Origin of the sequence: Gilliamella sp. M0320 (assembly GCF_016101635.1) — a bacterium.
Lineage (GTDB): Bacteria > Pseudomonadota > Gammaproteobacteria > Enterobacterales > Orbaceae > Gilliamella > Gilliamella apis.
In genome coordinates, this window is record NZ_JACFQD010000003.1 from 1 (window position 1) to 57,671 (window position 57,671).

Here is a 57,671-nt window from a genome sequence, read left to right on the forward strand (position 1 = left end):
CGAACTCAGAAGTGAAACGCCGTAGTGCCGATGGTAGTGTGGGTATTACCCATGTGAGAGTAGGGTGCCGCCAGACTTTTAAATACACGAGCCCAGCAGCAATGCTGGGCTTTTTTGCTTTCTAGGATTAATGTATTTTTGTTAATTATTTTTCAGAGCTATTTCCCTGAATAGTAAACAATGGATAATCTAAACTTTCTGTATCAGTTTTTGGTTTCTGATTTTATTGAAAAATATACAACAATCCCGTAATTAATTGTTAAATTGTATTATTTGGATGTTGAACAACATAATATACTATTGTTAATATTACTAAGTAGTATTTTATGGATAATATATAGCTTATGGATAGGCTCTTTAGGTAGTTTAGCTATAGAGGTTACCTTCACGATAATTACTATTATGACAATTATTAAATTATCACCAAAATCGACTGTATGATATTATATTTATTCTATTAATATCATTTTCCTATTTATTTATTGTTGTATGTGTGAAACAATTCAACAATATAAAAATAAATTTTTTGAGGTAGTCAGTGATCGATAATGATGGCTACCGTCCAAATGTAGGAATAGTTATTTGTAACAGGTATGGTCAAGTGCTTTGGGCTCGGCGTTATGGGCAAAACTCTTGGCAATTTCCTCAGGGCGGAATAAAACTTAATGAAACGCCAGAACAGGCAATGTTTCGTGAACTAAATGAAGAAGTAGGATTACTACCTAAAGACGTTAAAATTTTATCGGTTACCAATGGTTGGTTAAGGTATAAATTACCAAAACGTATGATTCGTTGGGATAATCAGCCGGTATGTATCGGTCAAAAACAAAAGTGGTTTTTATTAGAATTAATTTCTGATACGTCAGTTATTAATTTAAATATGTCTTCAACTCCTGAGTTTGATGATTGGAAATGGGTAAGTTATTGGTATCCTATACGACAGGTTATTGCTTTTAAGCGTGATGTATATCGCAAAGCAATGAAGGAGTTTTCTTTGCCTGCATTTACTATACAATCTGAAGTAGAAGAACCTGTAACAAATCTTTCTAAGAAAAAACGGTTTAACTTCTTTGCTCACAAACGAAAAAATAAACAGCGTATTAAAAAATGAATCAATTTTTACAATTTCCCAATTTTGATCCAATTGCTTTCTCAATCGGACCTATTTCATTACATTGGTATGGTGCAATGTACCTATTTGGTGTGCTTGGTGCTTTGTTTTTAGCTAAACGTCGAGCTAATAAACCCAATAGCAATTGGACATCACAACAAGTTGAAAACCTATTGTTCTGGGGTTTTTTAGGCCTCTTTATTGGTGGGCGATTAGGTTATGTATTATTTTATAATTTTGATGCATTTTGTGAAGATCCCGCTATTCTATTCAGAGTTTGGGAAGGAGGAATGTCTTTCCATGGTGGTTTGATTGGTGCCATTTGTGTTATTGCTATCTTTGCTAAAAAAACACAAAAGACCTTTATGCAAGTAGCTGATTTTGTAGCTCCATTAGTACCGCTTGGTTTAATGTTTGGCCGATTTGGTAATTTTATTAACGGTGAACTGTGGGGCCGAGTAACTAATTCTTCAATCGGTATGTTATTCCCTACTTCATCACATGCTGATTTTATGTTTGTTCAAGCAAATCCGGAATGGTTTTCCTTATACAGCCAATTAAACGGTGTTTTACCTCGTCACCCTTCACAACTTTATGAGATGGTATTTGAAGGTATAGTATTATTTATTATTTTAAATTTATTTATTCGCAAACCTCGTCCAGTTGGTGCAGTCTCAGGACTATTTTTAGTTTGTTATGGCATATTTAGGTTTATAATTGAGTTCTTTAGACAACCCGATGAACAATTAGGATTATTTTTAAATATAATCAGTATGGGACAAATTCTCTGTCTCCCTATGATCATTGGTGGTATCTTGATGCTTTTATATGCATATAGATTTAACAATAAGGCTATTAAAAAATGAAACAGTATTTATCACTAATGCAAAAAATTTTAAACGAAGGAACGGCTAAATCGGATAGAACAGGTACAGGGACTTTATCGATCTTTGGTCATCAAATGCGATTTAATTTGCAAGATGGTTTTCCATTAGTGACCACAAAAAAATGTCATTTACGTTCAATTATCTACGAGTTACTTTGGTTTCTTAAAGGTGATACTAATATTAATTATTTAAAAGATAATAAAGTAACAATTTGGGATGAATGGGCCGATAAAAATGGTGATCTTGGTCCTGTTTATGGCAAACAATGGCGCGCTTGGGGCGCTGCGGATGGTCGACAAATAGATCAAATTTCGCAACTAATCGAACAAATTAAAAATGATCCAGACTCTAGAAGAATGATAGTTTCGGCATGGAATGTTGGTGAGCTTGATCAAATGGCGTTAGCACCTTGTCATGCTCTGTTTCAATTTTATGTAGCTCAAGGTAAGCTGTCATGTCAACTTTATCAACGTTCATGTGACGTATTCTTGGGATTACCATTTAATATTGCTAGTTATTCGTTATTAGTTCATATGATTGCTCAACAATGCGATTTAGAAGTTGGTGATTTTGTTTGGACAGGTGGCGATACCCATTTGTATTCCAATCATATGGAACAAACACATTTACAATTAAGCCGTGAGCCAAAACCATTGCCTAAGCTTGTAATTAAACGCAGACCACCTACAATTTTTGATTATGAATTTGAAGATTTTGAAATTGTTGATTACGATCCTTATCCAGCAATAAAAGCGCCAGTAGCAATTTAAAGCTTAACAAATTTTGAGAAATACCCTTTTAGGGTATATTTTTTCTAAATTATAAGTAAAAATTGATTATTAGGGATTAATCAATTTAATCCTTAATATGTGTTTTTTTATGTAATCTTTTCAAACAACTTCATGATAAGAAGTTTAGTTATCTTTGATTATTTTATTTTTCTGCCGCATAACTGAAGATATTGGTATATAATGACTAACTTTGTTTAAATGGTTATTTAATCTTAATATGAGTCAAAATCAAGAAATTCATCCTATTTTTACAAAACGATTATTACATCCTCGCTATTGGTTAACCTGGTTTGGCATTTTTATTTTATATTTGATCGTTTTACTGCCATATCCGGTTATTTATCAATTAGGGAAAGGTTTAGGATTACTTTCGATGAAATTAATTGGCAAGCGTAAAGAGACCGCAAGGCAAAACTTAAAATTATGCTTTCCTGATAAATCCGAACAAGAACGAGATAAAATATTAAGAGATAATTTTATTTCCACAGGACTTGCTATATTTGAAACTGGTATGGCATGGTTCTGGTCCGACAAAAGACTTAAAAAACACTCTTCAATTGAAGGTGATTCACATATCACTCAGATACAACAGTCCGGACAGGGTGTTTTGTTAATTGGTATTCACTTTTTAACGCTAGAACTCGGTGCACGTATTTTAGGTATGAGTCATCCAGGTGTAGGTGTTTATCGACCAAACGACAACCCTGTGATGGATTATGTACAATTAAAAGGGCGTTTAAAATCGAATAAATATATGTTAGATCGCTATAATACTAAAGGCATGATAAGAGCCTTAAAGAATGGTGAACTGCTTTGGTATGCGCCAGATCATGATTATGGTCCTAAGAATAGCGTTTTTGCGCCACTCTTTGCGGTAGAAAAAGCAGCAACGACCATTGGAACTCGAATTTTAGTTAAATTAAGTCAGCCTGCAATTATTCCTTTCACCCCTAAACGAGAAAAGAATGGGCACTATACTGTTTACGTTACACCTGAGCTTAAAGGCTATCCTATAGATGATGATGTACTAGCGGCTACTTTTATGAACAAAGCGATTGAACACGAAATATTAAAAGCACCAGAACAATATATGTGGTTACATCGACGATTCAAAACTCGACCTAAAGGTGAAGCGCCTTTATATACAAATAAAGTCCAATCAGATTAATTTGATAACTTTATAATATTTTCAAATAATTTAAAGAAAGAATATGCAAAAACTGAACAAAATAATTTTGTATTGTCGACCAGGATTTGAAAAAGAATGTGCAGCAGAAATAACAGATAGAGCCGCACAAAAAGAGATATTTGGATTTGCCAAAGTCAAAGAAAACAGCGGTTATGTGATATTTGAATGCTATCAAGATGGTGACGCTCAATTGTTGATTAAAGAAATTCCTTTTCGAACACTTATTTTTGCTAGACAAATGTTTGTTGCTGGTGAATTATTGGCTGATTTACCAACAGAAGATCGTATTACGCCAATAATTAATTTTTTATCTGGTATTGTTGATAAAGCTGGTGATTTACGTGTTGAAGTGGCAGATACTAATGAAGGTAAACAATTAGCAGGATTTTGCCGAAAGTTTACTGTTCCACTTCGCCAGGCATTACGTAACAAACGTATTTTGTTAAAAGTACAAAATCCGTCTAGACCAGTTATTCATTTATTATTTATCAATAATAATAGCTGTTATGTTGGCTATTCTCTGAGTCAAAATAACTCTCCTTTTTATATGGGTATACCGAGGTTAAAATTTCCATCTGATGCACCAAGTCGTTCAACATTAAAATTGGAAGAAGCTTTTCATATTTTTATTCCTTATGAAGAATGGGATGAACGACTTAAAGGTGGTTTAAACGCTGTTGATTTAGGAGCGTGTCCAGGCGGTTGGACTTATCAATTGGTCAAAAGAAGTATGATGGTATATGCTATAGATAATGGTCCTATGAATGAAAAATTAATGGAAACAGGACAAGTTAAACATTATCGTGAAGATGGCTTTAAATTTATACCTAAAAAGCATAATATTTATTGGTTGGTGTGTGATATGGTTGAAAAACCAGCCAAAGTAACAGAGTTAATAGCTAAATGGCTAATTAATGGTTGGTGTAGAGAGGCAATTTTTAATCTCAAACTACCAATGAAAAAACGTTATGAAGAAGTAAAACAAAATTTACAATTACTAATAGAAGAACTAAATAACAGCCAAATAAATGTACAAATTCAGGCTAAGCAACTTTTTCATGATCGTGAAGAAGTTACTGTACATGTACAGCGAATTTGGGGATGAGAAATTATAAGAGAATGGTTATGAAATTAAAACAATCCTTTTATGCTATTGTTATTTTAGCATTATTTTCACTTTTAGTTGGATGTCATCTTAGCTCATCAAAAAGCGGTAAATACGATGAAACTAAAGACTCCAATTATTATTTATCGCAGGTAGATACTAGCTCAGGAAGTGCTAAAATCGATTGGCAGTTATTGGCAATAAGAGCATTAATAAACGAGAATAAACTTTCTCAAGCAAATAAATTATTATCTCAACTACCAGCTAATCTTAATGTAGAACAACAAAAAGACCAATTGTTATCTCAAGGTGAAATAGCAACTAGAAAAGGGCAACCATTTAATCTTAGCCAATTATCTATCGAGAAATTAAATGATTCACAATCATATCGTTATTATTCAATCAAATTAGCCTTAGACAAAAAAGCTAAAAAGATTAATGAACAAGCGAATGATTATTTGTCTTTACAAAAATTTGCACCTGAAAAATTAAAAAAACAAATTTTAAATAAAACCTGGAATTTCTTTAGCAAATTATCGACAAATCAACTAAGTAAAATTGCCGTACTTGAAAATGACTTCATATTGAAAGGTTGGATTGATTTAAGTTATACATATCAAAGTAATAATAGACAAATTTCTATTCAAGACGGTGATAGTCCAGAAGTGCTTGAAGCGAAAAATACAAATCGTAAAAATCAACTAAAACAAGCTATTTTGGATTGGGCTGCAAAATATCCCGATCATCCTGCACAAAATATTGTTGCGATTATAACAGGTGAACAAACACTTGCTGTTGATAATGCTAATGCCAAAAAAGTAGCTTTACTATTACCTTTGAATGGATCTTCTCGAATATTTGGTAATACTATTCGTCAAGGATATGTTGATGCAGTTAAGTTCTATCCTCAAGAACCACAACAAAATGTTATTGTTTTAGATACAACGTCAGTACCAATGGATAATTTAATTCAGCAAGCGCAAGAACAAAATGTCGATTTAATCGTTGGTCCATTATTGAAGTCTGAAGTAAGTAAAATAAAGCAGTTAGCACCAAATATCCCAGTTCTAGCATTGAATAAGGTTGATGATGGAACAGTTTCCGCTAACAAAATGTGCTTTTTTGCGTTATCTCCTGAAGATGAAGCAAAGGATGCTGCTGACCATATTTTTGCTCAAAATAAACAAAAGCCATTGTTAGTTATACCACAAAATGACTTGGGTAGGCGTGTAGCCCAAAGCTTTGCTAAGCAATGGTCGCAAATTTCTAATGGCTCACAAGCTTATGTACAATATGTTGGTAATTTAAATACTTTACGCGCCAATATTAATCATAGTAGTGGAATAAGTTTAACCGGTAGTCCGATTGCATTTAATAGTGATGATGGCTCAGCTTCAATGACCTCAAATGGTTCCTCTTCTGGATTTGATGCAATTTATATTTATGCATCTTATGACGAATTAACCTTGATAAAACCAATGCTAGATATGGGGGCGGGTAAGACAGTAGGTAATGGTTCTTCACCAATAGCGCTTTATTCAAGTTCTAAAAGTCATGTGGCAAATGCTTCGAATGACTTTTATTATGATATGAATCAAACGGAATATTCTGACATTCCTTTGATTATTAATTCATCAGAAAAGACAACGGCAGTGATTCCTAGCAATATTCAAAAAGATTATTCTTTAACACGATTATACGCTATGGGAATCGATGCGTGGCGATTAGCTAATCGTTTTAATCAATTAGACTCTTATCAACCTAATTTTTTAGATGGAATGACTGGTAAATTATCAACCAGTAATCAATGTGAAGTGACTCGAACACTTGCATGGCAACAATATGCCTATGTTACATCCCAATCGTCCTCGGAACAGAACGAAAACTAAAGATATCGGCAAGCATTATGAACATATTGCTTGCCAATTTTTAGCCAATCAAGGACTTGTGTTACTTGATCAAAATAGCTTATATCGAATCGGTGAAATTGATTTAGTCATGCGAGATAAGAGTTGTCTTGTTTTTGTTGAAGTTAGATATCGAAAAAATGCTAATTTTGGCGAGGCTGAAATGACTATTTCGCTCACTAAACAAAACAGAATTAAACAGGCTGCTCAACATTGGATGTTAAAAAATAAATTAAATATTGAAGATACAGAGTTTAGGTTTGATGTTTTTGCCATAACGGGAAAAAGTCAAAAATGGATAATTAATGCGTTTTAATGGTCAGGTGAAAAACGTGCAAGATTTAATAAAAAATTATTTTACTGAAAGTATTCAAACTCAAATTGTTATGGCCGAATCTCTAGGCTCTTCAATTGAAAAAGCTGCTAATATTATCGTTGAAGGATTACTTAATGGTAATAAAATTATGGGATGTGGTAATGGCTCAGCTGCCGCAAATATACAAAGTTTTACCTCTCGGTTAATTACCAGTCTTGATATTGAAAGACCAAGTATTCCGGCTATTGCATTAGTATCTGATAATGTATTGTTAAGTGCGATATCTAATCACGAAGAAATCTATGCTCGACAAATTCAAGCTTTAGGGCAACAAGGTGATATCTTAGTTATTTCAACTTGTGAAGGTAATAGCCGTTCGATTATTCGTGCTGTTCAAGAATCCGTAATTAAAGATATGAAAATTGTTGCCTTAACTGCATTTGATGGTGGAGAAGTGATCGGATTACTTGGGCAAAATGATATTGAAATTAGAATTCCATCTTACAAAAAGGTGATGGCCTATGAAATGCATGCAATGATTTTAAACTGTTTAAGCCAATTAATTGAAAATACATTGTTTATTCATACAGAATAAGATGAAATAAAAATAGTTTTGTTCTGCATTAATAGCGATTTTATGCTATAATTATGAACTATTTTAAGATTTAAGTTAATAAGAGAACCTGGTGTTATGACCGAACTAGCCAAAGAAATAACCCCCGTCAATATTGAAGACGAATTAAAATCCTCTTATCTTGATTATGCGATGTCTGTTATTGTCGGGCGAGCTTTACCTGATGTCCGCGACGGACTCAAACCTGTTCATAGACGGGTTTTATTCGCTATGCATGAAGCTGGATACGACTGGAATAAACCTTACCGAAAATCTGCTCGTGTTGTTGGGGACGTAATCGGTAAATATCATCCACATGGTGATTCTGCTGTTTATGATACTATTGTTCGTATGGCACAACCATTTTCATTACGTTATATGCTTGTTGATGGCCAAGGTAACTTTGGTTCTGTCGATGGTGACTCGGCGGCAGCAATGCGTTATACCGAAATTCGTATGCAAAAGTTTGCCGGTGCATTATTAACTGATTTAGATAAAGAAACAGTAGATTTTTCACCAAACTATGATGGATCAGAAATGATTCCTGACGTGTTGCCAACTCGCATTCCTAATTTATTAATTAATGGTTCGTCAGGTATTGCTGTTGGTATGGCAACCAATATTCCTCCTCATAATCTAGCAGAAGTTATCAATGGTTGCTTAGCATTTATTGAGGATGAAAATATTTCTGTTGATGGTTTAATGGAGTATATCCATGGCCCTGACTTCCCTACTGCGGCCTTAATTAATGGTCGCAAAGGTATCGAAAATGCGTATCGGACTGGCCGTGGTATCATTTACATTCGTTCTAAAGCAACGATTGAAGTTGATGATCATAGTGGTCGTGAAACGATCATTGTTAATGAGATCCCTTATCAAGTTAATAAGAAAAAACTGATCGAAAAAATAGCTGAGCTAGTTAAAGACAAAAAAGTTGAAGGTATTTCAGCATTGCGTGATGAATCAGATAAAGATGGTATGCGCATTGTTATTGAAATCAAACGTGATGCTGTTGGCGAAGTCGTTTTAAATAATCTTTTCTCATTAACTCAACTACAGGTTTCTTTCGGGATTAATATGGTTGCCTTACATAAAGGTCAACCGAAACTATTAAACTTACGAGAAATGATCAAAGCGTTTGTTCTTCACCGCCGTGAAGTCGTAACGCGTCGAACTATCTATGAACTTCGCAAAGCTCGTGAACGAGCACATGTGTTGGAAGGTTTAGCGATAGCATTGGCTAATATTGATCCTGTTATTGAATTAATTCGTGCTGCGGCGACTCCTTCTGAAGCGAAAGCTAAATTATTATCGCAAGCTTGGCAACTAGGTAATGTTGCGGCAATGCTTGAAAAAGCGGGTAATGATGCCGCTCGTCCTGAAGATTTAGCGCCTGAGTTTGGTATTCGTGATGGCCATTATTATCTTTCTGAAGCTCAAGCCCAAGCAATTTTAGATCTTCGATTACATCGTCTAACAGGACTTGAACACGAGAAAATTCTTGATGAATATAAAGAACTATTAGTTCAAATTGCTGGTTTATTACATATTCTAGCGAGTCCAGAAAGATTAATGGAAGTTATTCGCGAAGAGCTTGAAGCTGTTCGAGATCAATTCCAAGATGCAAGACGAACTGAAATTACAGCAAGTAGTGCGGATATCAATATTGAGGATCTTATTGCTCAAGAAGATGTTGTAGTTACGCTTTCTCATCAAGGTTATGTAAAATACCAACCGTTATCCGATTATGAAGCTCAGCGCCGAGGCGGTAAGGGTAAATCGGCAACGAAAATTAAAGAAGAAGATTTTGTCGAAAAATTATTGGTTGCAAATACTCATGACACGATTCTTTGTTTCTCAAGTCGTGGCCGATTATATTGGATGAAAGTTTATCAATTACCTGAGGCCAGTCGAGGCTCACGTGGTCGTCCAATTATTAATTTATTACCATTGGAAGCAGATGAACGTATTACCGCGATTCTACCTGTTCGTGAATTTGATGATGAGCATTGTGTGTTTATGGCGACAGCTCAAGGTACGGTTAAGAAAACTTCATTAATTGAATTTAGTCGTCCGAGAAGTGGTGGCATTATTGCCATTAACTTACGTGATGATGATGAGTTAATTGGCGTTGATTTAACCAGTAACGAAACAGCAGATATTGTTGATGATGAAGAACTCAATGATGATGCTATTATTGATGAGCTTGACGATGGTGATGAAGTCTCACAAATTTCCAATACTGAAGACATTATGTTATTCTCAGCTAATGGTAAAGTCGTACGATTCCCTGCCAATAAAGTCCGTTGTATGGGTAGAACAGCAACAGGTGTTCGAGGTATTAAATTAGAAGGCGATGATAAAGTTGTATCACTTATCGTCCCTCGTGGTAATGGTACAATTTTAACAGCAACTCAAAATGGTTATGGTAAACGTACTGAACAAGAGTTATATCCAACTAAATCAAGAGCAACGAAAGGCGTAATCTCTATTAAAGTGAGTGAACGAAATGGTGCTGTAGTTGGTGCAGTGCAGGTTGAAGAAACCGACCAAATCATGCTGATTACTGATGCTGGAACTTTAGTACGAACTCGAGTATCCGAAGTTAGTGTTGTTGGGCGAAACACGCAAGGGGTTACGTTAATCCGAACCGCTGAAAATGAGAAAGTTGTTGGATTACAACGAATTGCCGAAACAGAGGATGAAGTTGAATCAGAATTATCTTCACAGAGCGAGGATAGTAATAATTCAAATCAAGAATCCGAACAATAATTTTAATTATAAAAAAGGATTAGCCTCACAGACTAATCCTTTTTTATTTTCGAAAATAGTGAAAAGGAATAGAATTACATGTCTTTCTTAATAAAAAAAATCTTAACTAATCTTGCATGGCAAATATTAATTGCCTTGATTTTAGGTGTAGCTGTTGGTGCTTTTCTATATGAACTAGCAGATCCTAATCATGCGTTACATTCATATTACCAATTTTCAATTGTTAATATTTTCCAACCAGCAGGTGATATTTTTATTCGTTTAATTAAGATGATAGTTCTACCAATTATACTTAGTACACTGACATTAGGTATTGCTGGAATTGGTGGATCTAAACGTTTAGGAACACTAGGATTTAAAACCATTCTTTATTTCGAAATCATTACAACAATTGCTATTTTATTAGGTCTTTTATGGGGTAATGTTTTTGCACCCGGTGCTGGTATTGACTCTTCAACTTTAGCCACAACTGATATTAGTAAATATACTAAAGCAGCCGAAGAGTTAAGTGGCAAACCTCACGGTTTGATTGTCATGATTTTAGACATGATTCCAGCAAATATATTTAAAGCAATGACGGATGGTGCAGTTTTACCGGTTATTTTCTTCTGTGTATTTTTTGGTTTAGGTTTAATGTCATTACCAGATAAACAGCGTGAACCATTTGTGTTCTTCTTGAAAGTAGTTTCAGATACTATGTTTAAAGTGACCAATATGATTATGCGTTATGCGCCAATTGGTGTATTTGCATTAATTACCGTAACTGTTGCTAAATATGGTTTTGCTTCTTTACTACCGCTATTAAAACTGATTCTAACTGTGTATTCCGCAATGATCATTTTTACATTAGTGGTATTAGGTGCAGTTTGTAAACTATGTAAATTCAATATTTTTACTTTATTAAAAATATTGAAGGAAGAATTAGTTATTGCTTTTTCGACAGCAAGTTCAGAAACAGCATTACCAAAAATCATTGAAAAGATGGAAGCCTATGGAGCACCAAAAGCGATCACAAGCTTTGTTATTCCTACTGGATATTCATTTAACCTTGATGGTTCGACATTATACCAAAGTATCACGGTTATCTTCTTAGCACAGTTATTTGGTATGGATTTAAGTATCTTAGATCAAATAATCATTGTAATAACATTAATGATTGCTTCAAAAGGAATTGCTGGAGTACCAGGTGCTTCTATTTTAGTTCTATCAGCAACACTTGGTAGTGTTGGTATTCCACTAGAAGGTATCGGTTATATTATGGGGGTTGAACGTATTTTAGATATGGGTAGAACGGTGGTTAATGTTGTTGGTAATGCATTAGCTGCGATTGTTATTGCGCGTTGGGAACATGTCTTTGATGATAAAAAGGCAAGAGCTTATGAGCAAGAATATTTAAAATAGAAATTTACTCTAAAAAGCTTCAGGTAACTGAAGCTTTTTTTATGCATCTAATTTAATAAATTTTATGATGTGATTATTGAAAACATAAAAAAACCCAGCTTAAGCTGGGTTTTTTATTGCTAGATAAAACTATTTAATTTTAGCTTCTTTATAAACAACATGCTGACGAACAACAGGATCATATTTTTTGATCTCCATTTTTTCAGGCATGGTTCTTTTGTTTTTGCTAGTGGTATAAAAATGACCGGTACCAGCAGAAGAAACTAATCTAATTTTTTCACGTACACCTTTAGCCATGATATGGTTTCCTTATTAGTACTTTTCACCACGGGCACGAAGTTCAGCTAAAACTGCATCAATACCCTTTTTATCGATAGTACGCATACCTTTAGCTGATACACGCAATTTTACAAAACGTTTTTCACTCTCAATCCAGAAACGGTGAGTTTGAAGGTTTGGTAGAAAACGACGTTTAGTAGCATTCATCGCATGAGAACGATTATTTCCCACTAAAGGACCTTTTCCTGTTACTTGGCATACTCGTGACATGTCAATAATTCTCCAAAATTTCTATGCTTAAGCCTAGGGCGTAATATGTTAATGGAATTAACCTCGTCAGGCTTTTAGTTCGCTGCAGTTCTTTTGAGAAGCAGTCTCACCTCTCACACTACACCCATAATAATGAGGTAGCGAAGTATACGCTTTTACAGGTAAATTCTCAAGCATTATCTTATTTATGCACAAAAATAAGTTTCTAATTGAAAAAAATAAATATACCGAGAGTTGTTATTTTTAGCAAAACTATTATATCGTAGTTCATGTTGTGTTGTTCAATATAAAACTATTTAATTTAATAACAAATATGTTTTAATACTATTGAATTCAGATATTATCTGTTAGGCCTAATTTTCTTACTTTCAAGGAGATAGTATGAGTCAGTTCACGCCATACAGTATCTATGGCATTATCGGTTATCCACTAGGGCATAGTATGAGCCCACTTATTCATACAACGTCATTTCAAGATTATGGTATTCCTGCTGTATTGGTGCCATTTCCTACACCACCCGAAGATATTGCTACTTTATTTAAATCAGTAAGATTACTTAATATTCGTGGTTTATGTGTCACTATTCCACATAAGCAAACTATTATTCCTTATTTAGATGAAGTTACCGAACACGTCAAAAAAGCGGGAGCAGCTAACTTAGTTTATTGGGATGGTGACAAACTTTGTGGTGATAACACTGATATTATTGGTTTTATGCAACCATTAGCACAAAAAAAACTACCTGCTGAGTATAAGAAGGTTTTACTACTTGGCGCTGGTGGTGCGGCTAGGGCTGCGGTTGTTGGTTTACAAGACCTTGGTTATCACGACATTACGGTAACGGATATTGTTACTGATCTTCCAGAGGCACTAGCTAAAGAATTTAATCTTAAAACGATTGCATGGGAAGATAGAGATAAAGTAGAAGCGCAAATTATTATCAATTCTACCCCATTAGGTATGCAAGGCAAATTTGAAAATCAGACACCTTACGAACAAGCTTGGTTTAAAGGTAAAGGAATTGCATACGATATTGTATATACACCATACAATACCAAATTTAGACAAGAAGCAGAAAAAGCCGGATGGGAATCGATTTCTGGTCGAGAAATGTTTATTGGTCAAGCAAATGCCCAATTTAAAATTTGGACCGGTAAAGATCTTTCTGAGAAAGCAAAACAAGCTGTAATTGATGCCTTAGCAGGAAAATAAAATTATAAATAGCCTCGCTCTCATTTTATGGGAGCGATATTTTAAGGTTTTAGGTATTTAATCATCATTTTAAATATTTATTAAATCAATAAAGTAATTATGTTTAGTAAATTTAAAATTGATTAAAAAGGAGTAGTTATGACTAATTTAGAATTACAAGCGTATCGCCGTTTTTTAATGTTAAAAGTGTCAGAAGCAAGTGAATATATCGGTAAAACTGATGTCGAAACATGGCGTAAGTGGGAAAACGGTTCATTACCTATTCCTGAAAATGTGGCAATAGCTATGAAAGAATTAAAAGCTTTTCGCAACGAGAAAATAAAATTGATTATAAATAGCATTAATGACCGTGTAGGTAGTAATACCATTCGTTATTTTATGACTTATCCAGAATTCAAAAAAGTTAACCCAGACTTAGATGTACTGCAATGGCGATTACATCAATCAATTGCTACTGAACTTTATTTTAGAGGATTAGAAAAATTGTGTTAATGACTATGTTTGACACAATAGTCTATGATTAAAATCGAATGTGTAATAAATTATTTACAGTTATTTTTTTATTTATGTTTATTTAAATCATATTGTTATGTTGATATCGAATTAGACTGTAAAAAAATATTGCAAAAAGTTAAATGAGTCTCTAGCATAGATAACTTATTTCCAGATCTGTATATTTAAAAGGACCCACAATGAAGAAAACAATTTTTTTAGTTGGCGCAAGAGCCGCTGGCAAAACAACAATGGGTAAAATGTTAGCCAATAAGTTATGCTTTTCTTTTATTGATACAGATTGTCATCTACTCGAAACAACGCAAAAAACTGTAGCAGAAATTGTCGAAAAAGAGGGATGGGAAGGGTTTCGAGCTAGAGAAAGCCAAGTGCTTATTGAGACAGCTAAACCCAATAGAGTTATTGCAACTGGTGGTGGCATGGTACTAGCTGAGCAAAATCGTCAGTTTATGAAACAGCATGGCACAGTTATTTTTCTCTCAGCTCCTGCAGCGACATTAGCGGCACGTTTGATGAAAGATCCAAATGTTGCCCAGCGACCATCATTAACGGGTATGTCGATATCCGATGAGATGGAAAAAGTGCTTGCTGAACGTTTACCTTTATACCATGATGCCGCTCATCATGTTGTTAATGTTGACCAAGATGAGAATTTAATTCTTACTGAAATATTGGAAAAACTGCAAACTAATTAAATTACCATTATTTTAAATAAAAATTATTTGTTTCGGGATAATGTTAGTACATCAATTTGTAATTTAAACAATCTATATATCATAAATTTATTAATTGTGAATATTCTTGAATTACAGTAAATAAATAGTCTATTAACAGTAAATAATTGATACATATTCCTTTCAGATAGTAGTCAACACTTGTATATTAATTGCGATTGCGTTTTTTTAGTCGCTTAAACTAGTTAAGTTAATATTGGAGTTTTACACATGGATAATCAAAGAGTCAATTCTTATGGGATTGCTGGCTCTATATATGCTAATTACATAATACAAAGTATTGCTTTAATTGTTATTATGCAGTTCGCAGAAGGCATTTCAAAACAGCTTAATACCGATGTAGATGTCGGTCTTGGTTATGTTGCATCAGGAATCGGTATTGGAAAAATTTTCTTAATGTTTGTCGGCGGAATGCTATCTGATAAATTTGGACGAAAATTATTTATCTATTTAGGTATGGCTTGTTATATTGTCTTTTTCGTCAGTATGCCATTTTGTCATAATATAGATATTGCGTTTTGTTTAGCTATTGCCATCGGTATAGGTAACTCTTTCTTAGATACAGGGTCTATGCCTGCATTAACTGAATGTTTTCCTCGCTCTTCTGGTTCGGCTAGTGTTTTGATTAAAGCTTTTATCTCAATGGGAAGTTTTATTCTGCCACTAATTGTTGGATTATTTTATAAATACGATATTTGGTATGGATGGGCATTTTTGGGTTTTACTGCCTATCTAATTATTAATGCAATCAATTTGCTACCAAAAAAGTTTCCACCTAAAGATACCAGAATTAAAGGTAATCAAGGTTCTGATGATTACTTTATTCGTAAACCAAATTTTGCTTTTGAAGGCGTTTTATTGATAATTATGGGATTCACAACCACCGCAACCTTTGTGATTATTTGGCAATGGCTACCTGCGATTGCAATTAAAGCGGTTAATATGCCATTAATTGAAGCTAAACAGCTTATTAGCTTTTATAGTTTTGCTTCAATCGTTTCTGTCTTTATCACTGCTTTTATAGTGAAAAAATTCTTGAAACCAATTTATTGTATTTTTATCTTACCTGCAATGTCATCATTGGTTTTATTATTATTTTACTTTGACCTATCGCCATTAATGTGTTTGGTCACCGCAATCGGGATGGGATTTTTTGCAGCCGGGGGTGTTCTACAATTAACCTTAGTTGTGATGCAACAAATGTTTCCAACACGTAAAGGACTTGCTGTGGGTTGTATGTATACTTTAAGTGGCCTGTCTTTCTTTATTATCCCGAGAGTTATCCCTGAATTGGCCAAAATTAATGTTAGTTATGCTATCTTAGCTGATTTGATAATGGCCGTAATGAGTACCCTACTAGGACTGATTGTTTACTGCAGATTTGTTAAAGTTATTGATATGAAGAAGATTTAAATGTGAATCACTCGAATAACTAAAATGATTACTGAGCCGTCTTAATGACGGCTCTTGTCTATAAGCATCGTTAATAAATTAATGTTTTGTCATTTCCTAGCGAATTTAATAAAAGTTTTTTCCTACATCAATATTGAACTTTAGCTTGTTGAACTTATCAAAAAACACTTGCTATTAACTAAAAAATAAATAAAAATACAAAAAATATGAATAAATATTCATTTTGGTGGTGATAAGATGAAAGAAAGAACAACTGAATTGGTTGATGGTTTAAGGCATTCGGTACCTTATATTAATGCTCATCAAGGAAAAACTTTCGTTATTTTATTAACAGGTGCAGTGCTAAAGAGTCATAATTATGCAAGTATTATTAGTGACATTGGTTTATTGCATAGTTTAGGCATTAAATTGGTTATTGTGAATGGTGCTCGTAACCAAATAGATGAATCACTCAAAAGTCATAATATCCAACCTAGATATCATAAAAATACTCGAATTACTGACGCAGCAACTTTAGACATTGTTAAACAGGTAACCGGATTATTACAGCTCAATATAACAGCAAGTTTATCAATGAGCTTAAATAATACGCCTTTACAAGGTGCACATATCAATGTTGTTAGCGGTAATTTTGTTATTGCACAGCCATTAGGTGTTGATGACGGAGTGGATTATTGTCACACCGGGAAAATTCGGCGAATTAATAATGAGGCAATTGATGAACAATTGAACCGAGGATCAATTGTATTATTAGGGCCTGTAGGGGTATCAGTTACTGGTGAAAGTTTTAACTTATCGTCTGAAGATGTTGCCGCTGAAGTTGCTATTCGCCTTAAAGCTGATAAATTAATAAGTTTTTGTGCTGAGCAAGGCGTGCTTGATGAAAACAATCATGTTATTACCGATCTGTTTCCGATTGATGCTGATAATTACGTTAACAACAAAGAGCAAAGTGGTAAGCATTTATCTAGTGAAGCGCGTTTTTTACGTGCTGCATCAAAAGCATGTCGCAATGGTGTGCGTCGTAGCCATTTAGTCAGTTATCTAGTGGATGGTTCTATTCTGCAGGAACTATTTTCTCGTGATGGTATTGGAACTCAAGTGTCAATGGAACATTCAGAACAAGTCCGTACCGCAACGATAAATGATATCGGTGGTATTTTAGAATTGATCCGTCCACTTGAAGAACAAGGTATTTTGGTTAAACGCTCAAGAGAACAGTTAGAAATTGAAATTGACAAATTTACCATTATTGAGCGTGATAATATGACGATTGGCTGTGCAGCTCTTTATCCATATCCAGAAGAAAAAATGGGCGAAATGGCTTGTGTAGCGATTCATCCTCAATATCGAAACTCATCACGCGGTGATCTATTATTAGAAAAAATTGCAGAAACGGCTCACAATTTGGGGTTAGAAAAGATCTTTGTGCTGACTACTCGTAGTATTCACTGGTTTCGTGAAAAAGGCTTTAATCCAGCTGAAGTCGATGACCTGCCTATTAAAAAGAAACAACTTTATAATTATCAAAGAAATTCGAAAATTTTAATGTTTGATTTAGTTTAACTATATCGAGTTTAAAAAGTCCAATTTATTCAAGTTGGACTTTTTTATTTTAACTAAATATAAGATGGCCTAATTATTAATTTGAGGTAAACGATCGCTATATCAATAAGCTATCAATATGTTTATATGCAGAAGATGAAAAATTGTTTATGGAAGAAATAGTATTTTGAAAATAGAAAAGATAAGCAAGATTAAAGGGGGATGAATACTATTGTTGGCTCACTTTAAATATAACAATTAGCATTTTGCAGAATTTGTAACGTAAATGATTTTTTTAAATAAAATCCTCGTGGACGTGTTAATATAATTTGGCCGTTTTCGCCAATAGCTTCAGTTAAAACTTTTCCATTAGCAGCTTTAGGACGGATCTGTAAATAAGTACCATAACGGGCAGTAATCTTTTCAATCTGACCAAGTACAATCATATCCATCAACTCTTGCCAATCTTGTTTAAGTTGTTGCTCTTGTTGTTCAGTTGGTGTCCATAATATTGGGTGGCCAACTTTTCTCTGGGCTAGGGGTATACTTCGTTCTCCTTCAATAGGGATCCACAGAACTTTACTTAGTTTATATTTCACATGGCTTGTTTCCCAAATTACACCATGATTAGCCATTAAAGGGAGGACACTGACAAAAGTGGTTTCAAGTGGTTTACCTTGTTTATTAACTGGAATGGTTTTTAATTCGATACCTAAATTAGCAAAATCACGTTCGGCTTTACTACCCGCATTAGCGCCTAAAAAAGTTTCAATTAAATTACCTACCCAACCTTTTTGCTTATTAAGATTAACTGGAATAGCAATATTTAAATAGTTAGCTATCTCACCGAAACTATAACCTGCAGCGAGTCTGGCTCGGTTTAATAATTCTTGTTCATTGCAAGGTTGGAAATTTTTCATTTAATCTGTTTTAAATAACTTTAATCATATCCACAACTCATTATATTGGCTGTGGATATTAAAATAAATCATTATTAACTTAGTTTTTCAACCCAATTAGCATAACTATTAATGATCAATGAAAGAAATGCTTTAGTTTTTTCACTAATATTACCATTTTCATCAAAAGCACTGTTAATATTACCAATATAAGCTTCTGGTTGTTGTAGTGTTGGCATATCAAGAAAAACTAATGATTGTCGCAACTGATGATTGGCACCGAAACCACCAATAGCACCTTGTGATACCGAAACTACCGCAGCTGGTTTTTGTGACCAAACACTTTTACCATAAGGGCGAGAACCCACATCTAAAGCATTTTTAATCACTGCCGGCAAGCCTCGGTTATATTCTGGTGTTACAAATATAACACCATCACAATTGGCAATTTGTTGACGAAAACGTTCATAAGATTTTGGTGGCGTATCTACATCAATATCTTCGTTATAAAACGGTAAATCGCCAATTTCAATAATATTTAAAGAAAGTGATTGTGGAGCGATCTGTTGTAATACTTTTGCGACTTTTAAATTGTAGGAATCTTTACGTAAGCTACCCACAAGTACAGCAATTTTTTTACTCATCTTTAATTCTCCCTTACTCAAACGATAAAGAGACACAATATGTGTCTCTTATTCGGAATGATCACTCATAGCCACTAGATTTTAGTGACCAGAAGAGTCCAATTTACGGCCTGTTTCAAATAAGAACCATGCGCGTTTTTCAGTTTGATCTATCCATTCTTCAATTAAACTTGCTGTTGCCGAGTCATTATATTTATCACAAATATCATGGGCTACACGCATACGAGTAGTAAGTTTAATATTATCTTGGCAGAGTTCAGCTATCATATCTGATGGTTCAACAAAATCAGCATCGTTATCAGAGATACTCTGTAATTTTGAAATATGACCAATTGAACGTAGCGTTGTACCGCCTAATTTTCGGACACGTTCAGCAATTGGATCTGTCATTGCAAATAACTCTTCTCCATGATCATCTAACATTAAATGATAATCACGAAAATGAGGACCACTTACATGCCAATGAAAGTTTTTGGTTTTTAAATATAAAGCAAATACATCTGCTAATACAGAGTTCATGGCACCGGAAATATCTTTTGATGCCTTTTGACCTAAATCAGTTGGAAACAAAATAGCTGCTTGTTGTAGCTTTTTTGCCGAAGTCGTACTTTTAGCCATATTAGATTCTCCTATTAATTGAAAAGTAAAATAACTTTGTAATACCAAATTACGCCAACTTATCAGTAAAAAACAGTCATTGTTAACTATTGCTGTTATATCAATAATCTATGAATAAATCAGCTAAAAAAATATTTACCAAATATTTAAAAAGAAATTTCAAAATAATGATTAAATTTTCAAACTATGATCAAATTAAAGTCATTTTAAATCATTTATAGCATCAATGTTTTTATCAATTAGATGACTTACTTTAACTCTGAATGACAATCTTGACTGATGCTCTATCTACTATTTTTAAAAATCTAAAACCACCAGATAAGTTAAATATTTATAAAATATAAATCAAAAAATTTGAGGAAAGGGGTTTTTTAGCCTGAAATTATTGGTTAAATTTGGTAACGCAACCTATAACTTTATTATTATATTAAAATTGTTCTAATCGTTACCAGTCTTTTTACTGAATAGCGCTACGGAATTTTCGAGTATATGATTATTTGGATGGTCGTTATTAGTGTTATGTAATCTCTTAAATAATAACGACCAAAATCATTTTTAACGATAAAAATTAAAATAATAATCTTGCTCGAATAGTACCTGCTACACTTTTCAGCTTAATTAATAATTCTTCGGCTTTATTTTGTTCAACTCTATCAATATCAATAACAACATAACCTATTTTAGCATCAGTTTGTAGATATTGGGCAGAAATATTTAGACCTTGTTCAGCAAATAATGTATTGATAGCCGTTAATACCCCTGGTTGATTATGGTGAATATTGATAAAACGGCTTGAACCTTTTGCTGGAATCGGTAATGAAGCTTCAGGGAAGTTAACCGCTGAAAGGGTTGCACCAGTATCAGAATATTTCGCTAATTTGGTTGCAACCTCAATACCAATATTTTCTTGAGCTTCACTGGTTGAACCGCCAATATGAGGGGTAATAATAACATTATCAAATTTACATAAAGGTGATTCAAAAGGATCATTATTGGTAGCGGGTTCTGTTGGGAAAACATCAATTGCTGCACCATTTAGTTTATTGGTTTCTAATGCTTGTGTTAGCGCCTTGATATCAATCACGGTACCACGTGATGCGTTGAGCAATATTGCACCTGTTTTCATCATATCGATTTCAGGTTGGCTAATCATTTTAATTGTGGTTGGATTTTCTGGAACATGCATACTGACAATATCACTAATAGCAAGTAATTCCCGCATTGTTGGAATTTGTTTAGCATTTCCTAATGGCAATTTAGTTTCAATATCATAAAAATAGACATTCATGCCTAATGATTCAGCCAATACGCTTAATTGACTACCAATATGACCATAACCAATGATACCTAAATTTTTTCCTCGGGCTTCGTGCGAACCTGTGGCAAGTTTATTCCATTTACCCTGATGAGCTTTAGCATTAGCTTCAGGTACTCGGCGAAGTAATAATATTGCTTCAGCTAATACCAGTTCTGCCACAGAGCGAGTATTTGAAAATGGCGCATTAAAAACTGGAATTCCTTTAACCGTCGCTGCGTCAAGCTCAACTTGATTAGTGCCAATACAAAAGCAACCAATACCGGCTAATTTTGGTGCGGCATCGATGATGTCCTTAGTTAAATGGGTTCTGGAACGAATACCAATAAATCTGGCATCTTTTAAGGCTGTTTCCAGCTCAGATTTCGATAATGCGCCTTTATGATACTCAATGTTGTTAAAGCCCGCTGATTTAAGTGTTTCAACTGCACTAGGGTGGATACCTTCAAGTAATAGAAACTTATTTTCATCTTTCGTTAATGCCTGAACAACCATTTATTCCTCTCTATGCTTAATATTTTAATTGATTGCAAATACAAAATTATCCATCAAAAATGTAATTTTTTATTTTATTAATTCTTTTACACCAGAACGAGTACCGACTAAAGCGATATCGGCCCCTTTATTGGCAAATAATCCAACAGTAACTACCCCAGCAATGCTGTTAATACGATTTTCCAATTCCATTGGTTTGGCAATAACAAGGTCATGAACGTCTAAAATAACATTACCATTATCGGTTATAACACCTTGGCGATAAATTGGTTTTCCACCAAGTTTGAACAATTCTCTAGCAACATAAGAACGAGCCATAGGTATCACTTCTACGGGAAGAGGAAATTTGCCAAGGACATCGACAACTTTAGATTCATCAACGATACAAACAAATTGTTTAGCTAAAGCTGATACAATTTTTTCACGAGTTAACGCGGCTCCGCCTCCTTTAATCATTTGCATATGATGATTAATTTCATCGGCTCCATCGACATATATATCTAAACTATCAACTTCATTGCAGTCTAATACGGGGATTCCATAGCTTTTTAATTTTTCAGTTGATACTTCTGAACTAGAGACAGTTCCTTTTATCTGATCTTTTATTGTCGCAAGTGCATCAATAAAATGCGCCGCAGTAGACCCTGTTCCTACGCCAACTAATGAATCAGGCTTAACATATTTTAGCGCTGACCAGCCTACAGCCTTTTTTAGTTCATCTTGTGTCATGATATCACCGTATGTAAATATGATTTTGATCAAAAAAAATTTAAAATTTTAAAAGCAAAATTGTTCAATATATGGCATAGTAACCAATTGGAAAGCAAAAATCATTAGTATTTTAAGAAAATCTATAAAGTTTTAGATCGATTTCAAATTTTTTGCAAAATAAAAATAGCTTGAATGACCAAGCAAAGATCAAATCATTAGTAAAGAGATTATGAAGCGTCCAGATTATAGAGCATTACAAGCATTAGATGCAGTGATAAAAGAACGAGGATTTGAACGAGCGGCCGATAAACTGTGTATCACACAACCAGCGGTTTCGCAACGTATTAAGCAATTAGAAAGCTTTTTTGGTCAGCAACTATTAGTACGAACTATTCCTCCAAAAGCAACCAAGCAAGGTGAACATCTTCTCGGATTATTGCATCAAGTTGAATTATTAGAGCAGCAATGGTTAGGTGATAATGAACAAAATACTACACCATTGTCATTATCAATTGCTATTAATGCCGATTCTTTAGCAACATGGTTTTTACCTGCATTAAAACCAGTTCTCGATAAAAATATTTTACGTTTTGATATTCAAGTTAAAGATGAAGAGCATACCTTAGAACTTTTACGTTTAGGTACTGTTGTTGCTGCAATTAGTATTCAACCAAATCCTTTACCAGGATGCTTATCAGATTTATTAGGCGCATTAGATTATATCTTTGTTGCTTCGCCCGAATTTGCAAAAAAATATTTTCCGAATGGGGTAACCCGTTCATCGCTTTTAAAAGCACCAGCGGTCGCTTTTGATCACTTAGATGATATGCATCAAGCCTTTTTACAGGAAAATTTTAATTTGACACCAGGCAGTGTAATTTGCCATATCACTAGTTCGTCAGAAGCTTTTGTTCAGTTAGCTAAACAAGGCTCTGCATGTTGTATGATTCCTATGTTACAAGTTGAGCAAGAGTTAAAAACAGGCGAATTAGTTAATTTAACTGAAGGTTTATTCCAAAGGCGAATGCTGTATTGGCATCGCTTTGCTCCTGAAAGTAGTGTAATGCAAAATATCTCCGAAACATTAATTCGTTATGCGCAGCGAATATTATCTCAGCCAGCGGAACGAAAATAACTGCCGCATAAACTATTTATAGCTAACTAACTTGTTGCTTTAACTATTTTATTAGCAACTAGCAAATTTATAGAACTAAAAGATGAGCCAATTGAAAAACGATCGTTACTTACGCGCATTACAGTGTTTGCCGGTAGATTACACGCCAGTTTGGATGATGCGTCAAGCTGGTCGCTATTTGCCTGAATATCGACAGCTTAGAGCAAAAGCAGGTGATTTTATGACAATGTGTCAAACGCCAGAACTCGCATGTGAAGTGACTTTACAACCGTTGCGACGCTTTGAACTTGATGCCGCAATTATCTTTTCTGACATCTTAACCATTCCTGATGCTATGGGACTTGGATTATATTTTGAAGCTGGTGAAGGTCCAAAATTTGAAAAAACAATTTCTAGTTTGGTAGATATAGAACAATTGCCAATACCCGATCCAGAACTATCACTTAAATATGTGATGGATGCTATTCGTTTAACTAAGCAAGAGTTAGCTGGTAAAGTCCCCTTAATTGGCTTTTCTGGTAGTCCATGGACATTAGCCACTTATATGATTGAAGGTGGTAGTAGTAAAGCTTTTACAAAAATAAAGAAAATGCTTTATTGTGAACCAAAAGCGTTGCATCTATTATTAGAAAAATTGGCTAATAGTGTGGCAATGTATCTAAATGCACAAATTGATGCTGGTGCGCAAGCGATTATGATATTTGATACTTGGGGTGGGGTACTTAGCCATCAAAGTTATCGTGAATTTTCTTTGCATTATATGCAATTAATTCTTTCGCAATTAAAGCGTGGTAAGAAAAGTAACAATATTACTTCTTATGTCCCTGTTACGCTATTTACCAAAGGGGGGGGATTATGGTTGGATACAATTTGTCAATCAGGAAGTGATGCAATAGGTGTTGATTGGACAGTGGATTTGAATCTAATTGCTCAAAAGGGTAATATTGCTATACAAGGTAATCTAGATCCTTCAATATTGTACGCTAACAGAGAAACCATAGAGTCTCAAGTTGAATCGGTGCTGACTGATTTTGGCTACTATAATGGCCATATTTTTAATCTAGGGCATGGTATTCATCAAGATACCCCAATTGAGCATGTACAATATTTAGTTAATGCAGTACATCAACAGTCCAAAAGGTTCCATTTATGATTAAAAATCCAGTTCAATTGAGAATAGCAAAGCTAGCTGTATGGCAACAGCGTTTATTTATGATTTGTTTATGTGAACGAATGTATCCAAACTATGTTTATTATTGCCGTTTACAACAAGATGAACAATCAGCTGTCGGCTATAAAAAAATTCTTGATTTAATCTGGGAGTCATTATTAGTAGAAAATGTTAAAATCAATTTTGATTTACAACTTGAAAAACTGGAATTGATAATTCCAATCCTCAACGAGGATAGTCCGTATATGGTTTATCCTGCTATTGATGCTTGTCAGGCGCTGAGCGAGATTTTACATTCTTATATCAGTGGTGAAATAGTCGAACATTCGGCTAAAGTGAGTAGTATATCGGCTACTACAGTGGCTGAATTTGAAATGACTAAGGATAATATTGAACTTTCGGAGCAAGAACAATCGCAATTACCTAGTGTTGTTGAAGAATTTGACTTACAATGGGATATTTTTCGATTATTAAGTAATGAAAACAATGAAATGGTTGATCTAATTAAAGGCCTAAAGGAAGATATAAGATTGACTAAAACGAGCAATATTGGTGTTTTTTTGAGCAATTAAGTCGCTTACGGAGTGATTTTTTTAATTTTTATTAAATTTTTCTTTAACATTACACAAATATAGACTACATTTAACAACAATGTAATCTGAATAATGTTTACAGAAGCAAAATTAAGTGATTAACTTTGCTAAAAAATGTTAACTTTAACAATAAAATAAATATGTAAGGATATCTCCATGAATAAAACAGAACTTGTAGATGCTATCGCTAGTAAAGCTGATATTACTAAAGTTGCCGCTAAAACAGCGTTAGAAGCAACTCTTGCTGCTATCACTGAATCACTAAAAGCTGGTGAGCCGGTTCAACTAGTTGGTTTTGGTACATTTAAAGTTAATGCTCGTAAAGCTCGTATTGGCCGTAATCCAAAAACTGGTAAAGAAATCAAAATTGCAGCAAGCAAAGTGCCTGCATTTGTTTCGGGTAAAAGCTTAAAAGAAGCAATCAAATAATATTACTGCTTTTTTTCCTATCATTATTGATAGGGTAGCATCTAAGGCCATACATGGATAAGTTATGGCCTTGTTGTTAATCTCAAATTCTCTTCTTTTTTCTTTTTAGAATCTGTTTGTTTTTCTTAATTATTATCAATTTTTATCAATATAGTTAATTAGACAATTTGCTAAATTTAGCATTCAATAGATTGGCTAAATCAGCTGGAGATATTTCAATTTCTAATCCTCTTTTGCCACCAGATACCAACATAGTTTGGTACTGTTTAGCACTAATATCAATCAGTGTCGGTAATAATTTTTTTTGACCCAATGGGCTGATTCCACCCACTATATAGCCAGTCGTTTTTTGTGCTAAATGTGGATCAGCCAACTCAATTTTTTTACAATCTAGTATTTTAGCAACTTGTTTTAGATCTAAAGAACAATTAACTGGTATAACACAAACAGCCAATGTCTTATTATCACCATTGATACTCACTATTAAAGTTTTAAATATTTGACTAGTAGCAATATTAAGTTCTAATCCAAGCTTATTTGCGGCTTCTTGACCATAATGAGTTTGATCGGCATCGTGCTGATATTGATGAATATTAAATTTTATTTTCTGATTTTTTAGTAATCTAATGGCTGGCGTCATAATAATAACCGTAACATAAAGATTTTTGGTGAGAATTAGAAATTAATAATCCCTATTAAATTTTATTAATAGGGATTAATGATAATTAAGAAATTATTAGTTTGTTATTATCGTCTGATTTTGTCGATTCAATATTATTATTTATGCTGTATAAACGATAAAAGAAGCTAAATATAAAGAAATCAGCAAACACACCTAGTGAGGTAGATATAACATCAAAAACAATATTTTTTCCTAAAGAACTTATACCATTCAGTATTCCAGTAAAAATAACGCTGATTAAAATCATTAAAACAGGCGCTTTCCAATTTTGGAAGAAAAACATGTGGCAGGCGTTAAATCTTTGAAAAAAAGGCGTCGAGTTAGGTTGTGCTGCTGAAACGAGAAAATAATTAAAAATCGACTTATAAATTACTAAAACCGTACAACCTATCACCAATATTAATAGTAATGATACCATTTTGGGTACAAGCAATCCTATTATGCTAAAGACCAGTAAGAATAAAATAGCGATAGGAATACAAATTAACATATATAAAACAGAAAAACCAAGTATATTCAGGCATATTGGTAGTATTCGTGACAATATTAAACTTGGATTAAGTTTGTTACTCATTGATAAATTACAGATAATGCTTAATATTATTGAAACCAAAACTATATTCACCAAATATAGAATTATGACGGTTTTCATAAAATAATCGGGAATCATACCGAATTGATTAAAATACTCTAATTCTAGCATTAGTTGGTTAGGATTAATTATAGAATATATAACTAAAGTATTAATTAAACCAAGTACAATACTTGATATTGCTATTAGGGAAAATCGATTACGGATAAAGTTAATCGTTTGTTGAAAAATAGCTGTAAATGAAAGGTTTTTTTGTGAATCCATCATGTTTCCTTATATGTGGTAATACAAGTATTACCACGGTGTATAAATTCAATTTAATAATTATGATTGTAATAATGAAATATCGGCAACTTTCAAAAATAAATTTTGTAGTTTCTTTAAAAGAGCCAAGCGATTTAGTTTAATTTTTTCATCATCAACCATCACCATAACTTTCTCAAAAAAGGTATCTATAGGTGCTTTGAGGGATGCTAATTCAACTAAAGCCTCTTGATATTGTCCCTTAGCAAAATAAGGCGCTAACTTATCTGTTAATACCGCTATTTGCATCGCTAATTCGCCTTCAGCACCAGCTTCGAGCAATGAAGCGTTAATATTTTCAGGAATAGTATCTGCGGTCTTCGATAAAATATTTGATACTCGTTTGTTAGCTTCAGCTAATGAAGAAGCTTCTGGCAACGTTCTAAAATGTGTTACAGCGTTGACACGGGCATCAAAATCAGCCGGTCTAGTTGGATTGATAGCTAGTACTGCTTGAATCGTATCGATAGCAAATCCTTTTTCTTGATACCAAGCTCGGAATCGACCTTGCATAAAGTTGACAATGTCTTCAACAACATTTTTGTTAGTTAATTTATCACCATATAATGATGTGGCAAAATTAGCTAATTCAACTAAATCAATAGGTAAATCTTTTTCAACAATAATGCGTAATACGCCAATAGCTGCTCGACGAAGCGCAAAAGGATCTTTATCTCCTTTTGGATGTTGTCCAATACCAAAAATACCCGCTAATGTATCCATTTTCTCTGCAATTGAGACCGCACTAGCAACCGCTGTACTTGGTAACTCATCACCAGAAAAACGTGGTTTGTATTGTTCTTCAATAGCCGTGGCAACTTCGATACTTTCACCATCTTTAATCGCTAAATATCGTCCCATAATGCCTTGAGTTTCAGGAAATTCAAATACAGTATTGGTGACTAAATCACATTTAGTTAATTTTCCTGCTCGTTTGGCTTGTTCAACATTAGCGCCTGTTTTTTCAGCAATAAAACCTGATAAAGCTTCAATGCGGAATGCTTTATCTTTAACTGTACCTAATTGTTGTTGGAATAAAACAGTTTCAAGGCGAGGAAGACGAGCTTCTAAGCTTTGTTTCAAGTCTGTTTTATAAAAGAATTCAGCATCAGCTAAACGTGGGCGTACGACTTTTTCATTACCTGAAATAACAACTTGCGGATCTTTGGACTCAATATTGGCAACAAAAATGAAATTTGGTAACAATTTTCCTTGTTTGTCATAAACAGGGAAATATTTTTGATCGCCTTTCATGGTATATACCAATGATTCAGCTGGAACCTCTAAAAATCTTTCTTCAAATTTAGCAGTCAATACCACTGGCCATTCAACTAATGATGAAACTTCTTCAAGTAAGCTTTCGGTTAAGTCTGCTTTACCATTAAGTTTAGCTGCTGCTTCTTCAGCTTGCTGTTTAATGATTGATTTTCGCTTGTTATAGTCAGCGACGACTTTACCTCGTTGCTCAAGAATTTCTGGATATTGATCCGCATTATCAATAGTAAATTGTTGCTCACCCATAAAGCGGTGACCACGAATGATTCGGTTTGATTGAATATCTAAAATGATACCTGGTACTAGCTCATCACCATATAACATCGTGACTGTATGACTAGGTCGAATAAATTCAACTTGACGAGCTGCCCAGCGCATCGGTTTAGGAATCGGCAATTTATTTAAGGCATTTTTAACCATATCACAAAGTAAATTGACAACAGGTTGACCTTTTTGATTGTGAGTATAAGATAGCCATTCGCCTTTATCGGTTTGAATTCGTTCTGCTTGTGATATATCAATCCCACAACCACGAGCCCAACCTTCTGCTGCTTTTGTCGGATTACCATTTGCATCAAATGCTGCACTGACTGCTGGTCCCCGTTTAACAATTTGGCTATCTGGTTGAGTATCATTTAAATTCAAAACTTTTAATGCTAAACGGCGTGGTGATGCATACCAAAGTACTTCACCATGTTCTAAATTAGCATTATCAAGTTGTTCAATAAAATTAGCTGCAAAGCTTTCAGCTAAAGTACGGAGTGATTTTGGTGGTAACTCTTCAGTACCGATTTCCACTAAAAATGTTTTTTGCATAATATATCAACTCCTACTTTGCTGCATTTGGTTTAGAACTTGAATTTTGGCACATTGGAAATCCTAGTGCTTCACGAGATGCGTAATATGCTTCAGCCACCATTTTGGTTAATGTTCTGATTCGCAATATATAACGTTGGCGTTCGGTTACCGAAATTGCTTTACGAGCATCTAATAAATTAAAACAGTGAGCTGCTTTCAAAATACGTTCGTAAGCTGGTAATGGTAGTGGTTTTTCTAATTCAAGTAATAATTTTGCTTCTTTTTCATGTTGTTCAAAACAATAAAATAAGAAATCAATATTAGCGTATTCGAAATTATAGGTTGATTGTTCGACTTCATTTTGATGAAAAACATCACCATAAGTAGTTTTACCAAATGCTCCATCGCTCCAAACTAAGTCGTAAACACTATCTACACCTTGGATATACATTGCTAGTCGTTCTAATCCATAGGTAATTTCACCGGTGACTGGTTTACATTCAAGCCCACCGACTTGTTGGAAATAGGTAAATTGCGTCACTTCCATGCCATTTAGCCATACTTCCCAACCTAATCCCCATGCACCTAATGTTGGGTTTTCCCAGTTATCTTCTACAAAACGAATATCGTTGATAGTTGGATCAAGGCCAAGTTCTTTTAAAGATCCTAGATAGAGTTCTTGGATGTTATCTGGTGATGGTTTTAAGATAACTTGAAATTGATAATAATGCTGTAACCTATTTGGGTTTTCACCATAACGACCATCAGTTGGGCGGCGAGATGGTTGAACATAAGCTGCATTAATTGGTTCCGGACCAAGTGCTCGTAGACAGGTCATTGGATGAGAAGTACCCGCACCGACTTCCATATCTAATGGCTGAATCACTGTACAACCTTGATTAGCCCAGTAATCTTGTAACGTAAGTATTAAACCTTGGAAGGTTTTGACATTAAACTTTTGCATGATGTTATCTTTATGGTTGAATTAATTTTTCTACAAATTAAATAGTGCTACATTTTATACTTTTTATTAGAGCTTGTGAAATGCCTAATTACTTTATATTGATTAAGCTATACATGATAGTTTTCATTTTGCATCTTTAGCCATTTGTCGGTATAGTGAAGTCATCTATATTGCTTGGTAAAAAATCAAAAATAAAAAGGCCATGTCTATTTATCATAAACTGTTGATTATATTTTTTATTGGATTAATAAATACACACTTTGTGTATGCAGATGATAATCAACAATTACAATCGTTACGTCGTTCAATCGAAGAACAAGAGAAACGTCTAGCAGAGCAAAAAAAAGAGCGAACGCAATTGATTAATGATCTTAAAGATCAAGAGACAGAAATAGCAAAATTATTAACATCAATTGAGAAAAATAGTCTTACACTTAAAAAGTTAGACAGTGAAATCATTTCTTTAATTAAACAAATTGATGATTTAAAAATTAAACAACAACAACAACGCAATGAGTTAGCCAAACAGTTAGAAAGTGCTTTCAAGTTAGGAAAAAACACCAACTTTAAACTCATTTTTGCTAGCGAACAAAGTGAGCGTAATGAACGTCTTATTACCTATTTTCGTTATATTAATGAAGCAAGACAACAGCAAATAAATATGCTTCGTGAAACACAAGTTCAACTTAGTGAAAAGAAAACGGCTTTGAAAAAGACACAGAGCACGCAAAAAACGCTAAATACTAAACAGAAACAGGAACAGTTAGCTCTAGAAAAAAATCACCAGAATCGTAAAAAAACTATCAATTTGCTTGAGTCTTCAATGCAGAAAAATCAACAGAAATTAGACGAGTTAAAGAATAACGAAGCAAAATTACAGGCTAGAATTGCCCAAGCGGAACGAGAAAGTCGAAAAATAGCCGAAGAAGAGGCAAGGCAAGCAAAAAATATAGAAGAAAAACAACAAAAGAATACTAATTACACACTTAATGCTAACGAACGGGCATTAATGGCTCGAGTCAGTGGTATTGGTAAACCGCAACACCAATTTAATTGGCCAGTAAATGGTAATACTATTCATCGATTTGGTGAAACATTACAAGGTGAACTACGTTGGAAAGGTATGGTTATCGATGCCAGAGATGGCACTCAAGTTAAAGCTATTGCTGATGGACGAGTTATTTTAGCCAGCTGGTTACAAGGTTATGGATTTGTTGTTGCACTTGAACATGGTAAAGGCGATATGAGTTTATATGGTTATAATCAGCGCGTTTTAGTTGAAGTAGGCGAAAAAGTTCGAGCTCAACAGCCAATTGCTATTGTTGGCTCTAGTGGCGGTCAAAATACCGCTGGGCTTTATTTTGAAATTCGTCGAGATGGTAAAGCATTAGATCCAAGCGGCTGGTTAAAATGATAAAAAATCTGTTAAAAATAGGAGTATTACTTTTTTTATTTAAAGCTAATAGTGTATTAGCAGCAAAATTAGCATTAGTTATAGATGATTTTGGTTATCGCCAGCACAATGAAGAACAGATTATTTCATTTTCTCCTAACATCACTATTGCCGTTCTACCTCATTCGCCTAATGCTAGACGGATTGCGACTATTGCCCATCAACATGGTAATGATGTTATTATTCACTTACCCATGGCCCCTTTGGGAAAACAACCTTTAGAGAAAGATACTCTATTTCCCTATATGAGTGAGTTAGAAGTAAAAAGAATCGTTGATGATGCCGTCTCCCGTGTGCCGTATGCTATTGGTGTGAATAATCATATGGGCAGTTTAATGACTGCAAATTTAAATGGTATGCATAACGTGATGAAGGCGTTAAGTCACTATTCCATGTTTTTTTTAGATAGTAAAACGATAGGTAAGACCCAAGTAAAAAACGCAGCAAGTGAATACAATATAGCGGTTATTGGACGCGATGTATTTTTAGATGATCAGCAAAAAGAATATGCTATCGCTCAGCAGTTTGATTTGGCAATAAAAATTGCCCACAAAAATGGTCATGCCATTGCTATTGGTCATCCTCATCCACAAACTGTGAATGTCTTACGTACAAAATTAGCTAATTTACCTGATGATATTGAATTAGTAAAAGTTAGTCAGTTGATTACATCACTTCCAACTAAAACTAAACTTAAACCGACATTTAAAGATATATTTGAAAAATATAAAAAACGATTAAAAGATCTATCAAATGTTAATCCTATTGAATAACAGTAATTATTGTTTTTCAAGTGTACGATGACGAATTTGAACTTGTTTATTTTGTGCTTTAAAAAACTCGGCTAATTGTTCAGCGATAAAAACAGAACGATGTTGTCCACCGGTACAACCAATGGCAATAGTTAAATAGCTACGGTTATTTTTTTCTAACATAGGCAACCATTGTTGTAGATAATTGGCGGTTTGATAAATGAAATTCGTTACCTCATCATGTTTTAATAAATAGTTTTTAACGGGTTCATCTAAGCCGGTTAATGGTCGTAAAGAGATATCCCAATGGGGATTCGGTAAAAATCTAACGTCAAACACAAAATCAGCGTCGACGGGTAAACCATGTTTAAATCCAAATGATTCAAAGATCATGGTTAATTCTCGTTCTTTCTTACCTAAAACTCTGGTTCTAAGAATAGTTGATAACTCATGAACCGAAAGGTTGTCGGTATTTATCATCAAACTCGCATGTGATTTTAATGGCTCTAAGTAAGCCTCTTCAAGATCGATGGCTTCTTCTAATGAATATTTTTGATTAGTAAGGGGATGTATTCGTCTGGTTTCGCTATAACGTCGAATTAGTGTATTACGACTACAATCAAAAAAGATTATTTCCGGTGTAACCGAAGAGGGTAAGCGTTGGAGGACATCATGATTAAAATCAAAATTATCAGGCAAATTTCGAATATCTAGACTGACCGCAACAGGGGTATTATTATCTTTTAATGATTCAGCAAGTTGAGGCAATAACGCAATAGGAATATTATCAACACAATAAAATCCCATATCTTCTAGTGCACGTAATGCAATTGATTTTCCTGAACCTGAACGGCCACTTACTATCAATAATATCACAATATCAACTCCAAAATAATTGGTGTTCTAGTATATACTGTTTAGTTCAAAATGTGCAATTATTGGAAATAAGTAGTGAGCTGAAAAGCCAGATTATCTGGCTAATACTCAGTTTTTATTTTGGCGATTAATTGTTTAAGTGCTTGTCCTCGATGAGAAATTTGGCTTTTATGCTCTTTGGTTAGCTCTGCGGCACTACAATTAAGTTCTGGAACAAAAAATAATGGATCATAACCAAATCCACCATTGCCATGCGGTTCATTCAAAATTAATCCATTCCATTTTCCTAAACAGATAATAGGGGTTGGATCATTTTCATGTCGTATAAAAGCAAGCGCACAGTAGAAGTATGCAGTTCTTTTTTCTTTTGCTACATCCTTTAATGCAAGTAATAATTTCTCATTATTACTTTTATCATTGCCATGTTCTCCGGCATAACGAGCTGAATATATTCCTGGCTGACCATTTAGCGCATCAACAACTAAGCCAGAATCATCTGCAATCGCAGGTAATTTTGTCAATTTTGCAGTATGTCTAGCTTTTAAGATAGCATTTTCAATAAATGTTAAACCGGTTTCTTCAGCATCAGGAACATTGAATACACTTTGGGCTACAACATCAAAGCCAGCATTAGCCAAAAGCTGTTGTAATTCATTGACTTTTCCTTGGTTATTGGTAGCTAAAACAATTTTTTGCATTTTATGACTCCATAACTAATTTGTGTTATATATCTATTAGTAAGTTAAATATTACTAATAGATTTATTGTTTAAAATTTTAAAAATCTGGCTCACAACAAAATGTCATACTTTCCCCTGTTTTGGGGTGATTTATTGTAAGTAGTTGTGCATGTAACAATAATCGTTTTGACATCGAAAATGCTTCAGGATGAGCATAAAATTTATCCCCTAGAATGGGATGTCCGATTGCTTGCATATGAACTCGTAATTGATGGGAGCGTCCTGTAAACGGAAATAGTGCAACTCTGGTGGTATTATCATCATTACGGGAAATAACTTGATAATGGGTTAATGCATATTTGCCATTTTCGTGGTCAACCATTTGTCGTGGACGATTAGGCCAATCACAAATTAATGGTAATTCGACTTGGCCAATATCATTTTTAAGATGGCCATGAACTACGGCAATATAAGTTTTTTTCGGTACTCGTTCGCGGAATTGTTTTTTAATTTCTCTATCAGCCAATTTTGATAAAGCCGCAACCATGATACCACTGGTCGCCATATCGAGACGATGGACTGATTCAACATAACTATATTTTTGTTGTAAGCGATGAATAATGCTATCTATAAATTGTGGCTTATTGCCTGAAACAGATAATATACCGGGTTGTTTATTCACAACAACAATATGATCATCTTGATATAAAATAGTTAGCCACGGATCAATGGGGGGATGATATTCCAAAAGCATGTATGTGTGATAATTTGTAAAATTAAATTGCCACACATTCTAACAAACTCAACAAAAAGTGCCAGTCGAAAAGTTTATTTACTCCAGATTGACTTTTTACTCGGTGAAAATAGTTGAGAGAAGAGTATCACCAAACTCACTAAAAGGTAACAAGCAAAAATAATGATCATCCATTGCGACATTTCAATAGTTAAAAAAGACCAAATTTTGTCTGCACATGAGCCATAAGCATTAAACATGCTTGGTAACCATTCATTTAACGCTAACCAAGAAGGAAATTGCACATTAATAGCACAGGTATCACCTAGATTTGGTTCAAATTGTAAATGGGCATGAAACGTTGCTAAGTTAAAACCTTTAATGGCACTAATTAACCACACCAAAATACCTGCTAAGCGAAAAATTAGTTTGCTAGGCGCTATCAGTCCAATTAAGCTGCCAAGCATAATGCCGTAAATTGCACAACGTTGATAGATACATAATGTACAAGGGGCAAGGCCTAAGCCATGTTGAAAATAGAGAGCGGTTATTTCAAAAATAAAGGTGGAAAGAAATAACAAAAACCAAGCAACTCTACTGCGAGAGTATTGATTGAGCAGAGATAACATACTGTTTTATTCCTCCAGATTCCGTTATAATCGTTTTATATTCATTTTATTGAAATTAATCGATATTAATTTTTAGCCAGTAGTAGTGTAGTTTATTTTTTAATAATGTGAAACGACTTTTATTTATTAACGGTGGATTAATCTTTTCTTATGGACTCAAAAGTTCAACAAACAAAACAACAAGTTTCATTTGTCACAATTAGTGAAGAAAATGAAGCGCAACGCATTGATAACTTTCTTATTACATATCTTAAAGGTGTGCCTAAAAGTATGATTTATCGCATACTTAGAAAAGGTGAAGTTCGCGTTAACAAAAAAAGAATAAAACCAGAATACAAGCTAGCTATTGGTGATGAAGTGCGTATCCCACCTATACGCGTTTCCGAAAAAACGGTGCCTGAGATTTCCACAAAACTAAATAAAGTTGCTGATTTGGAGAAAGCGATCATTTATGAAGATGATGTAATTTTAGCCATTAATAAACCATCTGGAATTGCCGTACATGGTGGTAGTGGTCTAAGTTTTGGTGTTATTGAAGGATTAAGAGCCTTACGACCAGAAGCGAAATTTTTAGAATTAGTGCATCGAATTGACCGCGAAACATCAGGTATTTTATTGATTGCGAAAAAACGTTCTGCGTTAAAGTCACTGCATGAACAATTACGTTTGAAAAAGATGCAAAAGAATTATTTAGCTTTAGTGAAAGGTAATTGGCCTTCTGAATGCAAAGTTGTACAAGCACCATTACTAAAAAATGTTCTTAAAAGTGGTGAACGAGTGGTTAAAGTGAATGCCGAAGGAAAACCTTCAGAAACGAGATTTAAAGTAGAAGAACGCTTCGGTTTTGCAACCTTAGTTAAGGCGAGCCCAGTAACTGGTCGTACTCACCAAATTCGTGTGCATACTCAATATGCTAATCATCCGATTGCATTTGATGATCGCTATGGTGATAGTCAATTTGATGCATTATTAACTGATAGTAAACTTAATCGATTATTTTTACATGCCGCTAATGTAAAATTTATTCATCCGAAAACTTTACAGGAGATGCAATTACATGCCCCGTTGGATGATGTATTGCAAAATTGTTTGACAAAGATTAGAGATGATAAATATCAACAAACAGAATGATTAAAATGAGAAGGTAATTAATAAGCATGAAAGATCTTAATTTATACTTAATTAGACATGGTCAAACAGAATGGAATATTAAAGATCAGATGCAGGGGTCACAAAACTCACCTCTAACTGAAAATGGTATTTTAGGCGCCAAGATAACCGGAAAGCATCTTAAAAATATACCATTTATACAAGCCTATTCTAGCCCTCAACAACGTGCAATGGAAACTCGGGATTATATTATTAACGAAAATGACAATGTAATTCCTTCTTTTGAACTGGAAGGTTTGCGGGAAATGGATTTTGGTCTTTGGGAAGGTAGACATGTGCCTTCACTAAAAAAAGAATTCCCAGAATTTAATACCTATTTAACTGAACCAGAAAAGTTTGATGCATCTGTTAATCAAGGTGAAAATTACCTTGATGTACTTTCTCGTATGAAAAATGCTTTAAATGAAATTGTTAAAAATGCACCGCAAGATAATGGTAATATTTTAGTTGTATCACATGGTACGGTATTACGAATATTACTTTGTGTTTTAAATGGTGGCGATTGGCGTCAACATCGTGATGAAAACTATTTCCCACGAATGTTAAATACTAGTATTAGCGTGGTTAATTATAAACAGAATAATGAGCAACAAGAGGGTGAATATTCAGTTAAGTTTTATAATAATGTTGATCATTTAGACGATTAATTACTATTTTTTGTGACATTTTCAGGCTAATGCTATTAGTAACATTAGCCTGAAATACGAGTCTATCTCCTACTATAAACAGCATAACGTTTTTGCAACTGTTTTAATTGATTAATTCTGGCATCAATTTTTGCAATTAAGGTTTGATTACCTTTTGCTTGAGTTTTAGCATTAGTTAATAATCGAATCGCATCAGGAAACTTTCCTTCTAGCGCCACTGACTCTGCCCGTGCGCTCATCTCTTGAGCTCTTGACTTTAGTCCACCATAAGCAGTTATTAACAAATCCCAACCGTTAGTGTCATCATTGTGATCAAAAGTATAACGATGTAATAAACTCACTGCTTGCTGGTAATTTCGAGCTTTTACATAAGCGTTAGCTAGATTTAGTTGTAATGCGGAACTATCAGGTGATCTTTTTAATGCTGATTGAAGACGAGTAATTGCTGCACTACTATTATTAAGCGCTAAATCAATATCCGTCATTAGATCAATATACCAGATATTATTTGGATCATTATCTAATAATGGTTGTAATTGTTGTTTGGCTTTTAGGTAATTATTATTATTGTAATCAACTAAAGCATTAGCATAAATTACCGCTATTTTACTTTGTTCATTATTCAGTTTGCGATAATCTTCAATCAATATTCTTGCATTAGTTTTATTACTCATCAATATTGCTATTCTAGCTTTGGCTAGATAATAATTTAAAGATGGCGTAACAGTCTTTTTTGAGTATTGTAATGAACGATTACGAATATCTGATAAACGGCTATTAGGTAAAGGGTGAGTCATTAAGATTTCAGGTGGCTTACTGCTAAAGCGACTTTGATCGGCAAGTTTTTGTAGAAACTCAGAAGAAGCATAAGGATCAAATCCAGCTTTAGTTAATGTTCTAAGCCCAACTCTATCTGCCTCTTGTTCATTTGATTGAGTAAAACTAATCATACTTTGTGTTGAACTTGCCATAGTGGTTGTCATTGCTGCCATGCCAGCTTCTGGATTGGCTAAAGTTAGTAATAACGAGCCAAGAGTTGCCCCCCAAACGTATGGACTATTACTATTTTGAGCTTCCATTGCTCGAGCCAAATGGCGTTGTGTCACGTGCCCGATTTCATGAGCCATTACTGACGCTAATTGACTTTCATTATCGGTATCTAATATTAATTTTGAATGAACGACGACATTGCCCCCAAAAAAAGCAAAGGCATTAAGTACATTACTTCTCATAACATAAAAGTGAAAAGGCGTCTGTACTGAATCCGATTTGGAAACTAATTTTTTCCCTAAATCATTGATGTATTGATTTAAAACCGGATCATTAATAATCGGAGCACTACCACGTAACAAGCGCATATAATAATCGCCCATCTCTTTTTCTTGCCCGATGCTTAATGTAGCTGCAGCTGCGGTGCCCATATCGGGTAGCTTAATATTATCTGCATAAACGATCGATGCATTTTGCAATAATAACGACGAAGATACTATTAATGCGATTGCTTTTTTTAACATACTTTTAACTCATAAAAAAGATTAATAATTAAGTATTCTAGCTTAAAAAAAAGACAATATCACTTTGAATATTTTATCAATTTGAGCTATTACTTCTATATTATTTTATTTACTTGATTAAATAATGATGTTATTCCAATGCTGCATAGCGAATTTATTTAACATCAATATCAACATTCTTAATGTAGTTTTTGATATTGGGATAAATATTATAATGATTTCGAAACTCAGGTTGCATTAATTCATCAATAACTTGATGTTTACTCCAGTTTTGAAAAATTAAGCGATACATAGCAACAACTACGCCTGTGCGGTCACTGCCATGCTAACAATGAATCAATATCGGTTTAGGTGAATTTTTGATTGTTTTAAGGATTTGAATTATTTTTTTATCAGAAATATTTCCTGCTCGCATATTGATCCAAACCTCAGTGATGCCTGTAGTGACAACTTTATCTCGATCACTATGCCATAATCGCAGATTAATTATGGTTTTAATGCTAAGTTTACCAAGCTGTTTTATCTGTTTTAACGAGGATTGTTCAAGCGATATATATCGTTTGGTACTTGATAAAAGTTATTCACAATGAGGTTTGAATTAATTTAGACTAACAACTGCTAATAAAAAATCAAGTAACACAACAAAATAATGTTCACTATTTGGGCAATTTGCAAACCAAAGTGAGCCATTACTTGTTGTGTTCTATTTACCATTACTACAATTGTCTATTGTTATGTTTATTGTTGACGGCTTTTAATAAATTCAAGGATTTGATCTACTTTTACCAATTCTTTATCGCCACCAGCACGATGTTTATATTCTACATCACCATTATCAAGGTTACGGTCACCAATTACAATTGTATGTGGAATACCGATTAATTCAGCATCAGCAAACATAACACCTGGGCGCTCTTTTCGGTCATCAAATAATACTTCAATACCAGCGGCTTGAAGATCTGCATAAAGTTTTTCTGCAGTCGCTTGTACTCTTTCAGATTTGTGCATATTCATTGGAATAATAACAACGCTAAATGGTGCTATGGCTTCTGGCCAAATAATTCCACGATCGTCATGGCATTGTTCGATTGCAGCGGCAACTATTCGGCTAACGCCAATACCATAACAACCCATGATCATCACATGATTTTGGCCATCTTCACCTTGGACAGTTGCTTTCATGGCTTCTGAATATTTAGTACCAAGTTGGAAGATATGCCCAACTTCAATGCCTCGTTTAATTTGCAATGTACCTTTACCATCAGGGCTAATATCACCTTCGACCACATTACGAATATCTTCGATGCGAGGTAAAGCAACATCGCGTTGCCAATTGATATTGAAATAATGTTTATGGTCAATATTGGCACCAGCACCAAAATCACTCATTACAGCAACATCACGGTCAATAATCATTGGCATATTTAGGTTTATTGGTCCTAGAGAGCCCGGTCCTGCATTGACTAAGGCACGAATTTCATCTTCGGTTGCAAATTCAAGCGGAGTCGCCACAATATCGATTTTTTCCGCTTTGATTTCGTTTAAGGTATGATCACCACGGACTAATAAAGCTACAAGTTGGTGACCACTCTCTTTAGTGGCTTTAACCATTAATGTTTTAACGGTTTTTTCAATTGGTAAATTGAATTGTGCTACTAATTCATCTATAGTTTTGGCATTTGGAGTATCAACTAATTGCATCTCTTTGGTTGGCGCTTGGCGTGTTTGAGTTGGTGCTTGAGCCTGTGCCATTTCAATATTGGCAGCATAATCGGATTCCGTTGAAAAGACGATATCATCTTCGCCACTATCTGCTAATACTTGGAATTCATGTGACCAATTACCACCAATTGAGCCAGTATCAGCACGTACCGCTCTAAAATTTAAGCCAGCCCGAGTAAATACTGCACTGTAAGCTTTATACATATCATCATAAGTTTCTTGTAATGATTCTTGCGATGTGTGGAATGAGTATGCATCTTTCATAATAAATTCACGCGAACGCATCACACCAAAACGAGGGCGGACTTCGTCGCGGAATTTAGTTTGGATTTGATAAACATTTAGCGGTAATTGCTTATAAGAACTTACTTCATTACGTAGTAAGTCAGTGATTACTTCTTCATGAGTTGGCCCTAAGACAAAATCACGATCGCCACGATCTTTAATACGTAATAATTCAGGACCATATTGTTCCCAACGGCCACTTTCTTGCCATATATCGGCAGGTTGTACCACCGGCATTAATACTTCAATTGCACCGGCTTTATTCATCTCTTCACGAACAATATTTTCGACTTTTTTTAGTACGCGATAACCTGTGGGTAGCCATGTATATAATCCGGCAGCAACTTTACGGATCATACCGGCACGTAACATTAATTGATGGCTAATTACTTCAGCATCTGCTGGCGTTTCTTTTAATGTAGATAGAAGATATTTACTGGTTCGCATACATTTATCCCGAAAAATAATTTATATATAAATATAATAAAAATGTTAGCTAGTTTAGCAGTACCAAGCGCAACACAAAAGTAATTTTATTAGTAAATATGGTTATAAATGTTTATATGTGATAAATTTTCTTTTATTGAGAATAAGTTACTAAACAATATGGACAAATTGAACATACCTAAATTAAAACAACGTTTATTCTTTCTCTTTTTAATAGGTCTTATTTTATATTGGCCAATTAAATTTGCTAAATATCATTTGTTTGATTTAAGTTATCAAGAGGTATTAGAGTTTTATTGGCGAACTGATGGTTGTAGTCGACTGTCTAATACAAAGGAATATATAATGGAATGTCCTTGTGATAGTTTTATTCAGCCTGATGACCATTTTACCATTACTGATGATGGCGATTTATATTTTGAAAATAAGTTTTATGGTAAATTGATATTAAAAGAAAAACCTAGTTTTTTCCACGACACATCTGAAATATTGTCTGGTGGCTTTATGGAAATTATACGGTCAGATTTAGGTGTTGTTTGTTACTATGATTCGATATAAAAATTTTGAGAGTTTTTAACTAAAATTAGTTGTCAAAAACCCCGTTCCTCAAAAATTTTTATGCTAATAATTTAATCTTAATTAATAGTCTGATTAGGTAATGGTTATCAGCATAATATAGTACTAAATATAATTCGTTGTTTATTTATCATTACGAATAAGTTTTCTTGTGCCTTATCTTGAAAAACTTAATAACGCTAATCTTGATCACATACCCCATATTACAAATACTATAAATCAACGTTATTTATGACTTAGATTCTTTTAAATATTAGGATACCAAAATAATTTTATTATTGTTTTTAACTAAAATAATGAGTAATGGCTCTGTTATTACTTATCGATTAAAACTCAATTCAAACATAAATTTTGTCAGATTACTTATTTATAGGTATCAAAAATGATTCTTTAACAAATTTAAGGGGCTTAAGTATCAAAATAGATATCATTATCTTATTGATTATATTGAATAATTTTATGTTTAATGTGATGAAGGTCACACTACAAAAGTTTAATTATTGATATCATACGCGCGAATTTTAGATTAAGGAGATATTCAATATGGGACATACGATTAATAAGGACATATTTGAAGATAAAAGCTCATCGAAATTACCGAAATGGCGTAAAAGTGATACATTATGGATGCTTAGCCTTTATGGAACAGCTATTGGAGCGGGGGTACTATTTCTTCCTATCAATGCAGGAGTCGGAGGATTAATCCCGTTATTGGTGATGTTAATGCTTGCTTTCCCAATGACATTCTTTGCTCATCAAGCTCTGTGTCGGTTTGTTTTATCGGGTAAAAGTCCTGATGGTGATATAACAGTAGTGGTTGAAGAAGCATTTGGACGCACTGCAGGAAATTGGATAACACTACTCTATTTTTTTGCAATTTATCCAATTTTATTAGTTTATAGTGTCGGTATTACTAATACTGTTGATAGCTTTATAGTTCATCAATTAGGCATGGAGCCTCCTCCTCGAGCTTTACTTTCATTCTTTTTAGTTGCTTTTTTAATGATGATTGTACATTTTGGTGAAGAACTTATTGTTAAGGTTATGTCAATATTGGTTTTTCCTTTTATTGCAGTGTTAATGATTTTGGCTTTGTTTTTAATTCCTGAATGGAATGGTGAACTTTTCACAAATTTTTCATTTAGTAATACAGCTAATGAAGGTGGCCGTAGTATTTTAATGACACTATGGCTAGTTATACCTGTAATGGTATTTGCATTTAATCATTCACCTATTATCTCATCTTTAGCCGTAGCTAAACGTAGAGAATATGGTGAAGTATTTGCTGAACCTAAATGTAGTAAAATTATTGCGGCTAGTAATATTATGATGGTGGTTACTGTCATGTTTTTTGTCTTTAGTTGTGCGCTTTGCCTAACCCCTGCAGAGCTATTAGATGCAAAAGCTCAAAATATTTCAACATTATCTTATTTAGCTAATCGATTTAATTCACCAGTAATTGAGTACATTGGTCCTCCAATTGCCTTTATTGCTATGGCTAAATCATTTTTAGGTCACTATTTAGGTGGTAAAGAAGGATTTAATGGTCTTGTTAATAAGGCACTACGTAGCTGTAATAAAACAATTTCGCCAAAAAAACTCGATAAAATTGCCATTGTTTTTATGTTCATTACTGCATGGGGTATTGCGACACTAAATCCAAGTATTTTGGGTTTAATTGAATCATTAGGTGGTCCAATTCTAGCGATATTACTATTTTTAATGCCAATGTACGCAATCCATAGATTGCCTATATTAGAAAAGTATAAAGGTAAAATTAGTAATATATTTATTGTTGTTATGGGAATGATTGCGATTTCAGCAGCTATTTATAATTTAATTTAAATTTGCATTAATTAAAAACCATAACTGTTTATGTGTTATGTAGTAAAGTCGATTGTTTTATTGATCAATAGAAGGAGTGAGTGGCAAATAATTTATTTGCGAAAATCTTAACATAAGATTTGAAATAACTTGTATAAATTTATAGGTTTTACTGCATTTTTGCTCACAGTTATAATTTATAATATTGATAATTGTTATCGATTTAAAATTAGGTATAAAAAAGGGAAAATATGAGTTCAGTATTTGAAATATTTAAAATCGGTATAGGTCCTTCTAGTTCTCATACAGTAGGACCAATGATAGCAGGAAAAATCTTCATTGATCAGTTGATTAGTGCAAATTTAATGTCGTCGGTTACTAAAATTGTTGCTGATGTTTACGGTTCTTTATCATTAACAGGTAAAGGGCATCAAACTGATATTGCCATTATTATGGGATTAGCTGGCGAAAAGCCTGATAGTGTGGATATCGATAATATTCCATTATTTATAGAAACAGTGACTCAGACCAATCGATTATCAATTTATAATAATAGGTATAAAATTGATTTTCCTCTCGATCAATGTATGGTATTTCATTCAAAATTTTTACCATTACATGAAAATGGTATGACATTGAGTGCTTATAATGGAGAGACGTTATTATTACAAAAAACGTATTATTCTGTTGGTGGTGGTAAAATTGTAGAAGAGGAGAAATTTGGTCAGGAAGAACAAAATTCAGTAAAGTTACCATATTCTTTTTCATCAGCAGCACAGCTACTTAGTCTCTGTGAAGATAATTCATTGTCTATTTCCAGCATAATGATGAAGAATGAGTTACAGTTACATACATATGAAGAAATAGAAAACTATTTTGAGCGAGTGGGCGAAACAATTTTAGATTGTATTAAACGAGGAATGAATACAGAAGGTTTATTACCTGGACCACTTAAAGTTCCACGTCGAGCATTTTCATTATATCGGCAATTATCGACCACAAAAGATGGTATTATTAATGACCCAATGGTTATTATTGATTGGGTTAATATGTTTGCTCTCGCGGTTAGTGAAGAAAATGCTGCTGGTGGGCGAGTGGTAACAGCTCCAACAAATGGTGCTTGTGGTATTATACCTGCTGTAATTGCTTATTATAATAAATTTATCAATCCGGTAACACCTGATATCTATATTCGTTTTTTCCTTACTTGTGGTGCTATAGGGCAACTTTATCAAATGAATGCTTCTATTTCTGGTGCCGAAGTTGGTTGTCAGGGTGAAGTGGGGGTTGCTTGTTCTATGGCTGCAGCAGGTTTGGCTGAACTCTTAGGAGGAAACCCTCAGCAGGTTTGTATGGCTGCTGAAATAGCGATGGAACATAATTTGGGTTTAACCTGTGATCCAGTTGCAGGACAAGTTCAAGTTCCTTGTATTGAACGTAATGCAATAGCTGCAGTAAAAGCAATCAATGCCACTCGGATGGCGTTAAGAAGAACGACTGTTGCAAAAGTATCCTTAGATAAAGTTATTGAAACCATGTATGAAACAGGAAAGGATATGAATGCTAAATATCGTGAAACATCGCGTGGTGGATTAGCTATTACGGTTCACTGTAATTAATTTTAGATATTTTGTTTATTTTCGCCGATATAAAATCGGCGAAAATAGCCAATCAACTTAGTATTTCCAACGCATTGTATTAACTTTTGAACGTAGAAAATCATTATTTACTAACATATCTATTTTTTCGTCTTTTTTGAAACAACGCTTTTTTCGTTTTGGTTGTTCTGATGATGTTTTATGCATTATTTCATTATAGGCCAATAAATTGTTCAGTTGGTCAAGTTCATCTAAGCCTTTTAAGACAGCAATTAATGTTTGTAAAGTAATTGATTCTCCATGTTCAATACGTTTTATTGTGGCAATACCTATTTGGGCTTTATTAGCCAGCTCTAGCTGTGATAAATTTTTCTCAATTCTTGCCATTTTTATTCTGCGACATAACATTTTAATCATGTCGGTAGTGTCATTCATGTACTATCCTCAATTTTATAAGCGGAGATTTAATACCATGTCTAATATAAATAAATGGTGCATTAGTTATTCTATTAATCAACAGTAATTACAGATAAATTTATTAGATTATCAATTTATCATTTAAATCGTCCTAATTAGTACTTATAAAGGTGTTTTTCCTTATTATTTAGAAATAATAAATAATATTTATATTATTCGATTTTCTAATTATCTGTCTAGTTACAGCTATTGATAATTAGCTTATTTATTCACAGTATTTATCTTATTCGTCAATTAGCTCTTAGCAAATAAGTTATTATTTGTATAACATATGTAGATTCATACCTAATAAAAGATAATATAATGGATTAAAATATATAGCGATGACATGCCACTAAAAATGACATGTCATATTGGAATGTAATTATTAATGTCGCAATTTTTCTTCTTGTTTATTTTTTATTTGCTGTTTTTGCAGATTTTTTAAAATTTTATTATGAATACCATTAAAACCACCATTACTCATAATCAAGATTGCATCAGTTGGTTTAGCTGATTTAATAATCATCTCAACTAATAAATCAATATCACCAGACCAATAAGCCGGTTGAATACAAGCATCAACCACATCAGCAACTAACCAAGGTAGTTGTTCTGGTTGAAACATATATATTTCATCTGCACGACCTAATGATGGCGCAAGTTCATCTTTGGATATGCCTAGTTTCATGGTATTCGAACGAGGCTCTAAAACTGCCAATATTCTTCGATTTGCCCCAATTTTGCTGCGTAATGCTTCTAAAGTTGCTAATATTGCAGTTGGATGATGGGCAAAATCATCATAAATCTCAATATCATTAACTTCGCCATATAACTCTAAACGTCTTTTGGCATTTAAAAACGATCCAAGTGCTAAACAAGCATCAGCTGGTTTAATACCGACATTATGTGCCGCTGCAATAGCCATTAAGGCATTATGCATATTATGTTCACCAACAAGAGAATAGTTAACTTCACCAACCTGTTCATTGTTAAAGTAAACAGTAAATTGGCTCGCATCATTAGCGATTTTTTTCGCCATCCAGCCATTTTCTGATTCGGTGAATGATTGCTCACTCCAACAACCTTTGGCTAAAACTTGTTTTAAATTGACATCTTCTTGCGGGGAAATTATCAACCCTTTACTAGGCACTAAACGAACTAAGTGATGAAATTGTTTTTGAATTGAACTGAGATCATCAAAAATATCTGCATGATCAAATTCCAAATTGTTCATAATTAACGTTTTTGGGCAATAATGCATAAATTTAGAACGTTTATCAAAAAATGAACAATCATATTCATCGGCTTCAATAACGAAAAAGTTACCTTCACCTAGCCTTGCTGATACTTCAAAATTACCGGGTACGCCACCAATAACAAAACCTTGGTTATAGCCTTGTTTCTCTAAAATCCAGTTAACCATACCTGCTGTTGTTGTTTTACCATGCGTTCCAGCAACAGCGATTACCCATCGTTCACGTAAAACGTTGTCATGTAGCCATTGAGGAGCAGAAATATAAGGAATGTTGTTATCTAAAATATATTCAACACAAGGATTGCCTCTTGATAAGGCATTACCAATAATTACCAGATCCGGAATAGGGTTTAATTGTGAAGGATCATCTCCTTCAATAATATCAATATGTTCTTTTTGTAGTAGCGTACTCATTGGTGGGTAAACATTTTTGTCTGAACCCGTGACTTTATGACCCAATGAGCGAGCGATTAATGCAATGCCGCCCATAAATGTGCCACAAATCCCAAGTATATGAATATGCATTTTTTGGTCCTTAATGTTGTATAAAATATTGTACTGATGATAATACTTATCTGTTGCCAGTATTTTTTAGTTAACTGATTTGATTTTTGTAGAAAACTATAATTATAGTCGATTTTACTCGCTTATGCGATAGGCCAAATATGTCTAATCATCAATTTTACCGCCTGATTACCACGAAAATCATTAACATCTAGTTGATAGACAATTTTTACAATTTTTATTGTATTATCTGGCCATTGGGTTAAATTTACATTGAAACATATGCCTTCAATAATTGGACCACCGTTTTTTGGTTCTAATACTAATTTAAGATGTTTTTCAGCAAATAAACGTTGTTGATGCACAATAAAATCACCATCGAATGTTGGTTCTGTAAATCCTTCACCCCATGGACCAGACTCTTTTAATTGTTTAGCTATTGAGTAATTAAAATCTTGATTATCAATTTCACCATCGGTTTCAATGATTTGTTCGAGTACATCTAAATCGAGTTGTTCAGTTATCAATGTTTCAAAATGTGCGCTAAATTGGTCTAAATCTTTTTCTTGAATACTTAATCCAGCTGCCATGGCATGTCCACCAAAGCTCACTAGAATATCGGGATATCTCTCATTGAGTTTATCAAGTATGTCTCGTAAGTGAATCCCCTCTATTGATCGTCCGGAACCTTTTAATAATCCATCTTCAGTAGAGGCAAAACATATAACTGGACGATAATGTTTATCTTTCAAACGTGCCGATACAATACCGATAATACCTTGATGCCACTGCGGATGATGTACAACTAATGCGTTCGGAAAAGTAGAATTTTTCTGTTCTACTTGTTCAATATAGGATAACGCTTCTTGATACATTGTTTGTTCAATCAGTTTCCGGTCATGATTAAGTGTATCAAGATCGGTTGCTTGTTTAATGGCACTATCATAATCTTCACATAGCAGTAATTCCACGCTAAGCGACATACTATCCATTCGCCCAGCTGCATTTAGCCTTGGGGCTATGTAATAGGCAAGATCTGTGGAAGTTAACGTAAGAGGATCTCGTCTAGAGATATCTAATAATGCTTTGATTCCTTCACAACAATAACCGGCTCGAATACGGCTAATTCCTTGATGAACCAATATACGATTATTGCGGTCAAGTTTTACCACATCGGCAATCGTGCCAAGCGCAACTAAGTCTAGCAAGTTGGTAATGTTATATTCTGCTAACTTATTGCTAGCAAACCAGTTTTCTTTACGCAGCTTTGCCCGTAATGCCAACATAAAATAAAATGCTACACCAACACCAGCTAAGTGCTTAGATGGAAAAGAGCTGTTTGGTAAATTAGGATTAATGATAGCATCAGCTGCTGGTAATTGCTCTGAACACAAGTGATGATCTGTAATTATTACAGTTAAGTTTGATTGTTTTGCAAATTCAACCGCCTCAATAGCCGAAACACCATTATCAACAGTAATAATCAGATCGGCTTTTTTTGACAGTGCTCTTTTTACCACACTTATACTTAAACCGTATCCATCATCAAATCGATTAGGAATGATATAATCGACATGTTTACATCCCATCTTTTTTAATGCTTTTATCATTAATGCAGTACTGGTTGCGCCATCAGTATCAAAATCACCAACAATCATAATCCGTTTATTATTCTGCATAGCTGAATAAACAATTTCGACAGCAGTATGGGTACCATCTAAGTTGTCATAGTTGCATAAATTACGAGTGGTATAATCTAATTCTTGCATAGATGTTATTCCACGTAATGCATAGACTCGTTGCAATAAGAGTGGAATATCTGGTGACAATTTAGGTAGTACTTCAGGTAATTGGCGGTGTGTTAATTTACTTTTCATATTTTAAATGTTAGCGCATGTGCGCTAACATACATTCTTATTTTTATCTGAATTTTAATTATTAGAAATTATAAAGTACTAATTTTTAGCTTTCTTTTTTAATATTTCGATTAATTTATCAGCAGGAACATAGCCTGAAACTAATTGCCCATCCGGTAGTAATAATGCTGGGGTACCACTGATACCTAATTTTTTACCAACATTAAATTGTTGTGTTACGTAAGGCACCATACTATTCGCCGGAGAAATTGAATTACCCTTATAGGCATTATCAAAAGCAGCTTTACGATCGGCAACACTCCAAATAGATTGCATATTTTTGCCTACATCACTATCAGCACCGGCTCGAGGAAATGCAAAATAGTGCACTGAGATACCTGCATCTAAGTATTGATTTATATTTTCATGAAGTAATTTACAATAGTGACAAGTATAATCGGTGAAAACTGAAATAATATATTTTTCTTTTGGTGCTTTATAAACAATGGCATCTTTTTCAATTGATTTCATTAATTTTAAGTTATTACTGTTGGCAATATTTACTGGTTCACCACCTTCAAGACTATAGATTGGTCCTTGAGTTAAAAATTTACCATCATCTGTTATATAGAAAATACCCTCAGGTGTGATAACACTTTTCAATCCTTGTACTGGATTATTTTCGATAGTAATTTCTTTATTAGAAAAACCTAATTTTTCCATCGATTTGGTGATATCGGCGTTATTGGCTAATACTGAAGTTGAGATTAATGCTAAACCTAAACTTATGACTAATTTTTTCATTCAGTTATCCTTAGTTATATAAACTGTTATGCACGAGGATGATGTTTGCTGTGCAATTGTTTTAATCTTTCTGTTGCAACATGTGTATAAATTTGTGTAGTTGATAAACTACTGTGCCCTAGTAACATTTGTACTACTCGCAAATCGGCGCCATGATTAAGCAAATGCGTTGCAAAGGCGTGCCTAAGTACATGAGGTGAAAGGGCTTCGATATTAATGCCTGCTAGTATGGCATAATATTTGATTCTATGCCAGAATGTCTGTCGTGTCATTTTCTTGCCTAAACGACTTGGAAAAAGTACATCAACTGGCCCATTTTTTAGTAGATCATTGCGTGCATATTTGAAATAGTATTCAAGCCAATAGATTGCTTCTTCTCCTAAAGGAACTAAACGCTCTTTGTTGCCTTTGCCTATAACTCTCACTACTCCTTGCCTTAGGCTGATATCACTAATTTCTAAGTTAACTAATTCTGAGACTCGTAATCCTGTAGCATAAAGCACTTCTAACATAGCTTTATCTCTTAGTTCAATTGGATCATCAATACTTGGTGATTCTAATAGAGCATCAACCTGTAATTCAGTTAAGTCTTTAGGTAACTTTTTGGGTAATTTGGGTGATGATAATATAGCTGATGGATCATCGGTACGATAGTTTTCTTGATATAAATATTGAAAAAAACGTTTAGTCGCACTCAATAAACGTGCCGAACTACTTGCTCTATAACCATCTTTAACTCGTTGTAGTAAAAATTCCTGTAAGTTAGTGGATTGTGCCGTGAGAAAGTTAACTTTTTGTAATTGTAGTGATTGGCTTAGTGCGAATAGATCCAGTTTGTAAGATTCAATTGTATTTTCAGCAAGATTTCGTTCTAACCAGATTGAGTCTAGAAATTGTTCAATTAATATTTTATTTTGTGATGATATATCTTTATCAGACATTAAAAACCAACTCATTTTCAATAGTTGTTAATATTATATACTAACTGTCAATAACTTGAAGTTGTCACATTATTATTGCAATTGAAATGCATAAAATTGAATGTTTGGTCAATGAAAACATTAACTTTAGTTGATATTGCAATAATATTTTGTATCTTTTCTATTGCCTACTATATACTGAATTATCTGTTATTTTTTATGATAAGTTATGTTAAAACGAAATATTAATCTTTTTATTGCATTATATGCTTTTTTTATTATTGGTATTGAAACTTATATTTATTGGCATACGCAGCTAAGACCTTGGCAACCAAGTACCCCAACTGGGCGAATAATATTTTACTACAGTTTTTTTACGGTACTTTCCAATCTAATGTTTGCATTTAGTTGTCTATGTTTAACTTTCAATCCCAACTGTAATCGATATAGTTTCAAGGTGATACGACTAAATGGCTTAGTCGGGGTGATTATAACCGCAATAGTTTATAACTTAATTTTGAGGGGAATACATAAACCACCTAATACTTTATTACAGTTTACCAATGAAAGTTTACATGTGATTCTACCGGTTATTGGTATATTAAGTTGGTTAGTTTGGGGACCATTTCGACGAATTCAGTTTAATGTCATTGTTGGTTCGTTTTTGTCGATGTTAATTTATGGTATTTATATTTTCATACGGGGTTATCTTACTAATCAATATCCATATCCTTTTATTAATGTGGTTAGGGTTGGATATGTTAAAGCGCTATATGCTGCAGGATCGGTTTTTATACTGTTTTTAGGGCTGGCTCTTTTGTTATGGATCATTGATTGCTTTAGGAGAAGAATATGAAATTGTATATTTATGAACATTGTCCTTTTTGCGTACGGGCAAGAATGATTTTTGGTTTAAAAAATATTCCAGTTGAACAGCATGTCTTTCTCAGCGATGATGTTAAATCACCGACAAGTATGATTGGTGAAAAAATGGTGCCAATCTTACAAAAGGAAGATGGTAGCTATATGCCAGAAAGTCTTGATATTGTTGCTTATGTTGATAGTAATTATGGTAAAGGCCCTATCTTAAGTGGAGTTAAAAATCCAGAAATTGAAGCATTAATTAAACAATTTCAACAATATGATTATAAGTTAGAGTGTCCACGATATGTAAAATTAGGCTTAGCTGAATTTGCCACTCAAGCTGCTATTGATAATTTTATTACAAATAAGAGTAAAAAATTGGGTTCGTTTGCTGATTGCCTTGCCGAAACTGATGCATTAATTGCTAAGATATCTGATTTATTAAATCAGCTTGAACCATTAATTGTGGCATCGAATGCATGTAATGGCACATTATCTTGGGATGATATATGTTTATTTCCGATATTACGCAATTTAACCTGTGTTAAAGGTCTCATTTTTCCTACAAAAATTAAAGCCTATTTAGAGTCAATGGCTGAACTAAGTAAGGTAAACCTGTTTTTTGATCAGGCGGTTTAACAAAAAGTAGAATCCTATTGTATACAAAACTGATGATTAACTAATATGCAAATTGTTCATTTAATAACAAGAGTACAAGAAAAATAGGAATAAAACTTGTACTCTTATCTGTTATTTAAGTTATTTATTTAAATCTCTACAAAAACGATTAATTACTTAATTTAAGATCAATAATTTCAATTTTGTCTTTACCACCATATACATCGTACCATGGGGTTGCATATTGTTTTAAAATCTTATTGAGTTGTTCAACATTTTCACGTCCAATAGTATCAAGCCAACGTTTTAAGCCATCTTTACCATTTTTAGCATATGCTTCAATACCTTCAAACCAAGTAGCTCGACCTCCTAGAATACCGCTATATTTGGCGCCGTGCTCTCCGGCAAAAATGAGTTCTTCATGGAAAGTTTTAGTTGGTACGCCTGCACTTAAATAAATGAAAGGACGAGTCGCAACATCACTTGCTTGTTTGAAATAATCGGCAGCTTCTTGTTGTGAATAAACTACAGGATTACTATCATTAAATCCTGCAACATTTTTAAATAATACGGGTACTTCTACTTTAAGAATATCAATGTAATAGTGATCTTTAGTAAATTCTTCAATTGTCTTGATAACTTTTTGTGGTTTTATTTTTGCGAATTCAGGACTTTTATCATCAGTTACCACATTATCATAAACAATAGGCTCAACAAATACTGGAATGTCAGCCGCTCTCGCTTCATTGCCTAAACGTTCTAAAAAGGCGTGTTTTTTATCTAAAATATCTTGCGGATCGTCAGGATTATAATAGACCAGTACTTTTGCGGCATCAGCTCCTTTTTTTAATAAACGTTGAAGTGAATCTTCCGGTAAAATATCTGGTAAACGTCCTGGTGTATTGGTATCGTAGCCAGTTTTTTCATAAGACATAATTAACCCAGCATTTTTATTTTTTGCTGCCATGCCTTTAAAACCGAGTTCTTCATCCAGTAAAATGGCACTAACATATTTGGTTAATTCCTGAGAAACAAGCTCTTTAAATTCATACACCATATCAATATGATAACGTTCTTGACCTACAGCATTTTGCATCATTTTTACCATAGAACCACGCTGATCGATTGCTAATGCTGCAATTACGCCATCTTGGTTAGATAATTGTTGCATACGGTTGAATTTTCCACGAGAAATGCGTTTTGTTGCCATTTTAAAACTCTCCATTTAATAAGATTTTTTCATTGTAGGTTTTTATTTGGCTAATTATTAATCATTTAGTGCTAGTTTTAATTTTGTGTGAACTTTTTGATATTTTCTTTTAAATGGCAATTTGTTCCGGTATATTAGTACAGATTAATAGACTGTTTGTAAAAAAATGTTTACAGGGATGATTATGCCAGATTCTACAATAGTTACAAATGTGCGAACATTAAATAATCAAGATTATAAAACCTTAGCTCTATCAGCATTAGGTGGTGCATTAGAATTTTATGATTTTATTATATTTGTCTTTTTTTCAATTACGATAAGCCATCTATTTTTTCCGGATGATATGCCAGGATGGTTAAGTCAAGTTCAAACTTTTGGCATATTTGCTGCTGGTTATTTGATTCGTCCTTTTGGTGGTATTGTGATGGCTCACTTTGGTGATATGTTTGGCCGCAAAAGAATGTTTACACTTAGTATTCTATTAATGGCGTTACCAACATTATTTATTGGTTGTTTACCTACTTATGCCAATATCGGTATTTTTGCGCCATTATTACTCTTAATGATGCGATTATGCCAGGGGCTTGCGGTAGGTGGTGAAGTGCCTGGGGCGTGGACATTTGTTGCTGAACATGTTCCTAAAAATAAAATTGGCCTAGCCTGTGGTATTTTAACCAGTGGTTTAAGTTTAGGTATTTTGCTAGGTTCATTAGTATCTACCATAATGAGTAAAAGTGTATCAATAGAACAAATGAACGATTGGGGTTGGCGAATTCCATTCATTATTGGTGGTATCTTTGGCTTAATTGCCATGTATCTTCGCCGTTGGTTAAAAGAGACACCTATTTTTCTAGAAATTCAAAAACGTAAGAATGAAGAATTATCTAAAAAATTACCTGTGATAACCGTTTTAACCCAGTATTTACCACAAACTATTTTATCAATGTTACTGACTTGGGTGTTATCTGCCGGTATTATGGTAATAATGTTAATGACCCCAATTTTATTACAAAAGCAATTTGGTTTTTCTGCAATTGACGCTTTACAAGGTAATATATTAGCTATCATTGGACTTATCATTAGTTGTACGTTTTATGGCATGATGATGGATAAATTTGCAATGGGCAAAGTGCTGGTTATTGGTTGTAGTATTGCTGCTATCATGATTGCTATATTTTATTTATCATTAGAAAACGCAAATCTTCTCTTTATCACTTATTTCTTAGCCGGTTCTAGTGTCGGAATTGTTGGCTCTTTTGCTTATTTTATGGTTAAGGTATTCCCAACTCAGGTTCGCTATAGTGGCGTATCATTTTCATTTAATATGGCTTATGCTATTGCCGGTGGTTTAACCCCATTACTGATTTCATTTTTTAGTGATTTTGTTAGTAAAATGGCACCGGCAATTTATGTGGTTGGATTATTTGTATTAGGTGCTTTAATTGGACTATTCTTATTAGTTAATAACAATAGCCAAAAATATGTGGCGAAAGATATTGCTTAACCTCAATGGGAAAAGAAAAATTTTGAGGAACAGGGTTTTTATGTTCCTCAAAAATCATATCTAGACTATTTCACTGATTCTTGCCAAGCTCAACTATTCGTATTACACCAGCTTTAACACTACGCTGTAATCCTGCTACGAAGTCATTATTATCCAGTTTATATAAACTATATATTCCAACACCGACCGCTAAATTGTTAATAAATGGATTTAATTCTGTCATGAGCATAAAAATTAATTGAAAGCCTTAACTATAAAAATTTTTAGTAAAGATGAGCGATATCAATATCGCATATTTATATTATTTTTTAGGTATATGTTTGGTTATGAATCCAGTTTGTTGGACCTTTATAATTATCAAGGTTTGCTATTTAACAATTTAGGGCTGTACATAGAAAGGAATAATGAATAATTCTCATTTTTATTGATAAATGTGAAATAGCGCATATTTTTTCTAAATAAATAGTTTAAAATGAATCCAGTGATATTTTTAAATTGTAATTATTTTAGGAGAAACAAATGAAAGCTGCAGTTATTAGACAAGAATGCGATGGTCAAGTTGAAATTAAAGACGTTCCTGTTCGCCCATTAGAGGCAGGGGAGGCTTTGGTTGAGGTTGAGTATTGTGGGCTTTGTCACACTGATCTTCATGTCGCTGCTGGCGATTTCGGTAAAAAACCAGGTCGAGTAATTGGTCATGAAGGTGTGGGTATTGTGACTAAAATTGCACCTGATGTAAAAAGTTTGAAGGTTGGAGATCGTGTTAGTATTGCATGGTTCCATGCAGGTTGCGGTACCTGTGAATATTGTATATCTGGTAACGAAACATTTTGCCGAAGTGCTTTAAACTCAGGTTATACTGTCGATGGTGGTATGGCTGAACAATGTATTGTTAAAGCTGATTATGCGGTAAAAGTGCCAGATGGCTTAGATCCAGCTCAAGCAACTAGTGTGACTTGTGCAGGTGTAACTACTTATAAAGGAATTAAGGTTGCTGACACTAAACCTGGTCAATGGCTAGCAGTTTTTGGTATTGGTGGACTTGGTACTTTGGCTATCGAATATGGTAAAAATGTTTTTAACAATAAAGTTGTTGCGATTAGTAACAGTGATAGCCAGCTAGAGTTATGTAAGAAGCTTGGTGCTGATTTAGTGGTTAATCCTAAAAAAGTGGCTGATGTTGGTGCTTACATAAAAGAACATACCGATGGTGGTGTGCATGGTGCGGTGGTAACTTCAGTTACTAAAACAGCATTCAATCAGGCTATTGGTTCTGTACGTCCATTAGGTCGAGTTGTAGCTCTGGGTCTACCTTCTGAAACAATGGATTTAAGTATTCCTAAGACAGTTCTAGATGGTATTCAAGTGCTCGGCTCATTAGTTGGTACTCGAGAAGATTTAGCGGAAGCATTTCGTTTTAGTGCCGAAGGTAAAGTTGTACCAATGGTTGAAAAACGCCCTCTTGAAGATATCAATGATATGATTGACGAGATGAAAGCAGGTAAAATTCGTGGTCGTATGGTTATTGATATGAAAATGAAGAAAAAATAGTAATTATTAAGTGATTAACTCATTGAAAGTCAGCTTTATGCTGACTTTTTTATTGATAATAATTTCTGATTTGGAAAGCTTTTTTCGATTAAAGTTAATCTTGCTTGTTTTTTATAAATAAAGTCCTATTATAGGCAAGTTTTGCTTTATTGATCAGTTTAAGAGGTTATTTATGTCTGAACACAATTTAGAGAATAATTTGCGGAAAGATCTTGGTTTAGTTTCCGCATTATCACTAGTTGTTGGAATGGTTTTAGGCGCAGGTGCATTTATGAAACCACCTGCTGTATTAGAAGTCGCTGGCGATTATAATTTTGCGTTGTTAGCGTGGATTATTGGTGGAATTTTTTCAATTTGTGGTGGTTTAACGTTATGTGAACTTGGTGTTATGTTCCCAAAAACTGGGGGCATGCTGGTTTATTTAGAAAAAATTTATGGAGCTAAAGTTTCTCATCTATATGGTTGGATGATCACTGTGCTTTTTGCGCCATCTTTAGTTGGTGCTTTGGTTGGTTATTTTAGCTCAGTATTTTGTTTAT

57 protein-coding genes (1 of these 57 running past the window's edge) are annotated in these 57,671 nt (G+C 33.8%); 32 read left to right on the plus strand and 25 right to left on the minus strand.

Annotated elements, in window-relative coordinates; all coding sequences use genetic code 11:
- Positions 1-273: 273 nt before the first annotated feature.
- The 11 genes from H3T83_RS11515 (at position 274) to gltP (ending at position 12,092) form a co-directional block, all read left to right on the plus strand.
- Positions 274-441, plus strand: a complete 168-nt coding sequence (locus tag H3T83_RS11515; RefSeq protein WP_370528007.1) for a YgjV family protein — start codon at positions 274-276, stop codon at positions 439-441.
- Positions 442-538: 97 nt separating this feature from the next.
- A complete protein-coding gene (gene rppH, locus H3T83_RS04540; RefSeq protein WP_065578249.1) occupies positions 539-1,111 on the plus strand; it encodes an RNA pyrophosphohydrolase in 573 nt (190 codons plus the stop codon).
- Positions 1,108-1,977: a prolipoprotein diacylglyceryl transferase gene (gene lgt, locus H3T83_RS04545; RefSeq protein ID WP_065578250.1), complete on the plus strand. Its 870-nt coding sequence runs from the start codon at positions 1,108-1,110 to the stop codon at positions 1,975-1,977. Before rppH ends, lgt begins: the two co-directional genes overlap by 4 nt.
- A complete protein-coding gene (gene thyA / locus H3T83_RS04550; RefSeq protein ID WP_065652097.1) occupies positions 1,974-2,768 on the plus strand; it encodes a thymidylate synthase in 795 nt (264 codons plus the stop codon). The genes lgt and thyA overlap by 4 nt, the downstream gene beginning before the upstream one ends.
- Positions 2,769-3,006: 238 nt before the next feature.
- On the plus strand, positions 3,007-3,957 hold the full coding sequence (locus tag H3T83_RS04555) for a Kdo(2)-lipid IV(A) acyltransferase (protein WP_086361678.1): 951 nt from the start codon (positions 3,007-3,009) through the stop codon (positions 3,955-3,957).
- A gap of 52 nt (positions 3,958-4,009) precedes the next feature.
- Positions 4,010-5,083: a 23S rRNA (cytidine(2498)-2'-O)-methyltransferase RlmM gene (gene rlmM / locus H3T83_RS04560; protein ID WP_065652102.1), complete on the plus strand. Its 1,074-nt coding sequence runs from the start codon at positions 4,010-4,012 to the stop codon at positions 5,081-5,083.
- A gap of 20 nt (positions 5,084-5,103) precedes the next feature.
- Positions 5,104-6,972 carry a penicillin-binding protein activator gene (locus tag H3T83_RS04565; protein WP_198215224.1) on the plus strand — a complete coding sequence of 623 codons (1,869 nt, stop codon included), beginning with the start codon at positions 5,104-5,106 and terminating at the stop codon, positions 6,970-6,972.
- Entirely contained in the window at positions 6,926-7,306 is a 381-nt protein-coding gene (locus H3T83_RS04570) for a YraN family protein (RefSeq protein ID WP_198193071.1), read from the plus strand. Before H3T83_RS04565 ends, H3T83_RS04570 begins: the two co-directional genes overlap by 47 nt.
- A 16-nt stretch (positions 7,307-7,322) precedes the next feature.
- The gene (locus H3T83_RS04575) at positions 7,323-7,901 is read left to right on the plus strand and encodes an SIS domain-containing protein (RefSeq protein ID WP_065578308.1); all 579 of its coding nucleotides are present in this window, start codon (positions 7,323-7,325) and stop codon (positions 7,899-7,901) included.
- 96 nt (positions 7,902-7,997) lie between these two features.
- Positions 7,998-10,691, plus strand: a complete 2,694-nt coding sequence (gene gyrA / locus H3T83_RS04580) for a DNA topoisomerase (ATP-hydrolyzing) subunit A (protein ID WP_198215225.1) — start codon at positions 7,998-8,000, stop codon at positions 10,689-10,691.
- 90 nt (positions 10,692-10,781) lie between these two features.
- Entirely contained in the window at positions 10,782-12,092 is a 1,311-nt protein-coding gene (gene gltP, locus H3T83_RS04585; protein WP_165755077.1) for a glutamate/aspartate:proton symporter GltP, read from the plus strand.
- A 129-nt stretch (positions 12,093-12,221) separates the two neighbouring features.
- Here gltP and rpmG read toward each other — a convergent pair whose 3' ends face one another.
- Both rpmG and rpmB read right to left on the minus strand, forming a co-directional pair.
- Positions 12,222-12,389 carry a 50S ribosomal protein L33 gene (gene rpmG, locus H3T83_RS04590; RefSeq protein ID WP_034884348.1) on the minus strand — a complete coding sequence of 56 codons (168 nt, stop codon included), beginning with the start codon at positions 12,387-12,389 and terminating at the stop codon, positions 12,222-12,224.
- Between the two features lie 15 nt (positions 12,390-12,404).
- The gene (gene rpmB, locus H3T83_RS04595) at positions 12,405-12,641 is read right to left on the minus strand and encodes a 50S ribosomal protein L28 (RefSeq protein ID WP_034884345.1); all 237 of its coding nucleotides are present in this window, start codon (positions 12,639-12,641) and stop codon (positions 12,405-12,407) included.
- A 381-nt stretch (positions 12,642-13,022) separates the two neighbouring features.
- Between rpmB and aroE the strand changes: the two genes are divergently transcribed.
- From aroE to argA, 5 genes are all read left to right on the plus strand, one after another.
- Complete coding sequence (gene aroE, locus H3T83_RS04600; RefSeq protein WP_198215226.1) at positions 13,023-13,853, plus strand: shikimate dehydrogenase; 831 nt, start codon at positions 13,023-13,025, stop codon at positions 13,851-13,853.
- Positions 13,854-13,991: 138 nt separating this feature from the next.
- Positions 13,992-14,345: a DUF1870 family protein gene (locus H3T83_RS04605; RefSeq protein WP_065578256.1), complete on the plus strand. Its 354-nt coding sequence runs from the start codon at positions 13,992-13,994 to the stop codon at positions 14,343-14,345.
- Between the two features lie 200 nt (positions 14,346-14,545).
- Positions 14,546-15,061 (plus strand): shikimate kinase AroL, encoded by a 516-nt coding sequence (aroL, locus tag H3T83_RS04610; protein WP_086360576.1) that lies wholly within the window; start codon positions 14,546-14,548, stop codon positions 15,059-15,061.
- 249 nt (positions 15,062-15,310) lie between these two features.
- Positions 15,311-16,513 carry an MFS transporter gene (locus H3T83_RS04615; RefSeq protein WP_198215227.1) on the plus strand — a complete coding sequence of 401 codons (1,203 nt, stop codon included), beginning with the start codon at positions 15,311-15,313 and terminating at the stop codon, positions 16,511-16,513.
- 237 nt (positions 16,514-16,750) lie between these two features.
- Complete coding sequence (gene argA / locus H3T83_RS04620; protein WP_065578259.1) at positions 16,751-18,079, plus strand: amino-acid N-acetyltransferase; 1,329 nt, start codon at positions 16,751-16,753, stop codon at positions 18,077-18,079.
- A gap of 224 nt (positions 18,080-18,303) precedes the next feature.
- On the opposite strand, the gene mutH is transcribed toward argA, so the two are convergent.
- The 5 genes from mutH to rpiA form a co-directional block, all read right to left on the minus strand.
- A complete protein-coding gene (gene mutH, locus H3T83_RS04625; protein ID WP_086360574.1) occupies positions 18,304-18,978 on the minus strand; it encodes a DNA mismatch repair endonuclease MutH in 675 nt (224 codons plus the stop codon).
- A 74-nt stretch (positions 18,979-19,052) separates the two neighbouring features.
- Positions 19,053-19,601, minus strand: coding sequence for an NADPH-dependent FMN reductase (locus tag H3T83_RS04630; protein ID WP_065578261.1), 549 nt, complete (start codon positions 19,599-19,601; stop codon positions 19,053-19,055).
- Positions 19,602-19,682: 81 nt separating this feature from the next.
- Entirely contained in the window at positions 19,683-20,219 is a 537-nt protein-coding gene (locus H3T83_RS04635) for a Dps family protein (protein WP_065578262.1), read from the minus strand.
- A 568-nt stretch (positions 20,220-20,787) separates the two neighbouring features.
- Positions 20,788-22,029 carry a phosphoglycerate dehydrogenase gene (gene serA / locus H3T83_RS04640; protein ID WP_065652092.1) on the minus strand — a complete coding sequence of 414 codons (1,242 nt, stop codon included), beginning with the start codon at positions 22,027-22,029 and terminating at the stop codon, positions 20,788-20,790.
- Positions 22,030-22,098: 69 nt separating this feature from the next.
- Positions 22,099-22,758 carry a ribose-5-phosphate isomerase RpiA gene (gene rpiA, locus H3T83_RS04645; RefSeq protein ID WP_065652091.1) on the minus strand — a complete coding sequence of 220 codons (660 nt, stop codon included), beginning with the start codon at positions 22,756-22,758 and terminating at the stop codon, positions 22,099-22,101.
- A gap of 211 nt (positions 22,759-22,969) precedes the next feature.
- Between rpiA and H3T83_RS04650 the strand changes: the two genes are divergently transcribed.
- From H3T83_RS04650 to H3T83_RS04665, 4 genes are all read left to right on the plus strand, one after another.
- Positions 22,970-23,875 carry a LysR family transcriptional regulator ArgP gene (locus H3T83_RS04650; RefSeq protein WP_065578265.1) on the plus strand — a complete coding sequence of 302 codons (906 nt, stop codon included), beginning with the start codon at positions 22,970-22,972 and terminating at the stop codon, positions 23,873-23,875.
- Positions 23,876-23,957: 82 nt separating this feature from the next.
- Complete coding sequence (hemE, locus tag H3T83_RS04655; protein ID WP_198215228.1) at positions 23,958-25,028, plus strand: uroporphyrinogen decarboxylase; 1,071 nt, start codon at positions 23,958-23,960, stop codon at positions 25,026-25,028.
- On the plus strand, positions 25,025-25,618 hold the full coding sequence (locus H3T83_RS04660) for a YjaG family protein (RefSeq protein WP_065652089.1): 594 nt from the start codon (positions 25,025-25,027) through the stop codon (positions 25,616-25,618). The genes hemE and H3T83_RS04660 overlap by 4 nt, the downstream gene beginning before the upstream one ends.
- A gap of 177 nt (positions 25,619-25,795) precedes the next feature.
- Positions 25,796-26,068 (plus strand): HU family DNA-binding protein, encoded by a 273-nt coding sequence (locus tag H3T83_RS04665; RefSeq protein WP_065578268.1) that lies wholly within the window; start codon positions 25,796-25,798, stop codon positions 26,066-26,068.
- 154 nt (positions 26,069-26,222) lie between these two features.
- On the opposite strand, the gene ybaK is transcribed toward H3T83_RS04665, so the two are convergent.
- The 4 genes from ybaK to glyQ form a co-directional block, all read right to left on the minus strand.
- Complete coding sequence (gene ybaK, locus H3T83_RS04670; protein ID WP_065578269.1) at positions 26,223-26,708, minus strand: Cys-tRNA(Pro) deacylase; 486 nt, start codon at positions 26,706-26,708, stop codon at positions 26,223-26,225.
- An 85-nt stretch (positions 26,709-26,793) separates the two neighbouring features.
- Positions 26,794-27,606, minus strand: a complete 813-nt coding sequence (locus H3T83_RS04675; protein WP_198215229.1) for a hypothetical protein — start codon at positions 27,604-27,606, stop codon at positions 26,794-26,796.
- Positions 27,607-27,666: 60 nt separating this feature from the next.
- Entirely contained in the window at positions 27,667-29,739 is a 2,073-nt protein-coding gene (glyS, locus tag H3T83_RS04680) for a glycine--tRNA ligase subunit beta (protein ID WP_370528008.1), read from the minus strand.
- A 10-nt stretch (positions 29,740-29,749) separates the two neighbouring features.
- The gene (gene glyQ / locus H3T83_RS04685) at positions 29,750-30,682 is read right to left on the minus strand and encodes a glycine--tRNA ligase subunit alpha (protein WP_065578272.1); all 933 of its coding nucleotides are present in this window, start codon (positions 30,680-30,682) and stop codon (positions 29,750-29,752) included.
- Between the two features lie 262 nt (positions 30,683-30,944).
- Between glyQ and envC the strand changes: the two genes are divergently transcribed.
- Positions 30,945-32,096: a murein hydrolase activator EnvC gene (gene envC, locus H3T83_RS04690; protein WP_165755073.1), complete on the plus strand. Its 1,152-nt coding sequence runs from the start codon at positions 30,945-30,947 to the stop codon at positions 32,094-32,096.
- Positions 32,093-32,908, plus strand: coding sequence for a divergent polysaccharide deacetylase family protein (locus H3T83_RS04695; protein ID WP_198215231.1), 816 nt, complete (start codon positions 32,093-32,095; stop codon positions 32,906-32,908). The genes envC and H3T83_RS04695 overlap by 4 nt, the downstream gene beginning before the upstream one ends.
- 6 nt (positions 32,909-32,914) lie before the next feature.
- Here the strand turns inward: H3T83_RS04695 and rapZ are convergent, their stop codons facing one another.
- From rapZ to dsbB, 4 genes are all read right to left on the minus strand, one after another.
- Positions 32,915-33,763 carry an RNase adapter RapZ gene (gene rapZ, locus H3T83_RS04700; RefSeq protein ID WP_086361692.1) on the minus strand — a complete coding sequence of 283 codons (849 nt, stop codon included), beginning with the start codon at positions 33,761-33,763 and terminating at the stop codon, positions 32,915-32,917.
- Positions 33,764-33,864: 101 nt separating this feature from the next.
- The gene (locus H3T83_RS04705; RefSeq protein WP_198215232.1) at positions 33,865-34,461 is read right to left on the minus strand and encodes an XTP/dITP diphosphatase; all 597 of its coding nucleotides are present in this window, start codon (positions 34,459-34,461) and stop codon (positions 33,865-33,867) included.
- A gap of 78 nt (positions 34,462-34,539) precedes the next feature.
- Positions 34,540-35,196, minus strand: coding sequence for a bifunctional tRNA pseudouridine(32) synthase/23S rRNA pseudouridine(746) synthase RluA (gene rluA / locus H3T83_RS04710; RefSeq protein WP_198215233.1), 657 nt, complete (start codon positions 35,194-35,196; stop codon positions 34,540-34,542).
- Between the two features lie 74 nt (positions 35,197-35,270).
- Positions 35,271-35,804, minus strand: coding sequence for a disulfide bond formation protein DsbB (gene dsbB, locus H3T83_RS04715; RefSeq protein WP_065578278.1), 534 nt, complete (start codon positions 35,802-35,804; stop codon positions 35,271-35,273).
- Positions 35,805-35,954: 150 nt separating this feature from the next.
- Here dsbB and rluC point away from each other — a divergent pair, with 150 nt between their 5' ends.
- Both rluC and H3T83_RS04725 read left to right on the plus strand, forming a co-directional pair.
- Positions 35,955-36,935, plus strand: coding sequence for a 23S rRNA pseudouridine(955/2504/2580) synthase RluC (rluC, locus tag H3T83_RS04720; RefSeq protein ID WP_198215234.1), 981 nt, complete (start codon positions 35,955-35,957; stop codon positions 36,933-36,935).
- 26 nt (positions 36,936-36,961) lie between these two features.
- On the plus strand, positions 36,962-37,621 hold the full coding sequence (locus H3T83_RS04725) for a histidine phosphatase family protein (protein ID WP_034900902.1): 660 nt from the start codon (positions 36,962-36,964) through the stop codon (positions 37,619-37,621).
- 62 nt (positions 37,622-37,683) lie between these two features.
- Here the strand turns inward: H3T83_RS04725 and H3T83_RS04730 are convergent, their stop codons facing one another.
- The 3 genes from H3T83_RS04730 to proS form a co-directional block, all read right to left on the minus strand.
- Positions 37,684-39,135, minus strand: a complete 1,452-nt coding sequence (locus H3T83_RS04730; protein ID WP_198215235.1) for a M48 family metalloprotease — start codon at positions 39,133-39,135, stop codon at positions 37,684-37,686.
- Positions 39,136-39,289: 154 nt separating this feature from the next.
- Entirely contained in the window at positions 39,290-39,427 is a 138-nt protein-coding gene (locus tag H3T83_RS04735; RefSeq protein WP_198215236.1) for a hypothetical protein, read from the minus strand.
- Positions 39,428-39,873: 446 nt separating this feature from the next.
- Entirely contained in the window at positions 39,874-41,589 is a 1,716-nt protein-coding gene (proS, locus tag H3T83_RS04740) for a proline--tRNA ligase (protein WP_198215237.1), read from the minus strand.
- A gap of 159 nt (positions 41,590-41,748) precedes the next feature.
- Between proS and H3T83_RS04745 the strand changes: the two genes are divergently transcribed.
- From H3T83_RS04745 to H3T83_RS04755, 3 genes are all read left to right on the plus strand, one after another.
- The gene (locus H3T83_RS04745) at positions 41,749-42,147 is read left to right on the plus strand and encodes a hypothetical protein (RefSeq protein ID WP_133052284.1); all 399 of its coding nucleotides are present in this window, start codon (positions 41,749-41,751) and stop codon (positions 42,145-42,147) included.
- 561 nt (positions 42,148-42,708) lie between these two features.
- Positions 42,709-44,010 carry a serine/threonine transporter gene (locus H3T83_RS04750; RefSeq protein WP_086320749.1) on the plus strand — a complete coding sequence of 434 codons (1,302 nt, stop codon included), beginning with the start codon at positions 42,709-42,711 and terminating at the stop codon, positions 44,008-44,010.
- A gap of 230 nt (positions 44,011-44,240) precedes the next feature.
- Positions 44,241-45,608 (plus strand): L-serine ammonia-lyase, encoded by a 1,368-nt coding sequence (locus H3T83_RS04755; protein WP_198215238.1) that lies wholly within the window; start codon positions 44,241-44,243, stop codon positions 45,606-45,608.
- Between the two features lie 57 nt (positions 45,609-45,665).
- On the opposite strand, the gene H3T83_RS04760 is transcribed toward H3T83_RS04755, so the two are convergent.
- The 5 genes from H3T83_RS04760 to xerD all read right to left on the minus strand — a co-directional run bounded on the left by H3T83_RS04760 (position 45,666) and on the right by xerD (position 51,406).
- Complete coding sequence (locus H3T83_RS04760; protein ID WP_065578284.1) at positions 45,666-46,022, minus strand: helix-turn-helix domain-containing protein; 357 nt, start codon at positions 46,020-46,022, stop codon at positions 45,666-45,668.
- A 409-nt stretch (positions 46,023-46,431) separates the two neighbouring features.
- Entirely contained in the window at positions 46,432-47,826 is a 1,395-nt protein-coding gene (mpl, locus tag H3T83_RS04765) for a UDP-N-acetylmuramate:L-alanyl-gamma-D-glutamyl-meso-diaminopimelate ligase (RefSeq protein WP_198215239.1), read from the minus strand.
- A gap of 122 nt (positions 47,827-47,948) precedes the next feature.
- On the minus strand, positions 47,949-49,682 hold the full coding sequence (recJ, locus tag H3T83_RS04770; protein ID WP_198215240.1) for a single-stranded-DNA-specific exonuclease RecJ: 1,734 nt from the start codon (positions 49,680-49,682) through the stop codon (positions 47,949-47,951).
- A 78-nt stretch (positions 49,683-49,760) separates the two neighbouring features.
- The gene (dsbC, locus tag H3T83_RS04775) at positions 49,761-50,465 is read right to left on the minus strand and encodes a bifunctional protein-disulfide isomerase/oxidoreductase DsbC (protein WP_065578287.1); all 705 of its coding nucleotides are present in this window, start codon (positions 50,463-50,465) and stop codon (positions 49,761-49,763) included.
- 26 nt (positions 50,466-50,491) lie between these two features.
- Complete coding sequence (gene xerD / locus H3T83_RS04780; protein WP_198215341.1) at positions 50,492-51,406, minus strand: site-specific tyrosine recombinase XerD; 915 nt, start codon at positions 51,404-51,406, stop codon at positions 50,492-50,494.
- Between the two features lie 208 nt (positions 51,407-51,614).
- Here xerD and H3T83_RS04785 point away from each other — a divergent pair, with 208 nt between their 5' ends.
- Positions 51,615-52,241, plus strand: a complete 627-nt coding sequence (locus tag H3T83_RS04785; RefSeq protein ID WP_086360562.1) for a Pr6Pr family membrane protein — start codon at positions 51,615-51,617, stop codon at positions 52,239-52,241.
- Positions 52,238-52,888, plus strand: a complete 651-nt coding sequence (gene grxB / locus H3T83_RS04790; RefSeq protein ID WP_086320755.1) for a glutaredoxin 2 — start codon at positions 52,238-52,240, stop codon at positions 52,886-52,888. Before H3T83_RS04785 ends, grxB begins: the two co-directional genes overlap by 4 nt.
- 148 nt (positions 52,889-53,036) lie before the next feature.
- Here the strand turns inward: grxB and H3T83_RS04795 are convergent, their stop codons facing one another.
- Positions 53,037-54,077: a tagatose 1,6-diphosphate aldolase gene (locus tag H3T83_RS04795; RefSeq protein ID WP_198215241.1), complete on the minus strand. Its 1,041-nt coding sequence runs from the start codon at positions 54,075-54,077 to the stop codon at positions 53,037-53,039.
- Between the two features lie 184 nt (positions 54,078-54,261).
- On the opposite strand from H3T83_RS04795, the gene H3T83_RS04800 reads away from it, so the two are divergent.
- Positions 54,262-55,581, plus strand: a complete 1,320-nt coding sequence (locus H3T83_RS04800; protein ID WP_198215242.1) for an MFS transporter — start codon at positions 54,262-54,264, stop codon at positions 55,579-55,581.
- A gap of 70 nt (positions 55,582-55,651) precedes the next feature.
- Here H3T83_RS04800 and H3T83_RS04805 read toward each other — a convergent pair whose 3' ends face one another.
- Positions 55,652-55,810 (minus strand): hypothetical protein, encoded by a 159-nt coding sequence (locus H3T83_RS04805; protein ID WP_165755152.1) that lies wholly within the window; start codon positions 55,808-55,810, stop codon positions 55,652-55,654.
- A gap of 290 nt (positions 55,811-56,100) precedes the next feature.
- Between H3T83_RS04805 and adhP the strand changes: the two genes are divergently transcribed.
- Together adhP and H3T83_RS04815 are read left to right on the plus strand one after the other, a co-directional pair.
- On the plus strand, positions 56,101-57,132 hold the full coding sequence (adhP, locus tag H3T83_RS04810) for an alcohol dehydrogenase AdhP (protein WP_065578293.1): 1,032 nt from the start codon (positions 56,101-56,103) through the stop codon (positions 57,130-57,132).
- 172 nt (positions 57,133-57,304) lie between these two features.
- On the plus strand, positions 57,305-57,671 hold the 5' end (the start) of the coding sequence (locus tag H3T83_RS04815) for an APC family permease (protein ID WP_198215243.1). 1,082 nt of this gene lie beyond the right edge of the window; the window shows 367 of its 1,449 coding nt (coding positions 1-367); the start codon lies at positions 57,305-57,307; its stop codon lies beyond the right edge, outside the window.

What these genes read in the sequence shown, in the direction of transcription:
- H3T83_RS04605 (WP_065578256.1), top strand. Translation starts at nt 13,992, where the DNA reads ATGACTAATTTAGAATTACAAGCGTATCGCCGTTTTTTAATGTTAAAA.
- xerD (WP_198215341.1), bottom strand. Translation starts at nt 51,406, where the DNA reads ATGTCTGATAAAGATATATCATCACAAAATAAAATATTAATTGAACAA.
- H3T83_RS04665 (WP_065578268.1), top strand. Translation starts at nt 25,796, where the DNA reads ATGAATAAAACAGAACTTGTAGATGCTATCGCTAGTAAAGCTGATATT.
- H3T83_RS04695 (WP_198215231.1), top strand. Translation starts at nt 32,093, where the DNA reads ATGATAAAAAATCTGTTAAAAATAGGAGTATTACTTTTTTTATTTAAA.
- rluC (WP_198215234.1), top strand. Translation starts at nt 35,955, where the DNA reads ATGGACTCAAAAGTTCAACAAACAAAACAACAAGTTTCATTTGTCACA.
- mutH (WP_086360574.1), bottom strand. Translation starts at nt 18,978, where the DNA reads ATGAAAAATTTCCAACCTTGCAATGAACAAGAATTATTAAACCGAGCC.
- H3T83_RS04735 (WP_198215236.1), bottom strand. Translation starts at nt 39,427, where the DNA reads ATGTATCGCTTAATTTTTCAAAACTGGAGTAAACATCAAGTTATTGAT.
- rpiA (WP_065652091.1), bottom strand. Translation starts at nt 22,758, where the DNA reads ATGACACAAGATGAACTAAAAAAGGCTGTAGGCTGGTCAGCGCTAAAA.
- H3T83_RS04630 (WP_065578261.1), bottom strand. Translation starts at nt 19,601, where the DNA reads ATGAGTAAAAAAATTGCTGTACTTGTGGGTAGCTTACGTAAAGATTCC.
- ybaK (WP_065578269.1), bottom strand. Translation starts at nt 26,708, where the DNA reads ATGACGCCAGCCATTAGATTACTAAAAAATCAGAAAATAAAATTTAAT.
- H3T83_RS04705 (WP_198215232.1), bottom strand. Translation starts at nt 34,461, where the DNA reads ATGCAAAAAATTGTTTTAGCTACCAATAACCAAGGAAAAGTCAATGAA.
- H3T83_RS04660 (WP_065652089.1), top strand. Translation starts at nt 25,025, where the DNA reads ATGATTAAAAATCCAGTTCAATTGAGAATAGCAAAGCTAGCTGTATGG.
- H3T83_RS04745 (WP_133052284.1), top strand. Translation starts at nt 41,749, where the DNA reads ATGGACAAATTGAACATACCTAAATTAAAACAACGTTTATTCTTTCTC.
- H3T83_RS04675 (WP_198215229.1), bottom strand. Translation starts at nt 27,606, where the DNA reads ATGGATTCACAAAAAAACCTTTCATTTACAGCTATTTTTCAACAAACG.
- rpmB (WP_034884345.1), bottom strand. Translation starts at nt 12,641, where the DNA reads ATGTCACGAGTATGCCAAGTAACAGGAAAAGGTCCTTTAGTGGGAAAT.
- dsbB (WP_065578278.1), bottom strand. Translation starts at nt 35,804, where the DNA reads ATGTTATCTCTGCTCAATCAATACTCTCGCAGTAGAGTTGCTTGGTTT.
- hemE (WP_198215228.1), top strand. Translation starts at nt 23,958, where the DNA reads ATGAGCCAATTGAAAAACGATCGTTACTTACGCGCATTACAGTGTTTG.
- rluA (WP_198215233.1), bottom strand. Translation starts at nt 35,196, where the DNA reads ATGCTTTTGGAATATCATCCCCCCATTGATCCGTGGCTAACTATTTTA.
- H3T83_RS04650 (WP_065578265.1), top strand. Translation starts at nt 22,970, where the DNA reads ATGAAGCGTCCAGATTATAGAGCATTACAAGCATTAGATGCAGTGATA.
- H3T83_RS04555 (WP_086361678.1), top strand. Translation starts at nt 3,007, where the DNA reads ATGAGTCAAAATCAAGAAATTCATCCTATTTTTACAAAACGATTATTA.
- H3T83_RS04760 (WP_065578284.1), bottom strand. Translation starts at nt 46,022, where the DNA reads ATGAATGACACTACCGACATGATTAAAATGTTATGTCGCAGAATAAAA.
- H3T83_RS04800 (WP_198215242.1), top strand. Translation starts at nt 54,262, where the DNA reads ATGCCAGATTCTACAATAGTTACAAATGTGCGAACATTAAATAATCAA.
- H3T83_RS04795 (WP_198215241.1), bottom strand. Translation starts at nt 54,077, where the DNA reads ATGGCAACAAAACGCATTTCTCGTGGAAAATTCAACCGTATGCAACAA.
- recJ (WP_198215240.1), bottom strand. Translation starts at nt 49,682, where the DNA reads ATGAAAAGTAAATTAACACACCGCCAATTACCTGAAGTACTACCTAAA.
- H3T83_RS04570 (WP_198193071.1), top strand. Translation starts at nt 6,926, where the DNA reads ATGCCTATGTTACATCCCAATCGTCCTCGGAACAGAACGAAAACTAAA.
- H3T83_RS04730 (WP_198215235.1), bottom strand. Translation starts at nt 39,135, where the DNA reads ATGTTAAAAAAAGCAATCGCATTAATAGTATCTTCGTCGTTATTATTG.
- thyA (WP_065652097.1), top strand. Translation starts at nt 1,974, where the DNA reads ATGAAACAGTATTTATCACTAATGCAAAAAATTTTAAACGAAGGAACG.
- H3T83_RS04805 (WP_165755152.1), bottom strand. Translation starts at nt 55,810, where the DNA reads ATGCTCATGACAGAATTAAATCCATTTATTAACAATTTAGCGGTCGGT.
- H3T83_RS04750 (WP_086320749.1), top strand. Translation starts at nt 42,709, where the DNA reads ATGGGACATACGATTAATAAGGACATATTTGAAGATAAAAGCTCATCG.
- gyrA (WP_198215225.1), top strand. Translation starts at nt 7,998, where the DNA reads ATGACCGAACTAGCCAAAGAAATAACCCCCGTCAATATTGAAGACGAA.
- adhP (WP_065578293.1), top strand. Translation starts at nt 56,101, where the DNA reads ATGAAAGCTGCAGTTATTAGACAAGAATGCGATGGTCAAGTTGAAATT.
- aroL (WP_086360576.1), top strand. Translation starts at nt 14,546, where the DNA reads ATGAAGAAAACAATTTTTTTAGTTGGCGCAAGAGCCGCTGGCAAAACA.
- lgt (WP_065578250.1), top strand. Translation starts at nt 1,108, where the DNA reads ATGAATCAATTTTTACAATTTCCCAATTTTGATCCAATTGCTTTCTCA.
- grxB (WP_086320755.1), top strand. Translation starts at nt 52,238, where the DNA reads ATGAAATTGTATATTTATGAACATTGTCCTTTTTGCGTACGGGCAAGA.
- H3T83_RS04785 (WP_086360562.1), top strand. Translation starts at nt 51,615, where the DNA reads ATGTTAAAACGAAATATTAATCTTTTTATTGCATTATATGCTTTTTTT.
- glyQ (WP_065578272.1), bottom strand. Translation starts at nt 30,682, where the DNA reads ATGCAAAAGTTTAATGTCAAAACCTTCCAAGGTTTAATACTTACGTTA.
- H3T83_RS04635 (WP_065578262.1), bottom strand. Translation starts at nt 20,219, where the DNA reads ATGGCTAAAAGTACGACTTCGGCAAAAAAGCTACAACAAGCAGCTATT.
- dsbC (WP_065578287.1), bottom strand. Translation starts at nt 50,465, where the DNA reads ATGAAAAAATTAGTCATAAGTTTAGGTTTAGCATTAATCTCAACTTCA.
- H3T83_RS04615 (WP_198215227.1), top strand. Translation starts at nt 15,311, where the DNA reads ATGGATAATCAAAGAGTCAATTCTTATGGGATTGCTGGCTCTATATAT.
- H3T83_RS04755 (WP_198215238.1), top strand. Translation starts at nt 44,241, where the DNA reads ATGAGTTCAGTATTTGAAATATTTAAAATCGGTATAGGTCCTTCTAGT.
- aroE (WP_198215226.1), top strand. Translation starts at nt 13,023, where the DNA reads ATGAGTCAGTTCACGCCATACAGTATCTATGGCATTATCGGTTATCCA.
- argA (WP_065578259.1), top strand. Translation starts at nt 16,751, where the DNA reads ATGAAAGAAAGAACAACTGAATTGGTTGATGGTTTAAGGCATTCGGTA.
- mpl (WP_198215239.1), bottom strand. Translation starts at nt 47,826, where the DNA reads ATGCATATTCATATACTTGGGATTTGTGGCACATTTATGGGCGGCATT.
- H3T83_RS04725 (WP_034900902.1), top strand. Translation starts at nt 36,962, where the DNA reads ATGAAAGATCTTAATTTATACTTAATTAGACATGGTCAAACAGAATGG.
- rpmG (WP_034884348.1), bottom strand. Translation starts at nt 12,389, where the DNA reads ATGGCTAAAGGTGTACGTGAAAAAATTAGATTAGTTTCTTCTGCTGGT.
- serA (WP_065652092.1), bottom strand. Translation starts at nt 22,029, where the DNA reads ATGGTTGTTCAGGCATTAACGAAAGATGAAAATAAGTTTCTATTACTT.
- H3T83_RS04565 (WP_198215224.1), top strand. Translation starts at nt 5,104, where the DNA reads ATGAAATTAAAACAATCCTTTTATGCTATTGTTATTTTAGCATTATTT.
- proS (WP_198215237.1), bottom strand. Translation starts at nt 41,589, where the DNA reads ATGCGAACCAGTAAATATCTTCTATCTACATTAAAAGAAACGCCAGCA.